General features: G+C 45.1%; 61 protein-coding genes and 7 pseudogenes (1 of these 68 running past the window's edge). 18 read left to right on the top strand and 50 right to left on the bottom strand.

The features are described from left to right. The 7 genes from JCM19037_RS01470 to JCM19037_RS01440 form a co-directional block, all read right to left on the bottom strand. Positions 1-543 carry the 5' portion of an ROK family transcriptional regulator gene (locus JCM19037_RS01470; protein ID WP_042397113.1) on the bottom strand. The gene continues 519 nt to the left of window position 1, outside the view, so the window shows 543 of its 1,062 coding nt (coding positions 1-543); its start codon is at positions 541-543; its stop codon lies beyond the left edge, outside the window. Positions 544-611: 68 nt separating this feature from the next. Further along, entirely contained in the window at positions 612-1,364 is a 753-nt protein-coding gene (locus JCM19037_RS01465; RefSeq protein ID WP_042397110.1) for a sugar isomerase domain-containing protein, read from the bottom strand. Positions 1,365-1,366: 2 nt separating this feature from the next. After that, entirely contained in the window at positions 1,367-2,530 is a 1,164-nt protein-coding gene (locus JCM19037_RS01460) for an N-acetylglucosamine-6-phosphate deacetylase (RefSeq protein ID WP_042397108.1), read from the bottom strand. A 6-nt stretch (positions 2,531-2,536) separates the two neighbouring features. After that, complete coding sequence (locus JCM19037_RS01455) at positions 2,537-3,301, bottom strand: glucosamine-6-phosphate deaminase (protein ID WP_042397105.1); 765 nt, start codon at positions 3,299-3,301, stop codon at positions 2,537-2,539. Then, entirely contained in the window at positions 3,295-5,769 is a 2,475-nt protein-coding gene (locus JCM19037_RS21765; protein ID WP_052363420.1) for an AGE family epimerase/isomerase, read from the bottom strand. Before JCM19037_RS21765 ends, JCM19037_RS01455 begins: the two co-directional genes overlap by 7 nt. Before the next feature lie 17 nt (positions 5,770-5,786). Further along, complete coding sequence (locus JCM19037_RS01445) at positions 5,787-7,280, bottom strand: sodium:solute symporter family protein (protein WP_042397102.1); 1,494 nt, start codon at positions 7,278-7,280, stop codon at positions 5,787-5,789. Positions 7,281-7,431: 151 nt separating this feature from the next. After that, positions 7,432-7,755 (bottom strand): 2Fe-2S iron-sulfur cluster-binding protein, encoded by a 324-nt coding sequence (locus JCM19037_RS01440; RefSeq protein ID WP_042397099.1) that lies wholly within the window; start codon positions 7,753-7,755, stop codon positions 7,432-7,434. A 127-nt stretch (positions 7,756-7,882) separates the two neighbouring features. Here JCM19037_RS01440 and JCM19037_RS01430 point away from each other — a divergent pair, with 127 nt between their 5' ends. Beyond that, positions 7,883-8,830: a nuclease-related domain-containing protein gene (locus tag JCM19037_RS01430; RefSeq protein WP_307189703.1), complete on the top strand. Its 948-nt coding sequence runs from the start codon at positions 7,883-7,885 to the stop codon at positions 8,828-8,830. 293 nt (positions 8,831-9,123) lie between these two features. On the opposite strand, the pseudogene JCM19037_RS01425 reads toward JCM19037_RS01430, so the two are convergent. Beyond that, positions 9,124-10,130, bottom strand: a pseudogene (locus JCM19037_RS01425) (PTS transporter subunit IIC). Between the two features lie 280 nt (positions 10,131-10,410). Between JCM19037_RS01425 and JCM19037_RS25405 the strand changes: the two are divergent. Both JCM19037_RS25405 and JCM19037_RS01420 read left to right on the top strand, forming a co-directional pair. After that, positions 10,411-10,560 (top strand): hypothetical protein, encoded by a 150-nt coding sequence (locus JCM19037_RS25405; protein WP_193744624.1) that lies wholly within the window; start codon positions 10,411-10,413, stop codon positions 10,558-10,560. Then, a complete protein-coding gene (locus JCM19037_RS01420; protein WP_081828968.1) occupies positions 10,560-11,300 on the top strand; it encodes a glycine betaine ABC transporter substrate-binding protein in 741 nt (246 codons plus the stop codon). The genes JCM19037_RS25405 and JCM19037_RS01420 overlap by 1 nt, the downstream gene beginning before the upstream one ends. 775 nt (positions 11,301-12,075) lie before the next feature. Here JCM19037_RS01420 and JCM19037_RS25400 read toward each other — a convergent pair. From JCM19037_RS25400 to JCM19037_RS01410, 4 genes are all read right to left on the bottom strand, one after another. Next, positions 12,076-12,246 (bottom strand): hypothetical protein, encoded by a 171-nt coding sequence (locus JCM19037_RS25400; RefSeq protein WP_193744623.1) that lies wholly within the window; start codon positions 12,244-12,246, stop codon positions 12,076-12,078. 2 nt (positions 12,247-12,248) lie between these two features. Further along, entirely contained in the window at positions 12,249-12,521 is a 273-nt protein-coding gene (locus JCM19037_RS29065) for a hypothetical protein (protein ID WP_307189696.1), read from the bottom strand. A gap of 74 nt (positions 12,522-12,595) precedes the next feature. Continuing rightward, a complete protein-coding gene (locus JCM19037_RS29060) occupies positions 12,596-13,057 on the bottom strand; it encodes a bifunctional 2-polyprenyl-6-hydroxyphenol methylase/3-demethylubiquinol 3-O-methyltransferase UbiG (RefSeq protein WP_307189695.1) in 462 nt (153 codons plus the stop codon). Then, positions 13,057-13,590: a GNAT family N-acetyltransferase gene (locus JCM19037_RS01410; protein ID WP_042397088.1), complete on the bottom strand. Its 534-nt coding sequence runs from the start codon at positions 13,588-13,590 to the stop codon at positions 13,057-13,059. Before JCM19037_RS01410 ends, JCM19037_RS29060 begins: the two co-directional genes overlap by 1 nt. A gap of 88 nt (positions 13,591-13,678) precedes the next feature. Between JCM19037_RS01410 and JCM19037_RS01405 the strand changes: the two genes are divergently transcribed. Next, positions 13,679-13,945 (top strand): hypothetical protein, encoded by a 267-nt coding sequence (locus JCM19037_RS01405; RefSeq protein WP_042397085.1) that lies wholly within the window; start codon positions 13,679-13,681, stop codon positions 13,943-13,945. A gap of 24 nt (positions 13,946-13,969) precedes the next feature. After that, positions 13,970-14,695, top strand: a complete 726-nt coding sequence (locus JCM19037_RS01400) for a sulfite exporter TauE/SafE family protein (protein ID WP_042397082.1) — start codon at positions 13,970-13,972, stop codon at positions 14,693-14,695. A gap of 7 nt (positions 14,696-14,702) precedes the next feature. Here the strand turns inward: JCM19037_RS01400 and JCM19037_RS01395 are convergent. The 16 genes and pseudogenes from JCM19037_RS01395 to JCM19037_RS01330 form a co-directional block, all read right to left on the bottom strand. Then, positions 14,703-15,217 (bottom strand): annotated as a pseudogene (locus tag JCM19037_RS01395) (NUDIX domain-containing protein). Positions 15,218-15,397: 180 nt separating this feature from the next. Then, the gene (locus tag JCM19037_RS01390; protein WP_042397079.1) at positions 15,398-15,913 is read right to left on the bottom strand and encodes a DUF402 domain-containing protein; all 516 of its coding nucleotides are present in this window, start codon (positions 15,911-15,913) and stop codon (positions 15,398-15,400) included. Then, positions 15,910-16,401 (bottom strand): GyrI-like domain-containing protein, encoded by a 492-nt coding sequence (locus JCM19037_RS01385; protein WP_042397078.1) that lies wholly within the window; start codon positions 16,399-16,401, stop codon positions 15,910-15,912. Before JCM19037_RS01385 ends, JCM19037_RS01390 begins: the two co-directional genes overlap by 4 nt. A 332-nt stretch (positions 16,402-16,733) precedes the next feature. Then, complete coding sequence (locus JCM19037_RS01380) at positions 16,734-17,675, bottom strand: hypothetical protein (protein WP_042397075.1); 942 nt, start codon at positions 17,673-17,675, stop codon at positions 16,734-16,736. A gap of 60 nt (positions 17,676-17,735) precedes the next feature. Next, positions 17,736-17,876: a lmo0937 family membrane protein gene (locus JCM19037_RS24795; protein WP_152548890.1), complete on the bottom strand. Its 141-nt coding sequence runs from the start codon at positions 17,874-17,876 to the stop codon at positions 17,736-17,738. A 144-nt stretch (positions 17,877-18,020) separates the two neighbouring features. Continuing rightward, positions 18,021-18,743 (bottom strand): IucA/IucC family C-terminal-domain containing protein, encoded by a 723-nt coding sequence (locus tag JCM19037_RS01375; protein ID WP_042397073.1) that lies wholly within the window; start codon positions 18,741-18,743, stop codon positions 18,021-18,023. A gap of 20 nt (positions 18,744-18,763) precedes the next feature. Next, entirely contained in the window at positions 18,764-19,576 is an 813-nt protein-coding gene (locus tag JCM19037_RS01370; RefSeq protein ID WP_042397071.1) for an ABC transporter ATP-binding protein, read from the bottom strand. 12 nt (positions 19,577-19,588) lie between these two features. Beyond that, positions 19,589-19,873 carry an iron chelate uptake ABC transporter family permease subunit gene (locus JCM19037_RS29055; protein ID WP_307189694.1) on the bottom strand — a complete coding sequence of 95 codons (285 nt, stop codon included), beginning with the start codon at positions 19,871-19,873 and terminating at the stop codon, positions 19,589-19,591. After that, positions 19,870-20,628 carry an iron chelate uptake ABC transporter family permease subunit gene (locus tag JCM19037_RS01365; protein WP_307189693.1) on the bottom strand — a complete coding sequence of 253 codons (759 nt, stop codon included), beginning with the start codon at positions 20,626-20,628 and terminating at the stop codon, positions 19,870-19,872. The genes JCM19037_RS29055 and JCM19037_RS01365 overlap by 4 nt, the downstream gene beginning before the upstream one ends. Beyond that, positions 20,625-21,634 (bottom strand): annotated as a pseudogene (locus tag JCM19037_RS01360) (FecCD family ABC transporter permease). The gene JCM19037_RS01365 and the pseudogene JCM19037_RS01360 overlap by 4 nt, the downstream one beginning before the upstream one ends. Positions 21,635-21,642: 8 nt before the next feature. Beyond that, a complete protein-coding gene (locus JCM19037_RS01355; RefSeq protein WP_042397068.1) occupies positions 21,643-22,617 on the bottom strand; it encodes an ABC transporter substrate-binding protein in 975 nt (324 codons plus the stop codon). Between the two features lie 103 nt (positions 22,618-22,720). Next, on the bottom strand, positions 22,721-24,244 hold the full coding sequence (locus JCM19037_RS01350; RefSeq protein ID WP_042397065.1) for an AraC family transcriptional regulator: 1,524 nt from the start codon (positions 24,242-24,244) through the stop codon (positions 22,721-22,723). Between the two features lie 147 nt (positions 24,245-24,391). Beyond that, positions 24,392-24,892 (bottom strand): YncE family protein, encoded by a 501-nt coding sequence (locus JCM19037_RS01345; RefSeq protein ID WP_042397062.1) that lies wholly within the window; start codon positions 24,890-24,892, stop codon positions 24,392-24,394. 286 nt (positions 24,893-25,178) lie between these two features. Beyond that, the gene (locus tag JCM19037_RS01340) at positions 25,179-25,400 is read right to left on the bottom strand and encodes a hypothetical protein (RefSeq protein ID WP_042397061.1); all 222 of its coding nucleotides are present in this window, start codon (positions 25,398-25,400) and stop codon (positions 25,179-25,181) included. Between the two features lie 91 nt (positions 25,401-25,491). Further along, entirely contained in the window at positions 25,492-27,003 is a 1,512-nt protein-coding gene (locus JCM19037_RS01335) for a class I adenylate-forming enzyme family protein (protein ID WP_052363419.1), read from the bottom strand. Then, complete coding sequence (locus tag JCM19037_RS01330; RefSeq protein WP_238544479.1) at positions 26,990-27,820, bottom strand: SDR family NAD(P)-dependent oxidoreductase; 831 nt, start codon at positions 27,818-27,820, stop codon at positions 26,990-26,992. Before JCM19037_RS01330 ends, JCM19037_RS01335 begins: the two co-directional genes overlap by 14 nt. Positions 27,821-27,925: 105 nt before the next feature. Here JCM19037_RS01330 and JCM19037_RS01325 point away from each other — a divergent pair. Next, a pseudogene (locus tag JCM19037_RS01325) lies at positions 27,926-28,844 on the top strand (macrolide 2'-phosphotransferase). A gap of 86 nt (positions 28,845-28,930) precedes the next feature. Here JCM19037_RS01325 and JCM19037_RS01320 read toward each other — a convergent pair. From JCM19037_RS01320 to JCM19037_RS01295, 7 genes and pseudogenes are all read right to left on the bottom strand, one after another. Beyond that, the gene (locus JCM19037_RS01320) at positions 28,931-29,341 is read right to left on the bottom strand and encodes a GNAT family N-acetyltransferase (protein WP_042397055.1); all 411 of its coding nucleotides are present in this window, start codon (positions 29,339-29,341) and stop codon (positions 28,931-28,933) included. A 7-nt stretch (positions 29,342-29,348) separates the two neighbouring features. After that, a pseudogene (locus JCM19037_RS01315) lies at positions 29,349-30,040 on the bottom strand (Type 1 glutamine amidotransferase-like domain-containing protein). Positions 30,041-30,054: 14 nt separating this feature from the next. Further along, positions 30,055-30,915 (bottom strand): GNAT family N-acetyltransferase, encoded by an 861-nt coding sequence (locus JCM19037_RS01310; protein WP_042397053.1) that lies wholly within the window; start codon positions 30,913-30,915, stop codon positions 30,055-30,057. Next, positions 30,912-31,292 carry a hypothetical protein gene (locus JCM19037_RS01305; RefSeq protein WP_042397051.1) on the bottom strand — a complete coding sequence of 127 codons (381 nt, stop codon included), beginning with the start codon at positions 31,290-31,292 and terminating at the stop codon, positions 30,912-30,914. Before JCM19037_RS01305 ends, JCM19037_RS01310 begins: the two co-directional genes overlap by 4 nt. 918 nt (positions 31,293-32,210) lie before the next feature. After that, positions 32,211-32,345 carry a hypothetical protein gene (locus JCM19037_RS28025; protein WP_255343751.1) on the bottom strand — a complete coding sequence of 45 codons (135 nt, stop codon included), beginning with the start codon at positions 32,343-32,345 and terminating at the stop codon, positions 32,211-32,213. Continuing rightward, positions 32,345-33,448 (bottom strand): hypothetical protein, encoded by a 1,104-nt coding sequence (locus JCM19037_RS01300; RefSeq protein ID WP_042397048.1) that lies wholly within the window; start codon positions 33,446-33,448, stop codon positions 32,345-32,347. The genes JCM19037_RS28025 and JCM19037_RS01300 overlap by 1 nt, the downstream gene beginning before the upstream one ends. Positions 33,449-33,487: 39 nt before the next feature. Then, on the bottom strand, positions 33,488-33,751 hold the full coding sequence (locus JCM19037_RS01295) for a helix-turn-helix transcriptional regulator (protein ID WP_042397046.1): 264 nt from the start codon (positions 33,749-33,751) through the stop codon (positions 33,488-33,490). A gap of 219 nt (positions 33,752-33,970) precedes the next feature. On the opposite strand from JCM19037_RS01295, the gene JCM19037_RS01290 reads away from it, so the two are divergent. Further along, the gene (locus JCM19037_RS01290; protein ID WP_042397043.1) at positions 33,971-34,666 is read left to right on the top strand and encodes a LexA family transcriptional regulator; all 696 of its coding nucleotides are present in this window, start codon (positions 33,971-33,973) and stop codon (positions 34,664-34,666) included. Positions 34,667-34,706: 40 nt separating this feature from the next. On the opposite strand, the gene JCM19037_RS01285 is transcribed toward JCM19037_RS01290, so the two are convergent. The 5 genes from JCM19037_RS01285 to JCM19037_RS01265 form a co-directional block, all read right to left on the bottom strand. Further along, positions 34,707-35,021 carry a DNA-binding protein gene (locus tag JCM19037_RS01285; RefSeq protein ID WP_373900166.1) on the bottom strand — a complete coding sequence of 105 codons (315 nt, stop codon included), beginning with the start codon at positions 35,019-35,021 and terminating at the stop codon, positions 34,707-34,709. A 1,584-nt stretch (positions 35,022-36,605) separates the two neighbouring features. Beyond that, positions 36,606-37,613, bottom strand: a complete 1,008-nt coding sequence (locus JCM19037_RS01280) for a hypothetical protein (protein ID WP_042397040.1) — start codon at positions 37,611-37,613, stop codon at positions 36,606-36,608. After that, positions 37,603-38,481 (bottom strand): ABC transporter ATP-binding protein, encoded by an 879-nt coding sequence (locus tag JCM19037_RS01275; protein ID WP_042397035.1) that lies wholly within the window; start codon positions 38,479-38,481, stop codon positions 37,603-37,605. The genes JCM19037_RS01280 and JCM19037_RS01275 overlap by 11 nt, the downstream gene beginning before the upstream one ends. Further along, positions 38,478-38,861 carry a GntR family transcriptional regulator gene (locus tag JCM19037_RS01270; RefSeq protein ID WP_042397033.1) on the bottom strand — a complete coding sequence of 128 codons (384 nt, stop codon included), beginning with the start codon at positions 38,859-38,861 and terminating at the stop codon, positions 38,478-38,480. Before JCM19037_RS01270 ends, JCM19037_RS01275 begins: the two co-directional genes overlap by 4 nt. Positions 38,862-38,978: 117 nt before the next feature. Then, positions 38,979-39,281, bottom strand: a complete 303-nt coding sequence (locus tag JCM19037_RS01265) for a hypothetical protein (protein ID WP_042397353.1) — start codon at positions 39,279-39,281, stop codon at positions 38,979-38,981. 247 nt (positions 39,282-39,528) lie between these two features. Between JCM19037_RS01265 and deoD the strand changes: the two genes are divergently transcribed. Next, positions 39,529-40,242, top strand: coding sequence for a purine-nucleoside phosphorylase (deoD, locus tag JCM19037_RS01260; protein WP_042397030.1), 714 nt, complete (start codon positions 39,529-39,531; stop codon positions 40,240-40,242). A 1,118-nt stretch (positions 40,243-41,360) separates the two neighbouring features. Here the strand turns inward: deoD and JCM19037_RS01255 are convergent. From JCM19037_RS01255 to JCM19037_RS01245, 3 genes are read right to left on the bottom strand one after another with little or no spacing between them, the layout of a single operon-like run. After that, the gene (locus JCM19037_RS01255) at positions 41,361-41,741 is read right to left on the bottom strand and encodes a MaoC family dehydratase N-terminal domain-containing protein (RefSeq protein ID WP_042397026.1); all 381 of its coding nucleotides are present in this window, start codon (positions 41,739-41,741) and stop codon (positions 41,361-41,363) included. Then, on the bottom strand, positions 41,738-42,769 hold the full coding sequence (locus JCM19037_RS23865; protein WP_081828965.1) for a GNAT family N-acetyltransferase: 1,032 nt from the start codon (positions 42,767-42,769) through the stop codon (positions 41,738-41,740). The genes JCM19037_RS01255 and JCM19037_RS23865 overlap by 4 nt, the downstream gene beginning before the upstream one ends. After that, complete coding sequence (locus tag JCM19037_RS01245) at positions 42,766-43,311, bottom strand: hypothetical protein (protein ID WP_042397022.1); 546 nt, start codon at positions 43,309-43,311, stop codon at positions 42,766-42,768. The genes JCM19037_RS23865 and JCM19037_RS01245 overlap by 4 nt, the downstream gene beginning before the upstream one ends. Before the next feature lie 183 nt (positions 43,312-43,494). On the opposite strand from JCM19037_RS01245, the gene JCM19037_RS01240 reads away from it, so the two are divergent. After that, positions 43,495-43,911, top strand: a complete 417-nt coding sequence (locus JCM19037_RS01240; protein WP_042397019.1) for a hypothetical protein — start codon at positions 43,495-43,497, stop codon at positions 43,909-43,911. Here JCM19037_RS01240 and JCM19037_RS01235 read toward each other — a convergent pair. Both JCM19037_RS01235 and JCM19037_RS01230 read right to left on the bottom strand, forming a co-directional pair. Next, complete coding sequence (locus JCM19037_RS01235; protein WP_152548888.1) at positions 43,906-44,526, bottom strand: hypothetical protein; 621 nt, start codon at positions 44,524-44,526, stop codon at positions 43,906-43,908. The genes JCM19037_RS01240 and JCM19037_RS01235 overlap by 6 nt on opposite strands. Before the next feature lie 31 nt (positions 44,527-44,557). Continuing rightward, the gene (locus JCM19037_RS01230) at positions 44,558-45,106 is read right to left on the bottom strand and encodes a TetR/AcrR family transcriptional regulator (protein WP_042397013.1); all 549 of its coding nucleotides are present in this window, start codon (positions 45,104-45,106) and stop codon (positions 44,558-44,560) included. A 261-nt stretch (positions 45,107-45,367) separates the two neighbouring features. On the opposite strand from JCM19037_RS01230, the pseudogene JCM19037_RS01225 reads away from it, so the two are divergent. Continuing rightward, a pseudogene (locus JCM19037_RS01225) lies at positions 45,368-47,325 on the top strand (RND family transporter). Then, positions 47,318-49,141 (top strand): hypothetical protein, encoded by a 1,824-nt coding sequence (locus tag JCM19037_RS01220; RefSeq protein WP_052363418.1) that lies wholly within the window; start codon positions 47,318-47,320, stop codon positions 49,139-49,141. Before JCM19037_RS01225 ends, JCM19037_RS01220 begins: the two are co-directional and overlap by 8 nt. Before the next feature lie 267 nt (positions 49,142-49,408). On the opposite strand, the gene JCM19037_RS01215 is transcribed toward JCM19037_RS01220, so the two are convergent. From JCM19037_RS01215 to JCM19037_RS21755, 4 genes and pseudogenes are all read right to left on the bottom strand, one after another. After that, the gene (locus JCM19037_RS01215) at positions 49,409-49,822 is read right to left on the bottom strand and encodes a type II toxin-antitoxin system death-on-curing family toxin (RefSeq protein WP_052363417.1); all 414 of its coding nucleotides are present in this window, start codon (positions 49,820-49,822) and stop codon (positions 49,409-49,411) included. Next, entirely contained in the window at positions 49,822-50,112 is a 291-nt protein-coding gene (locus tag JCM19037_RS01210) for a hypothetical protein (RefSeq protein WP_042397009.1), read from the bottom strand. The genes JCM19037_RS01215 and JCM19037_RS01210 overlap by 1 nt, the downstream gene beginning before the upstream one ends. Before the next feature lie 643 nt (positions 50,113-50,755). Then, positions 50,756-51,118, bottom strand: coding sequence for a hypothetical protein (locus JCM19037_RS21760; protein WP_052363416.1), 363 nt, complete (start codon positions 51,116-51,118; stop codon positions 50,756-50,758). Then, positions 51,112-51,917: pseudogene (locus tag JCM19037_RS21755) on the bottom strand (serine hydrolase domain-containing protein). The gene JCM19037_RS21760 and the pseudogene JCM19037_RS21755 overlap by 7 nt, the downstream one beginning before the upstream one ends. A 133-nt stretch (positions 51,918-52,050) precedes the next feature. On the opposite strand from JCM19037_RS21755, the gene JCM19037_RS01195 reads away from it, so the two are divergent. The 6 genes from JCM19037_RS01195 (at position 52,051) to JCM19037_RS29795 (ending at position 55,849) form a co-directional block, all read left to right on the top strand. Continuing rightward, positions 52,051-52,344, top strand: coding sequence for a DUF3219 family protein (locus JCM19037_RS01195; RefSeq protein ID WP_042397003.1), 294 nt, complete (start codon positions 52,051-52,053; stop codon positions 52,342-52,344). Next, a complete protein-coding gene (locus JCM19037_RS01190) occupies positions 52,334-53,311 on the top strand; it encodes an LLM class flavin-dependent oxidoreductase (RefSeq protein ID WP_042397001.1) in 978 nt (325 codons plus the stop codon). Before JCM19037_RS01195 ends, JCM19037_RS01190 begins: the two co-directional genes overlap by 11 nt. A 56-nt stretch (positions 53,312-53,367) precedes the next feature. Next, positions 53,368-54,270 (top strand): LCP family protein, encoded by a 903-nt coding sequence (locus JCM19037_RS01185; protein WP_042396999.1) that lies wholly within the window; start codon positions 53,368-53,370, stop codon positions 54,268-54,270. A gap of 271 nt (positions 54,271-54,541) precedes the next feature. Further along, positions 54,542-55,120, top strand: coding sequence for a CNNM domain-containing protein (locus tag JCM19037_RS28015; protein ID WP_255357824.1), 579 nt, complete (start codon positions 54,542-54,544; stop codon positions 55,118-55,120). A 35-nt stretch (positions 55,121-55,155) separates the two neighbouring features. Continuing rightward, positions 55,156-55,650: a CBS domain-containing protein gene (locus JCM19037_RS28010; protein ID WP_255357823.1), complete on the top strand. Its 495-nt coding sequence runs from the start codon at positions 55,156-55,158 to the stop codon at positions 55,648-55,650. Positions 55,651-55,654: 4 nt separating this feature from the next. Next, on the top strand, positions 55,655-55,849 hold the full coding sequence (locus JCM19037_RS29795; protein WP_373900230.1) for a transporter associated domain-containing protein: 195 nt from the start codon (positions 55,655-55,657) through the stop codon (positions 55,847-55,849). Between the two features lie 660 nt (positions 55,850-56,509). Here JCM19037_RS29795 and JCM19037_RS01175 read toward each other — a convergent pair. After that, positions 56,510-56,929, bottom strand: coding sequence for a PH domain-containing protein (locus tag JCM19037_RS01175; protein ID WP_042396997.1), 420 nt, complete (start codon positions 56,927-56,929; stop codon positions 56,510-56,512). Positions 56,930-57,093: 164 nt separating this feature from the next. On the opposite strand from JCM19037_RS01175, the gene JCM19037_RS25395 reads away from it, so the two are divergent. Further along, positions 57,094-57,270 (top strand): hypothetical protein, encoded by a 177-nt coding sequence (locus JCM19037_RS25395; RefSeq protein ID WP_193744621.1) that lies wholly within the window; start codon positions 57,094-57,096, stop codon positions 57,268-57,270. Positions 57,271-57,671 lie beyond the last annotated feature (401 nt).

Genomic DNA, 57,671 nt, shown 5'->3' with positions numbered 1-57,671 from the left:
TTGAATGAAAATTGGGAATGTAAAGGTATGTAGATCTATAAATGAGACATCTTTCCATCCTAAATGCGTTGAGCTGTATAATATGCTCTTTTCGTCATTAACAACTCCAGGCATTCCAATGGCAGCCCCCAGTATATTGTTATACGAAACTGCAACATATTCTAAAATTTTCATGATTTCTGCTTTCGTATCGTCTGGGTTATGATTAACGAATGAGAATACTTGGCTCTCTAACACCTCACCATAGTAATTTACAACTGCATATTCAATCGTTCGTTTACTAATCCCAATTCCAATTGCCCGGTAGCCATCTTCATGCATTGCAATTGCAATCTTCGGTCTCCCTTTTGTTCCCGTTGGTTTTATTCCTTTTTCCTTAACTATCTTCTCTCGTAAGAATTCATCAACGATGAGAGAAATCGTATTCTTGCTTAGACCCGTTTGATCTGCTAAGTCCTGACGTGTCGTCTCTCTTTGTTTTCTAATGAGCGATAGGATGGCTCGTTTATTTCGCTCCCTTAACATACCCGTACCTTTTGACATGTTGCACTCCCCCATCCATCAAAAAAAGCTCACCTTATTGGTCAAGGCAAGCATATCGTACCATATCCCTATAAATGATGGATCTCTTTTTTAAAGCGTTCGATAAATTGAGCGTTCCACTCATCTCCGCCTTCGGCATTTCCACTCTTCCAGATCGGCGGTTGTATCCCTTTGCTTGATAAGATTTCTGTTGCTTCAATCATCATTGCATTTAAAATAAACGCATTGGCAAAAGTTGACATTGCACCTACCTTCTGGTCTTGACCTGCAATACCAATTACGGCGTCTCCAACTTGCACTTTTGAGTCCACATGGTAATCCACGAGTTCATGCAGATTTCGCTCTGATGGATGTCTTGCTGGATGTGTAGCTGGTGTTCCTTTTTCATGGTCAATCGATGAAACACCGATCGTTTTAATGCCCTTTTCACGAGCGTATAATGCGGCATCGATCGTTGCCGCATTTATTCCATATGCATTGACAATGATGAGTAGATCTCCTGTCTGTAGGCGTTCATTCTCCATGACAATGCGACCGTAACCTGGAGTGCGTTCTATTGCCATAGAACGTAGAGCACCGCTACTAAGCAGTGTGCCTTCATCTAATATTGCACTGGCATGCATCAACCCGCCAGCCCGAAAGAAAATTTCTTGAGCTGCCAAATTCGAATGACCCCCTGGTCCGTACACATAGAATACTTTATCTTCCGTTACTTGATCAGCCACAGCTTGTGCTGCCTCTCGTATCGCTGTTTCTTCTGTTTCCAGTATCAGTGTAAGTATTTCATTAACTTTTGTGTAATACTGCGATGTTAGCATCATTTTCACTCTCCTTTTTTAAACACTTCTTCTCCACCTTTGTAAGTTTGCTCGACTTCCCAGCCATTGGTTACGGTTCGAAGAACAACAAGGTCCGCTGGCGCGCCAATTTGAATCCCTTTTTCCTGCGTGACTCCCATGTATTTGGCCGGTTGAACAGACGCTCTACACCAAGCTTCTGGAAATTCCATAATTCCTTTCTGAACGCAATGTTTTACGCCGTCCAAAAGATGACTGGCAGAACCAGCTAATAGTTCTTCATTTTCGCTAAGGTGTAATTTCCCATCGCTCGTCAACGTCACTTCCCCACCAACGGGTGTCTGGTATGTTCCAGGTTTCATACCTGCCAATGCAACACTGTCACTAATGAGAATCATCTTTCTCACCTTCATTCGGTGGACGGTTTTAACTACACTCTCAGGGAGGTGGTGACCATCTGCAATGACCGATGCCCATAGTTCATCTTCTGCCAGTTGGTCCCACAAATAATTTGGATGTCTTGGCAACTCTGGATGTGCACCGTTACCGAGATGAGTGGACAGCGTTGCTCCTGCATGAACCGCTTCTGCAATTTGCTCTGAGTTTGCTGCAGTATGACCGATGGCAATTTTCACTCCGCTTTGAACGGCTCTCTTAATAAAATCAGTCGCCTCTTGCCATTCTGGGGAGAGGGTGATCATTTTTATTTCACCCTCTGCGACTTCTTGCAACCGACAAAACTCATCCCAACTCGGTGGCCTAACGTGCTCCTTCGCATGCGCTCCCCGTGGTCCGTCTTGACAGCTGATGAACGGACCTTCCAAATGAAATCCCCCAACCACATGACGATGCTCTATACACTTCAGTTGTTGGATATTTCCAGAAAAAATCTCAGTTAAGGCTTCATTTGAATTTGTAATGATTGTCGGATAAAAGCAAGTTACCCCAACTTCTGCAAGAGATTTGATGACTTGTGACCATTGTGTTTGATCTAATGGTTTATGATTAAAGTCAACGCCTTGATACCCGTTAACTTGAAGGTCTACAAGACCCGGTGCAATGATGGAGTCATTAGATAGTTCATCGGATACTTCTTTGATAGCTGTGATAACCCCCCCCTCGATTTCAACCTCAATCTGTACATTCGACTCAAAGTGCTTTCCCGTGATGACATGTTTATTGTGAGTCATTTTGACTTACCCTCCAAAAGCTTCACTATCTACAAACAACGTAGCATCGTCGTGAGTTCTTAAAATACTAGCTGGACACGATGCGTGTATTGGACCGTTTAACATCTTTTTTACAGCTTCCTTTTTGGGTGAACCTGGTACAGTACAAACAATTTTTGCACCGGAGAGTAGCGTTGGAATTGTAAGTGTCACAGCATGCGTCGGAACTGCCTGGATACGAGGAAAACATCCATCATTCACTTGCTGCTGTCTACTCACTGAATCCAACTCTACTTTTCTAACTGCCTCTGAGTCGTGGAAGTCTGCAATGGGTGGATCATTAAAAGCAATATGGCCGTTCTCACCTACGCCCATGCACACTAAGTCAATCGCTTCCTCGCCCAATAACGTTTGATACCGTTTTATTTCTGCCGAAGGATCGACCCCTCCATTAATAAAATGAAACTGTTTAAACTGTACTTGGGTTGTTAAGTGTGATTGTAGGTAGGATTTGAACCATTGATCTGAATCTGCAGGCAACCCGATGTATTCATCCATATGAAAACCTACAATTTTTGTCCAATCAATCGCTTCATCACGTGTTAGATAGGCAAGAAAAGTATCTTGTGATGGCGCAGATGCAAAAATGATTCGAATCTCTTTCTTTGTTTGCTGAAGTTGTTTAATATACTCGGCTGCATGAATGGCCGCCTGCTTTCCCATCGTGTCACGATCCGAACATACAGCAAATGCTAGTTTCTCAACTTTACCTTCCTTTAAAACCTCTACCATGATGACTCCTGCTCCTTTGTTTCATTTATTTTCACAATTAACGAGTGTAGCTTATCTTCAAAGCGGGATTGAATATCCGTCGTTAGGGGACCAGGATAGCCAAAGTAGTACACCGATTCGTCTGCTTCATACCCACCTGATCGAATTTGATTCGCTGTCGGAATGTACCCGACCATCCCATTCGCACAACCTAGCGGCAGAAGATTGGGCTTCAGTCGTTTTAAGAATAACCCATACTCGTGAACGACTTCTGCGTTGCAAGCTAGCCATTGAAACGAGCCGAAGTCTATATAATGTAATTCAATGTTATACGCTGATTGATCTTGAACAATGTCCGGCCAATCTGGTACCTCAACGTCTTCTCTTGGTTGTCCAAACGTCATTGGCAGTGTCTCGTGGGCGGTATGTACATCTTGAATGTCACACGCCATCCCTTCTGATTCACAAATATTGATGACTTCTTGAAAAAATTGCTTCCCAAGATCTTGCATTTCTACGATTGTTCCTTTGACAAACTCTCCTTCGTCAACGAGGTTCGGGCGAATATCTCCGCTAAACCCTTGCAATATTGCTACAACAGCGTTAGGGAATTGCTCCTCCAATTTCTCGCAACAAACACCTGTATACTCTCCTGAAACAACATTCGCATCCGTTGATGTCGGGTGACACGTATGATGAATCCAAATTGCTCGCGGTTTGCCATCCAACGTCTTGAATTGGGAAACGGTGAGGTCACGATCGATAGAGCCAGAATTGTTTGGCATCATACAAACTTCTCCATTCACCGACCGACGCCGATTCACACCAATATGTGACTCACCTGCATACGTATAAAGTTCGACTCGCTCACTGCAAGACTTCGCCTGTTGCACACATTGCATCGTCGTTCTCATGACTTGGTCAATGTAATCTAGAGAAGGTCTTCCAAGATCAATGCTGAACCGTTGACTTGTTTGAGGAGCTGAGTGATTATGCGTTGCAGAGAATACGATAAACGCTTGTGGAATGCTGTATTCTTCTTCAATTCTTCGCTTCAGTGTTTTAACACCATTATCGTCCCACCATAAGAAATCTCCAACAATTAAAAGTACATCATTCGCTTTCGTCTCTAGCCAGAAAGCACGTATATAAATATCTTGGTAAACGTCATCATAATTCCCTAACCGATGAGCAAACCCAGCAAGTTCGACCGGTGTTTTTGGCGTAATGTTTTTTTTACTTACCCTAAACGCATAAGGCATCTCACCTTCCAATAATTGAATCACCAAAATATAAGCGCGAATAATATGAAACGGATCCTTTACCGGTAGCGCAACAACTTGGTTTAACGGTTCCCCTTTGCGATCACGAATTTGGATCCATTCTCCAATTGACTGATCTGGATGCGGGAACGTTTTGAACACATATGATTCTAATTTTTCATACCAATCTTTCCAAATACAATCACCGGAAAGGTTGCGGAGCAAAAGGGTTGTATACAACGCTTCTGCATGAGGCCACCATAATTTTGTATCCCAAGTAGCCGCGACTAACCATTCATAATGTGTATCATATTGTTCACCCTCCGGCTCTAAACCGTCCACATCGACAAAACGGAGCAAGCCTCCAAACTCGGTATCCCAGCCTTTTTTAAGTGCATGAACGCAGAGAGTTTCCAATTGTTCCAACGTCTCTACTCGTACATCTTCTTTTACGTATCTTAAACCGTGGATGATAAACCAAGCGCTTTCTAGCGTGTGGCCTGGGTTGACGTGACGACTTAGCAATGATTCAGGATTGGTTGAAGTCATCTCAACAATACGATTCTCTTCTACTAAAGAAAGAATCTCATCAATAAACCGTTGAATATGAGAAAGATAATGATCTTTTTTTGAAATCTTTAGAGAAGTGGCCGTCTCATAAATTTCCGTGACAACGTTCAACAGAATCATAGGAACAGAATGAGACCGACTGCCTTCAGGAATTGGATAAGGATCGGTTTGAAAATTTCCACTATCAATGCGAGATAACAGTTTGGTGTACATCACTTCTACATCTGAAAAAATGGATCTGTCTTGCTTTAACCTTGCATAGGCATTGCATCCGAGCAACAGAAAACAATCGGCGAAAATACTCGTATCCATAAGATCATCAATTTTTGTTCCATCCTGCTCCACCGCAAAAACAGCGTGGCCGTTGTCTAACAAAGCATGCTCCATGAGAAATGTGAAGGTTCTGTCTGCGTAGTCCTCCCACGCCTCAGATAACGAAATGGAACCTTCTCTTTTTAATTGTAGCAGCCAGCAGCTCAGCCATAGAAACCTGCCTTGAGACCAAATGTATTTCCTTTTACTCACTAGCTGTTCTTGATCGTTCACAAAACAAGTAAACACTCCGCCGTAGTCACGGTCTACAGCCCGCTCCCAAAAAGGAAGCATACGCTCAATCAGTTCTTCTTTATACTTTTTGATTAATTGCTCATCTTCCAATTTTCATTCACAACCTTTTACAACGATTTAGAATATGAATCGGAATGTTTCACAGATTTTGTATTCAAAAGCTCTGCCACTTCAGGCTTGATTGGCTGATTACGACTCAAAATCCCTAGACCAATAAATACGATTAGCGATGTAACAACCGGCGAGCCTACCGCTAATGATAGAGGAACGTCTACGATTTTTGTTACGACGAACATGCTCAATCCAGCAATAACAGAAGCAATCGCAGCTTTTGAGTTGCAATATCGAAATGCTGGAACCAAACCGAGAATCATCGGCACAGAAATCGGTCCAATTAGTGCACCGAACCATTCAATGATAAGTCCAAATACTCCACCGAATTGCTCATGTTGTATTCCTATAATTAATGTTGCAAATGTAAAGATAAATGTCGTAATTCGTGCTAAACGTAGAGATTTTTTTCGATCCATACCTCGAAATTTTTTTGAGACCACAGGTAAAATATCTCTCGTAATTACCGCTGAAACCGTGTTCGCATCTGCAGATGTCATTGACATTGTCGCTGCAAACAAGCCCGACAACACCAATCCAACCAAACCAACCGGAAGTAACTCCATTGTTAGAAGTGCATATGACTGCTGAGGATCTTCTAAGTTTGGTAATATTAGTGGTGCGGCCCACATTGGGAAAAACAAGATGAGCGGTATGACTAAATAAAGTCCTGCAGATAGCAATGCACTTTTCTTCGCGTCTTTAGGTGAAGGCGATGAAATATAGCGAGTGGCTAAGTTCCAAGTTCCCCCATTGTAGCTAAGGAAAACAACGAAGAAATACAAAAGAACATATAACAACGTATACGGCTCATTAAACGCCTGTGTGTGACCTTCTGGCAGTTCACTCCAAATACCAGTAATCGAACTCACGCCACCCATCATGCTTATGACAACGAAGAACATTGTAAGCGCTGCCACCATTTGAATGACCAATTGCGCAAGATCCGTCCACACATCTGCCCACAATCCCCCGATTGTGATGTAAATTAAAGAAACCACGCCCGAAATTAAGATGCCATACTCAACCGGAACTCCTGTAAATAAACTAAGTAAAATACCTATCGCTGCCCATTTGGCACCCACATCAAACAGCTTTAAGATAACCCCTGACCACGCCATCATTTGCTGAGAAGCAACATTATAGCGTAAAGCTAGATACTCGGTTGGTGACTCAATGTTATAATTCACACGTAATCTTGCCCACAACGGAGCAATCGTAAATGCACCAATAAGAACAGCCGCAACGATGACAAGCGCCCACCAGACATAAATTGTAAATCCGTGAGTGTATGCAATCCCTGCGTAAGCAACAAACACTGCCCCACTATACCCAGAGACATGATGAGAGATGCCCGATAACCACCAAGGTAACTTTCCCCCTGCTACAAAAAAATCTTTTGAGCCTTGCACTTTCCGAAACGACCATCCCCCAATGACGACCATGAGTACGAAGAAGAACACTACCACAACCCAATCCAATACATGCATGACAAATCCTCCTCTCGAACGAATTCTTAATTAGTCCTAGTTTATGACTAATTAAGAATTATCTTATAGCAGAGCAGGTTAGTTTGCAAACTATTTGTTAAATTTAATCACATAAAAAGCTGCTCAGCTCGTATAGCTGAACAGCCAATAATTAATCTACCGGACGTGGGCCTGCATCCAAACCTTCCGCACTCGCTGTGCGTATCGGTTTCACCGTCAAGTCAGACTGGACGCGAATTTGACAAGATAAGCGAATGTGATCTTCTTCAATTCCTCTTCGCTCTCGCACCTCTTGCTCTGCTTCACCAATCGGGCCGGGTTCGCCTGCAAGCACCTCACATCGACACGTCGTGCATTTCGCATTTCCACCACAACGGTGCAAAATGTCTATGCCATTGTCTTCCAATGCTAAGACAAGCTTCTTTCCCTCTTCTACTTCAAACGTACCTTTTCCTTCGACTGTAACTTGTGGCACAACAACATCCCCTTTCTATCTATAGTTGAAAGTCTACCATTAGTTTCGGAAATTGTGTAGAATGACAAGGATTGACAATTCAGACTATATAGTATAAAAATAGGTTAATCTTTTATAGAAAGTAGGGATTGTACTGATCTTAAAACCTCTCATTACACCGTCCACGATTCAAACCCTTACCGCCCTCGAAGAGCGGCTCAACTTCCACCACCCTGCCTATCCACTCGTTGAACGAGACCTTTCTCATGAACGAGCCGGCTTTGCTGGCGAACAGCACATGCAGTACTACTTCAGGCAGCAGAATACTTCGTCCCACGGTTACATCCATCAGCTTCGCCTCAACTCGTCCACTGACTTCTTTCAAATTGATACACTTCTTATTCACCCTCACGCCATGATCATCTTCGAAATTAAGAACATTACAGGTCAGCTGTCGTTTGACTTTGATCGTCAACAGCTGATTCGCTCAAAAGATGGACATACGGATATTTTTGCAGACCCAGTCCGGCAAGCATTTCAGCAAAAATCACAGCTCAAACATTGGCTTGGAAAACATAACATCACTCATCCACCAATTGAAGCCTATACCGTTTTGACGAACAGAAATGCAATGCTTGATCCGCTACCGCCCCACCCTTTTGCCAAACATGTGCTCCGGCCGGTGGCGGCACTTGATATTCTATTCAACCTTAAGCCTACTTCCGAACCCCTTTTCCCACACGCTGAGCAACTTGCTCACCTCTTAACATGTAGCCACCAACCTTATGTTCTGCAGCCATTTAAACGCTACGACATCCAGCCTTCCGACCTTCATGCCGGAGTGCTATGTCCCCATTGCCCACGCGTAGTGATGCACTACCTCTACGGGACGTGGCACTGTCGAACTTGCGGGAAGCTCGACGCAAGTGCCCCCGTTCGCGCTCTCGAAGATTATGCTCGTTTATTCGGGCCGTACATCCGTTTGAATGAACTCGTGGCATTTCTCAAGCTCCCTGACCGCTTTGCCGCAAGACGATTCGTAAAAAAATTCAACTTCGATACGGCCGGAAGGTGGGTGAAACTGCCAGTAAACTAGCCGGTACATGGCGAAGGAGGTGCAAGTGAACGCTTTCGACACGGATGTGCACACTTTCGACATGCAAGTGCACATTTTCGACACCGGAGTGCACGCTTTCGACAACCTCTCCTCTACCCCGAGGTGCTGCGACACCGGCACACTAATGTCGGTGTTTTATTCTGTGCAAAGACAGGGATAAGGGCGCTGTGGATAGGGAAGTGCACTGTTTCGACAACGGCGTGCACACTTTCGACACGCATGTGCACGGTTTCGACACCGAACTGCTCGCTTCCGACATCAGACCGCCTACTCTACTCTTCTTCGAGCTTCATATCTCCTGGCTTGATGAGTTTCATTTTGCGCATTAACTCGGAAAGGAGCAGCGCCACGAGGCAGGCAATGTGATGTGGAACAGTAAGATGAGCATGAGCACTTCGAAGGTGAATCCCATCGATGTGAAGGTCATAATTTGGCCGACAAACCCGCTCGTCCCCATACCTGCACCTTCGGCGTTATTGATCATGCCGAATTGAACGATGGCAACAGGGGCGATTAGGATCCCTGCTAACGTCGGCGGAATGAGGATCCACGGGTTTTTGACGATGTTAGGCACTTGCAGCATGGAGGTGCCTACGCCCATGGATACGAGGCCACTGAGTTTGTTTTCGCGATAGCTACTCACGGCAAATCCAATCATCTGCGCGCAACAGCCGATCGTTGCCGCCCCTGCAGCAAGACCGTCCAAATCAATCATGATGGCGATGGCGGCACTGGAAATAGGGGCGGTGAGGGCGAGGCCCATGAGGCAGCGATAATCATGCTCATAAATAACGGTTCTTGTTCTGTGGCCCAGTTTACAACCGCACCGAACTCACGCATTCCACTATCGATCGGGGGACCGATGAGGGCGGCAACGGTATAACCAATGGCAATCGTCACAAATGGGGTGAGCAGGATATCAAATTTCGTCTCTTTGGATACGAGCTTTCCGAACTCGATTGCGATGAGTGATGCGACAAATGCCCCGGCAGGTCCACCGAGCTCAACCCCTGCTGCCCCGCATACAACTGCCGAGAACATGACGAGCGGAGGGCGCCGAGGCCGTAGGCAACGGCGGCACCGATGGCAGGTCCTAATAAACTCATGGCGAGCAGACCATATCTTCGAGAAAACCGATCTCCAACTGTTCTCCGACGGTACTAATAATTAAACCGATAAGTAGCGTAGAAAACAGACCGAGCGTCATGTAACTGAAGGCGGTAATGATGTATGTACGCCACGATATTCGAATTCCTTTTCTCTTTAAAAACGCTCGCATGCTCTGCATCTACTCCTCAACCATTTGATGTATTACATATTAGGACGCGTGTAGACGTATTGCAACACGCGCAAAAAACCAATTACAGAAATTCCGACAAATTGTGCAAATCATCAGCTTCAATGAGCATGATTGCCAATACTCGTGTGTTTGTTCACTTATTTCTAGAAATCATCCGAATTCTCAACGAAATCGTCTCCGAGTCGATTTGTACAATCTAGTATAGCATGATAACTTTTATAAAGACTTTAGACGCAAAACAACAGGAGGATAACGACGGATGAAGAAATTCGCAATCATATGTGCAGCAGCAAGCACAGCGATGGTACTTACCGCTTGTGGAGACACCGATGAAGATAGTGAAGAATCGTCTGCAAGTATTGGCGAACAAGTCGAATACGAGATTATTGGCATAGACCTGGTTCAGTGATGATGGACACAACCGAGGAAGCACTTGATCATTATGGGTTGGATGAGTGGACGTTAACGAGTAGTTCGGAAGGCGCAATGGTCGCTGCTCTGGATTCTGCATATCAAGACGAAGAGCCGATCATTATTACGGCTTGGCAACCACACTGGAAATTTAATGCTTACGACCTTAAGTTCCTTGAAGACCCAGAGGAAGTCGTAACAGTTGAAAACGATGTGCATACGCTTGTGCGTAACGGATTAGAGGAAGATCTTCCCGACGTTCATCAGTTTTTAGATCAATTCCAATTTGAATTGGACGAACAACAAGAAGTAATGGAAATGATGGACGTTGATGAGATGGCTGCGGAAGATGCGGCACGCACTTGGCTTGAAGACCACCCTGAACGTGTAGAAGAATGGACTGATGGTGTTGGCGAAGGTGACGGTGAAGAAGTTCGATTCGTACTTGAAGCTTGGTCAGACGCACAAGCAGCCACGAATATGGCCGCTGTCATGCTTGAAGACCTCGGCTATACGCCGCACTTGAACGAAGTTGCAGTCAACATGATGTACGGCGGTCTTGCCACTGACTCAGCGGACGCGCTCCTTGCCGCTTGGTACCCAAACCAAACACCGCTTTTCGAAGAATTTGACGGCGATTTTGAAGACCTCGGCCCGAACTCAGTCGGAGCTGTGACTGGTGTTGCAGTGCCAACGTATATGGATATTGACTCTTTTGAAGAACTGCAAGACGAATAACAGGCGAATCATTGAGCAGGAGGTGGTGAGTAACCGCCTCCTTTTTTGTATCTCAAGTTTTGCGTAGACTCTTGAAAGAGTGTGCCACTTTCCTTGATAAGCCAAGTTGGCTTGCCCGAAAACAGCGGAAATCTGCCCGTGGCATCGTCTATGGAATGATCTTCGCTGTTTGTCTGTATAGGATGAACTTAAGATTTTCTTGATTTGCACTGTTGGGTGTTGGGTTGGAGCGGGAGCGCGGTGCTGTTTTACGCAGGTTGTTCCAACTCGGGCACAGATTCAATGCCCAAAAACGAGCAACCTGTGGGCCTGAGCGCAGCCGAAACGAAACCGAACTCGGTTCGGCGCGGCTCGCGCCGACGTCTTGCTAGGTTTTTGGCTTGGAAATGCAAAGGATGGTTCTCTGAACCCATTGCCTCAGGAGATGGCGGCACATGCAGACAAGACGAACGACCGTTCTGCGCTCAAGTTCCCCCCATCTGCGCGCAAGTTTGCGCTTTTCTCTAATTTTAGCGCCGATTTCTCCAAACTTGCGCGCAGATTCCAGGCTGAAGTGCCAACGACACGTCGGCCCCGCCGGGGCCGAAACGAAATCGATCTCGGTCATCGAATTCAGTGAAGTTCTTTCGTTCAAGTTATATAGTTACTTTCAAGAAAACCACATCATAGAAGCTGAAAATAGGCTTACATGAAGGATAACCTGCCAGCCCCAACGCCCCGCGAGAAACGTATACAGCGCAAAGGTCATTTGACCCTTGCGCCTGTACGTGTGAGGCTACCCAAAAAAGCTGGTAATGAACATGCCGACGATCGGTCCGATGATCGTAAAGCCTAGAATCACTGCACCAATAGCCAAAACGGGGGAAAACCCTTTTTTCTTACGTTCTTCTGCAAGGTCTTGTCGTAGCCCGCGAATTTCTTCGAGTATTTGTTCTTCTTTGTCCAACGTTACACCCTCCCTTTTTGCCCGATATAGAGGAGATGAGACGAACTGCCAAGCATGTAAGGGTTCGTTGCTTCTTTAATGAGCCACTCTGTCACTTCTCGATCTTCTTTCCGTGCTCGCCAATACGCCCACTGCTCTTCGGTCATCATTGTCCCTACATTTGAACCGATCAATTCTTTCGTTTCGAACCCGAAAGATTCCATAAACGGAACAATGTTTTCAATGTCATAGTAGTACGCCCCTGTAAACCGACCACTTTGAGCATGATTGAACACACCGGTTTCATTAAATGACTTGATGGCCTCGAATTCATCATGTGGTTGCCATTTATGCGGTTTCGTGAGTGCATTTAATACGTGCCTCGTTCTCGCATAAATGCCACGAAAATCACGCCTCCCATACGAGTCACACGGGCTAACTCTTGAACGGCTAGCCGCCGGTCGGCTTCTTCTTGCAAATGATAGAGAGGACCAAGCATGAGCGCGGCATCAAAGCTGCCATCTCGAAAGCCGGACAAATCTCTCGCATCTTTCGTATAAAACCCGTCCATCGACGCATGTACGCCTGCATCTTTTGCGTGTTGCTCGGCTTGTACGACCAACCCGGGCGTCAAATCCGTCACCGTCACAGTGTAACCACTGCCCGCAAGTGCAATTGCATACTTCCCAGGTCCAGCGCCATTATCCAAAATCGTTCCGGATTTCGGCAAGTGCTTTCTCATATAGTGAAGATTCACTTGAAACTCTACGGGTTCGCGGTCCAACCTGCCCCACTCGTCAAACTGTTCATAGTAAGACCGGACTTCCCTCATCAAAGCTGCTCCCATTCTTCTCGTAAAACCCCCATACGAATGGAGTCATAGTAGTGATTATTATAAAACCGAACGTTCCGAATTCGCGCCTCCATCTTCATGCCAAGCTTCTCGGCAACACGAACCATACGCTCATTCCCTGACCAAGTCGTCAGACCGACACGTACGAGCGGGAGCGTCGAAAAGAGGTGATCCATCCAGAGACGTAGCGCCTTTGAACCACTGCCCCCACCCCACCACTCTGGATCGTAAATACCAATGCCCATTTCCAACCAATTCTTCATCTCGTCCTCATAATAGTACGTGACCGTGCCAATGACAATGCCATTTGCCTCAATGACCCAACCGTCATCGGAATTGACCCACTCGTCTCTCCTTTCCAAAAATCTATTAAGAGGCATTGTACGATGCGTGAAGTACGGTGCGTCCCACTTTTTCCATTCGGGGTTCTCCTCGCGATACAACAACTCCCATAACCGCTCCATATCTTCGTCTCGAACCGGCCGAATCGTAATCTCTCCATCGGTGTACATTGAAATACCACTCCTTTTTATAAAATGATATCATTAATCTTTGAAAAATTGGGGAATAGGGACGATAGATAGCGGGAGGTGGCGAGTGTTGAAACTTTTGAGTTACGGGTATTGGAGAAAGGGCCAAGTTCGGGCGATCTTTGATCGATTTCCTGACTCGACGGTGACGTTTCGACCGATTGCCTCATTTTATTTTGTGTATATGATTGATTGGTCTGAGCGCGACTTGTATGTGACACGTGAAGACCTCGCGCAAATGGAGACGCTTATGAATGATGAGTTAGGACTAGGTGATGCCTATCGAAAGCGTAAACGTTTCTATTCAAGTAGAAAAAGTCATGATAGGCTTATGTAGACTGAACGTTGGGAGGCCTTTTCAATGACGCTCCTCTTTTTTATCTGTTTAATCTTTGTGGCGTCGGTGTTGCAAACGAGCACAGGGTTTGGGTTTTCCATCATGGCTATGCCTCTACTTCTGCTCATCTTCCCCCCACAAGAAGCGATTCAAATTAATATCATCTTAACGATCTTCATTTCTCTATTCCTTATCGGCAAGATTCGCGGGTCGTTGCATGCGCCTTTGTTAAAACGAATTATAATCAGTAGCGTACTCGGCGCGCCGCTTGGTTTCCTCTTATTTGTCACCGTGAACATTGACCTGTTTAAACTCGGCATTAGTGTCGTGTTATTGTTGCTCACCGTCTTACTCATCACGCGTGTATCCATTCGTCCCACGAAGAATAGAGATTATATCGTTGGCGGATTTTCTGGATTGTTTACGACGAGCATCGGAATGTCGGGCCCTCCGATGTTGCTTTATTTCACTGGCGGTGACGCTGAGAAGAATCGGGTCCGGTCAACAACGATTGCGTTTTCGCTTTTCATCAATACGTTTAGCCTCATTGCCCACATGTCACTCTTAGGAACGAACCGTATCGTTTGGGAAACGATCCTCTATTCCATTCCAGTTGTACTGATCGGCATCTTTGCCGGACAGAAACTGTTTGATTGGCTTGATCAAAAAACGTTCAAACGAATCTTATACGTCATACTCGGCGGAACCGGCCTATACTTACTCATTGAAAGCATTGTCACGATGATTTGATGAAGTCTCATTCGCTCCTCGTAACAATATGCAGTTGTTCTCGAGGGGCCTGTTGGACAAAATGCTTTTCAATAAACTCGAGCACCTGATCATTGCCCGGCATCGTCGCCTGCTCTTTTGCCGCTTCAATCGTTAACCACCGGTATTCGCTATGTTCATCATTTAAGACAATCGGTGTTGAGTCTTTGACAAGCCCGACAAACACCGGGGCGAGATAAATTTGATTTCGGTCCGGTGAATAGAACTGATCAAATGTATTGGACGTGTACAGAGAAACGTCTGTAACCCCCGTTTCCTCTTCAATTTCACGAAGAGCCGCTCCCCTTCCTCTATACCTCCACCAATGTAGCACCACGCGCCTTGAAGGGGTGCATCGTTTCTTTTTAATAGCAATACGTGGTTGCCCTTTAGCAGCACAACTGCAATTCCTGAACTGTTGATCGGCACATTCACGATGCTTTCACTCCTTCCTAGGGCTTTGTTCCATTCAGCATTTTTCCATCGGCCAATTACTCTGCTCATAATAAAAGTCTGCAAATAGCTGTAGTGCTTCTTCGTAAGAAATGCCGTCATTCACAAAGAGGCTTGTTCGAGTGGCATTGCCTCAAACTCGTACGCCCCCTCTTCTCCCGCTACTTGAACCGATATCCCCGAGTGATGCGAATAACGATTTATCAGGAGTCGCAGCCTCAACAGCTTTTTTCATTTCCCCTGTCGATTGTCTTCCCCCTTTACCATATTTTTTAGCATCTGTTCAGATGTTCGAATAACAGCAGGAACAAGTGTGGGCAGTTCGGTTAATACACGATTTAGCGCATGCTCGACACGCCCGCCCTCGAAAACATTCATTGCTACAGGAAGCTCCTCCTCATCAAGCACAGCCAACCTGCCAGCCGGACAAACCGCAACATCAATAATGCGATCTTCATACAAGACATAGGATTCAGTAATTTCAGTTTGACCGACAATGTTGATGTAGGTGCCAATAAGACGGTTTCTTGTATCTCGAAATACATATACGTTGTACGGACGGTCGGTCCAATAAAAAGCACACGTACACCCACCTTTAGGAACGGTAAGTGCGAACTGATTCGACTGTATACGAAAAGGCTTCTCGATGTGATGGTACAATACTGCTTCTCGTTCAGGTCGCACGAAAAGCGGCACACACATGTACTCTTCAATCACACCATCGTACCGCTCTTTCCTCTCAATCATCGAAGCACCTTCTTGTAATTCTTATTGATGATGGGAATGCGAATTTCAAACCGATCGGCATCTGTTTCATACTTCTCATGCTTGATCGGCAACGCATCATAATACGATTGATCATTGCTCGTATACGGCACATACTTACTAGATTCAAGCCATTCGTTCACCTGCATATACGTGGCTTCAATGGACCCACCTTCATGGGCGGTTACGAGATAGGTCATTTCTGGAATAACGAGCTCTACAAATCCTGGAGGCACCTCTTGTTCTTCACTCACATGAAACGCTGAGTAGTATACGAATCCGTCCGGCCGCGTATGGTAAGAGAGCCCGTATCTGACGTGCGGCTCTTTAATATCCACAAGCTCCTTCTTTCTTTGTATGGACTGCTCGATGAGCATGGGAATTTCTTCAATGCTTGTGAACGAGACGTCCAGTTTAAGACCAATAACCCGATAGTCAGGTAACGTTTGAACGTAAAAAATAGATCTCACCTCTAATTATTTTACTATTCATTATAATGAGTGTAGTTCTAGATCTCAACTTTATCCTTGGGTCATTTGCCGGGGCACGGTTTAGGGATAAAATCTTACCGTAGATGATTCTAAGGTAAGATTTCCCTTGTTTTACGAGACGTTTTACTAAAAATCCTACCACAGGAACGAGAAAAATTACCATAGAATGACCAATGGTACGAATCTCAGCCGAAAACGCTAGCAAATTCGAGAAAATCTTACCATAGTGGATGACTCCCTCAGCGTAGAAAAATGCGGCGCCTTACAGCCCCGCCCCGATCATTCAAACGCTACCTATAATTGTGTTCACCCTACTGAATTGCTTCCGGCATGTCATATACGCCACGTTCTTCAATGTGTAATCCCATGTCGAACCCGTCGTCTTCAAGTTCGTTCTTACGTTCTTCAGCTTCCTCAAACGTCACATAGTACCCTTCTTCAACAAACACACTGCTGTCTTCAGCGTGCAAAATTCTCACTTGTTCTCCACCCATCTCCTGAAAGTCTGTTTCCGCTCTTTGAATGTCCTCGACGGTCTCACCTTCAGGTATGGAAGCGGTTCGGAGTGAGTAAACGGTCGTGTATTCTTCTTCTGTTTCCATCTGGCGCACATCGGTGACGATCTTCGCTGGATTGTGCATTTCAAATATTTCAAATTCAATTGCTTCTTGAACGTACACTGCATATTGAATCGAAGCATCATCAAAATAAGGTACGGTCTCCATCTGAGAAAATAAGTTCATGTTCGATAAATCAGGCACATCTGCTGGCTGACCACGAATGCCACTTAACGTGTACATGAGTCGTGAAGGGTACGTTTCTTTCGTTACTTCAAAATCATTTGGGATGTCTACGGGATCTTCGATCTCGTCATATACCCCTTCATATATATCAAATACAAGCCGTTCATACTCATCATGAGTTCCTTGATCGATGTTCCCTACGACTCTACCATCTGTCATTTCTCCACCAGTAAATGTTCCAGCCTGCACATACTGATCCTCTTTCGTCGTGGCAGACGCATACTCTTCTCCTACAAGTTCTTTTACTGCTAGATCTGTATCTTCTCCATTCTCTTCAAACTCATCGTTTTCTTCGTTTGGATTCTCTTCTTCCTCAATCGCTTCTTGCTCCACGCTCGGTTCCGTCGATTCATCAAGATCCCCATCATTGTCAGATGCTATTTCCTCTACATCATTTCCACAAGCGGTTAACAAAACAACACCTAAAACTAGTGCACCCCATCTTCTCATGTTGTTCCTCCCTAAGGTTGTTCGTAAACAAATAAAGAAGAAGGTCTCCCTTCTTCTTCGCTACCTTCGACCGGTAATCATTTGGAATATAAGCACAACGAGTGCAACGATCAGTAGTAAATGTATGAGACCTTCACCAAAGCCACTAATGAAACCAAGTAGCCAAAGTACAAGTATAACGATAAAAATCGTCCATAACATGGTAGATTCCCTCCCGTTATTTTGAGGCATATGAATAGATGCCCGTATTACAGGGGAGTTAAACCGATAACTGTTCCAACCATTAATAATTGGGTCTATTGAATGAGTCATACTATTACTACGAACTGATTGAAAAGCCTTCCTTTACCGTTCTAACGGACAAATTACACACCGTTCTAAATCTTCTTTTTTATTTTCGATGCGATGAAATAAGCAGCACGTCTTGCGCGTACACGACGTTCCGTAAATCGCTTCTTCTCGTAAGTAAGGGGACATTGGGTTATGTGCGAGCCCAAAGAGCGATCCTTCTGCTTCTTTTAGAAAAGTAAAGTCAGATTGAATCAGAATTTTCTCCTCTACTGTCAAAGGAAGTTGTAACAACTTCCTATACACTGAATGAATACGAATCGCTGTATTTTCCCAAAGGATCCTTGAAGAGATCCGGACTTTCGTTAACGCTTGAATGAGAGGGGTAAAATGCTCTGTAAAAAATTGCTGTAAAACGGTTCGTCTCCATGCTTCTCGGTTCTCTGAATGACACATCCGCCATACACATTCGTTTTCATGGACACACAGCTTTTTTCGGTCGCCATTAAACACACACCCTTTCAGAGGCATCGCAAGTGCACAATGGTAGTTACCTAAGCTATACAGCAACGAGCCGACGGAAACACGAGCATAATATTTAATAAAGAGTGAGGCGGCAACTTTGATGTTCGGTGCTTCAATCCTCTCCATATACTCTGTTAGAAAATCACGACAACGTTGAGGATCGAGCATTTCGTCCATACGAAAGCCAACCGTCGATTGGGTGGATCGTTCAATTCCGAATGAAGACAGGTTATCTATGGTTACGGTATGACTCATTTTGTCTCACCCTTTCGAATTCAGCGTGCAAGTGTACGTACATCATTACGTCTAATCGCCTTTTTCCCGTACGGAATTGTCATCGGCGTACCCGTAACTGGATCAGGAATCACCTCACACTCCAGGAAAAATACCGCTCTCATCATCTCTGGCGTCACAACTTGTTCTGGCTTACCTTCTGCATAAACGGTTTGATCTTTAAGTGCGATCATATGATCAGCGTATCTCGCTGCCAGATTCAAGTCATGCAACACGATGACGACCGTTTTCCCTTCCATTTCATTTAGCGTGTGGCAAAGATCAAGAATCTCTATCTGATGGGCAACATCGAGGAAAGTCGTCGGTTCATCAAGGAGGAGAATCTCCGTCCGTTGTGCGAGAGTCATCGCGATCCACGCTCGTTGCCGCTGTCCACCTGAGAGCGATGCAATCGTCCGATCTGCAAGGTGTTTGACACCTGTTGAGGCCATCGCCTCGTTGACGACCTGCTCATCTTCAACAGACCATTGCTGCAATAAGCTCTGGTGAGGATAACGACCTTGTTTCACAAGCTGTTGCACGGTAATTCCCTCCGGGCTACTTGCGCTTTGCGGTAGAACGGCCAATTTCTTGGCAATTGTTTTCGTCGACAATTGCTGAAGTTCATCTTCCGCTAATCGAACGGTTCCTGCCATCGGTTTTAAAAGTCTAGCTAACGAACGTAATAGTGTCGATTTACCACACCCATTTGCGCCCACAAATATTGTGATCTTACCCTTTGGAATTTCGATATTTAAGTGATTAATAATCACGTTGTCTCGATATCCGAGTGTCAGAGATTCTGTTTGAATCATGTTCTCACCTCATTATTGATGACGGTTCCGATAGAGCAAGTACAAGAAGAAAGGTGCACCAATCGCTGATACAAATACACCCACCGGTACATCCAGAGGCAAAAAGGCCGTTCTACCAATTACATCTGCACTAAAGACCATCATTCCTCCAATCAATGCAGCCGCGGGCACAAGAACGGCAAAGGACTTGCCAAACAACAACCTTGCAATATGGGGTGCCATCAATCCGACGAAGCTAATGCCACCTGCAAATGCGACGGCAACACCTGCCAACAATACACTTATACTAATCATCATGAACCGCTGCACTTGCATTCGCGCGCGAGACTTGTCGCCACCTCTTCACCGAGCTGGTGGACGTGCATCGCTCGGGTCAAAAGCAAAGCGAGTGGAATGCAGACGATAACCCAAGGAAACATATGCCCGACATCGGTCCACGAAGCCCCGTACACACTGCCTGTCATCCATACGTATGCCTGACTACTCGTGTTCAATGGACTGAATACAATCATGAGTGTCGTTAATGCACTCAATAGTGCATTAATTCCAATCCCGATTAAAATAAGACGAATGGGAGAAATGCCGTCTTTCCATGCGAGCAAGTAAATGAACAGTGAAACGACTGCAGAACCAACCATAGCGGCCAGCGGTAACCAACTAAGAGACACGATACCGCCTAACGTTGTGATAAAGAACACAGCCGCAAGTGCACCTCCGCCTGTAATCCCAATAATGTCAGGTGATGCGAGCGGATTTCTTACCATTTCTTGCAATATTAAGCCGGACACTCCTAAAGCCGCTCCGGCAAACAAGGCAACGAGCATTCGAGGCAAACGCAAACTTTCAATGATGAACGTTGCCGCTCCGACATCCATCCCGATTACATATTGAAAAATTGTAATTGGGGATACCCAAGTGCTACCGAGCGCTAACCCAATAGTCATCAGGACAATCATCGAGCAAAACAACAACATCATCATGAGCCATGGCTTCAATTCAAGCTGTAAAGAGAGTGCGCCTGACGATGAACGTATATTAACGACCTTTTTCATGACTGCTTAAATCCTTTTCTCGCAATATAGATAAAGAACGGTGTGCCGAGCAACGCCGTAACGACACCAATCGGAATTTCTCTAGGCTGAATGGCTACTCTCCCAATAACATCTGCACAAAGCATAAGAATTGCGCCAATTACCATGCAGTAGATGAGCAACCACTTGTGCCGATGACCTACTAGGAAACGAGCGATATGCGGGACGATTAATCCTATAAAACCAATCATGCCTCCAACAGCTACAGCACCACCAGCGAGTAACACAGCAACCCCAATAATCATCAGCTTCACAACCCATACTCGTTGTCCAAGCCCTCGTGCAATATCATCTCCGGTATGCAACAAGTCCATCGGCTTGGCGATTAAAAATGCGAGTATAATGGCAATAAAAGTAATCGGCATAATTGGAAGAAGCATGTCAATTGATCGATTGGAAACCGTTCCTGCCATCCAAAGAAGAACGCGATCAAGGTTCGCTTCATTGGTGACGAGCAACCCTTGGGTTAATGAAACGAATAATGCCGTGATCGCTGTCCCTGCAAGTACGATGCGAACTGGTGATACATCTGGGCTACCGACGGTTCCAAGAATATAAACCATAATGGCTGCAGCGAGGCACCCGCAAAGGCAAACCAAAGAAGTGCCGGCAACGCTTGAATGGAGAAAAACGAAATGGCAGCCACAACAAAGAATAAAGCACCGGCATTAATGCCAAACACTCCAGGAGAGGCCAAAGGATTCCGTGTTAACGCTTGGAGAAGTGCGCCAGCAACCGCAAGACTCACCCCTATAAAAATAGCGGATGCTGCTCGAGAAAGCCGGTGGTACAAAATGACGTGATCCGCATTGGTAGCGTCGAAGCTACGTACAGCTTCAAGTATCGCTCCAGGAGCAACATATTGCTGACCGACTTGAATGCTTGCATACACGGAAAGAATGAAAAAAACGATCAAGACGAAAAGTCCTAGTATTTTCGCCTTCGACGTTCGTAGCAACTCACGCATGCCTTCCCTTATTCTCCGTCTTCAAGTTCAAAGATTTCATATAGGTCATCAAGCATTTCGTTTGCAGCTATAAAACCTGCACCCATGCTCCAAATCACTTCATCGACCATCTCTACTTGATCTTGATCCACGGCCTCGAGTTCACCCCAAAGTGGATGGTCTGTCCATAACTGCCAAGCTTCATCTAACTCGTCTGCTTCTTGGTTGCTTTGCATATAGACAAAGAACATGTCGCTTTCAAGCTCCGGTATGCTTTCCGTGTTCGTAAGCTCAATAAATGTTTCATCGGTTTCATACGCCTGTTGCTGATTGTCAGGCATTTCAAACCCCGCATCGCTTAATACACTTCCCGGAAACCCCTCAACAAACAATCGCAACGAATCTGACCTAAAGTTAATTACAGAGCGTGTCATCGGCCACTCGTCTTGCGTCGATTCCATTTGCAATTGAAAGTCTTCAATACGTTCATCCCAATGATCCAACAACTGTTTTGCTTGATCTTCTTCCCCGAGCGTCTCTCCCATAATTTCTAACGTCGCCTTAAAGTCATTCAACTCTTCTAGCACAACTGTAGGAGCAATATCTGAGAGTTGCTCGTATACCTCTTCATGGCGGGATTGGGTTGCGATAATTACATCAGGTTCAAGCGCCGCAATTTCTTCTAAGTTTGGTTGAATCTCATCACCAACAATCGTACTCTCGCTCAAGTCATCTCGTAAGTATTCGTATACAGGCTGCTCTAACCAAGATTCGACAATGCCTACAGGTTCATATCCAAGTGCAACCGCTGTATCGTTCGCACCTTGAAATAAGGTAACGACATTCTCTGGTGTTTCCTCAAACTCTGCAACGCCAAGATGATGTTCTACTTCATACGCAGACATACTTTCTGCATCTGTACTCACTGTAGAAGTGCCCTCATCATCCCCACACCCTGCAAGAAGTATGGTCCCACCGAAAATTATATATGATGTTTTTTTCATAGTTTCCTCCACTTTCGTTGATAATGATTCTCATTACTGATTATATGACTATACGAACGAGAGAAACATAGACGAAAGTGACTTAACCCTGCATTATTCTGATTTAAGTGACGAAAAACTCGACCAACTTGTTGAGAAAGAGGTTATGAGAATAGGCATTATAACTCGTGTATAAATGCTTCGTATCATAAAGCGCGAATATGCGATTGTTTTGAACAGCCTTCAACAATTGCCATTGCTTGGTTTCCTTGAGTGTATGCAATTGTCTTTCGATCGCATTCTGATCAGGTAATCGGTCATGGCTTCGATACAACGTAAGAATGATATAATCCGCATCCATTCGTAGCAAATCTTCTAACCCTATTGGCCGTAAGTGGGCAATTCTTTCGACTTCTTTCGGTGCTTGAATATGAAGGTCATCGTAGAGCACGGCTCCCATATTTCTCATCCCATAGATGCAGTAGCCTTGTTCACCGACCCCAATAACGACGACAGTACCCTCTCCGATTTGAAGTTTGATGCGATCTCGAATGGTTTTTGCCTTCTCGTCATATTGCTTTAACCATTGCTTTGCATGCTCTTGCCGATGAACGATATCAGCCACTTGTTGAAAGTGCTCTCTCCACGTCGATGTATACGGTAAGTTAACAACCGGAGCAATGTTGTTCATTACATCAAGCCGGTTGCCGCTCTCTTGCAAAATTGAAGCCTTTTGTATAATCACATCAGGTTGAGCATCCAAAATCTTATTCACATCCGCTCGCTCCCGACCGATATCTAGTACACCGGCTTCTTTGAGTGAAATCGGATAAGATTCGTTCATGATTGCCGCATATGGAAAACAGTCCAACGCTAAAAGGTGACCGGTAACGAGATGATGAAGCGAGGCTACTTTCGTTGTTCTATTCCTCGTTTTCATATAATGATTTGGAGAGTATCCTGTTTGTTGTTTAAACTGTCGACTGAAATAGAATTCATCGTTATAACCAACTTTAAGGGCCACTTCCCGAATCGTTGCTCGGTTTTGTACTAAGAGCTGTTTCGCATGTGTGAGACGAACATGATTTAAATATGAAATCGGACTCTGTGCATAACGTTCTTTGAATACTCTCGAAAAATAGTCTCGGTTTAGACCGGCTTTTTGCGCAAGTTGTGTTCGCGTCATGGAGGTTGAGAAATATTGGTCAATGTATTGTTTAACCACTTCGAGCCGTTTTGACAATGTGTCATCATTGCCATCATTTATTTCTCCATAAATAATATATAAAATTTCATAAAAAGTGTATGTGGGTCTGTATCCATGAACTTCTTTCATATGAGCCAATGCAATCAATTGCTGAACCTTATGGACAAACTGCTCATTCTTTTGAAATGTCAGGCTAATTTTTTCCAATGGAACCTTTGACATCGATGCATTATGTTTATCTTTATCATACGCTTCACAAACCAATACATAATGAGCAGAGCGACTGCCTAATTGATCTACAGTCGTTACGCTACACGTATCTCGGTCGATCGTTATGTAAAAACCATCCTCGTTACTGACTTGTCCATTTTTCAAATGGATGGCCGTTACAAAATGAAATGTATATGAGTTTACCATCTGTAGAAAAGTCGTTTTGCTCATAAGATTCTCCTTCCCATTGAAAATGAAAATCATTATCAACATAATACCATGAACAAATTCCGACCTCAAATGCTCATCTTCGTGGAGAACGACGCATCCACCTGGCTGGTAGCACTTCGGCACATGCGACCAGCCACAGGCAAAACGTTAAGGCAGAGTGATGATCCTCAGTGAATGGGCTTCCAGGGGCATCACACGAATGACTTGTTGTTGATCCATGTCCATTACATCAACAAATTTACGGTTTTTGTAGGCCAGATACGCGCGTCTCGTATACGGATTGAGTGCAACACTTACGAGTGTACGTCTTGTCGTCACCGTGTTTGCAATTGTATTCGTCACTACGTCTAAAACGGTAATGTATCCATCACCATTAGTGACATACACTGCATTCCCCACAGGGTCCAATTCCATTTGTTTCGGGCTGCCTCCAACGAGTATTTCATCTAGAAACTCCAAAGAATCGCCATCATAGATCGAGACCGTTCCCCCGTCATAATTTGACACGTACACAAGATTCGTCCTTTCATCGACCAACACGTCACTCGGATTGGCGAGTCCTTCAGTAAAAGGGCCTAGCACTTCATTCGTCGAACCGTTTACGATATTCAGCTCATTAGAGAGCCCCCCTCCGCTAACGACATACACGACATTCGATTTTGCATTGACTGCTAATGCTGTTAATCGACACGGGAACTGCCCTTTCCCGATGAGCTTCTCTTGTGTAAACGTGTGACCGTTAATGACAAACAGTTGTCCCGTTAACGTTCCAATATAGACACGGTTTGTCTTGAGGTTAAGGCAATTGCCTCAGGACTTGGGAAAAGCGATTTAACCGTGATGTGCTTGATCACCTTTTCCGTCTCAGCACTATATACAGAGATCATATTGGGCGCTTCCCCTGGGGCGACGTACACAACGTTTCGAACCGGATCTACGGCAATTGCACGTGATAAAAAGGTCGCGGGTAACGTTCCAACACGTGTTTCTGTATGCCTGCAAATACTGAAGTATTTCCTGTGGTTGGCATAAGCGTATACACTTTATTTAAGCCTGTGGGAACAGTTGGAGTGGTTGGTAACAGCGGGGAAGTGGGACGAGACGGACCATTAATCACATTGTTGTAAAGGACAATCCAGCGCCGACCATCTTTCATCCTATTCCTCCTTACATTCAAACTCTTATATAATATGTCGAAACGCTGATCGCCCGTGTAGGTCACAACCCTACAAAAAGCTCCCGGTTTTTTATGAAAACCAGGAGCTTTTGTATTGGGAATCCAACGTTTTTTTATCGATTTTACCGACGTTTGTGTACGGAAGCGCGTCCATTGAAATGAGCTGCCTTGGGCGCTTCGATGTTTGTAATCGTTCTTCCAAAAACGTGTGCACGTCATCTACCGTGTTATTTGCGTGGGCACCGAGTTCCACAAATCCGATGAGGCGCTCTCCATACTCATCATCTGAAGCCCCAATGACAGCTGCAGCCTTTACCGCCTCATGTTGCAATAATACCTGTTCCAACTCAATGGGATACACGTTCACACCACCAACAATGACGAGGTCATCCTTTCGCCCTAAAAGATAAAAGCGACCGTGTTCGTCAAACCAACCGACATCTCCCGTGCCACTACTCGACGATTGACTAGACCATGTGTTTACAATATGGATCTCACCCGTACTTCCCACTGGTTGCTGCTTATCACCATCCATGACAACAGCACGCATACCGCGGATTGGTCGACCGATTGTACCCGGTGACTCCTGTAAATCCCTCGGCGTAGCAATGAAGTTTAGCCCCGTTTCTGACGTTCCATATAAATTGTAGAGAACCATACCGAGCGTTTTTTCTGTTCTTCTAACGAGTGAATCGTCTAGTCTTGCCCCACCAGAAGCCATGCAACGGAGCGTTGTTAACTGCTCTGGGGGACACGTATCAAGTAAACGCTGAACGATCATCGGGACGACTGTCATCACATCCACTCGGTGATCGGAAATGAGCTTCCCAGCTGTTGTTGCGTCAAATCGCTTCGTAAAATAAAGCGTTTTACCTGTGATTAGAAACAGGAACAACACAGCAATGCCGTACCCATGATAAAGTGGTGTGGCAACGTATGCCCGTTCTCTATTCATAATTTCTAGCTTGGATATGAAATCAAGAAACGGATCGAGAAAGCGAAAAAGCGACGGCGAATGAGCAGCTGACTTCGGCGTCCCCGTCGTCCCACCTGTAAATAACACTAACCGTCCACTTGATTTGCGGCCGACTGAAGGCCGACCTGGTGCGGTTTCATTCAGCTGTTGCTCACAATTCCAAACCGCAATGCCCTCCGTATTTGGCTCCGCAGTATTGTCATGGATAATAAGGGTAAAGCTTTGTTCGTCATACAAATCTTGTAACTCCGGCTCCCTTAAACGAGAGGGTAATAAATAGACGTCGGCACCTAGCCTGGACACTGCAAACACCGTTGCCACAAAATCGATATGATTGGCACACATAAACGCCACCCGGTCATTATCCCGCACACTTTCGGCTAATGCTCGTAACTTCCTTCTCGAAAGGTTGAGCAGTTGATTGTACGTGATCGTCCGCTCGTCATCGGTCATCGCCTCATGGTGTTTATACTTTGCTGCGGCGATCTCTAAAAGTGTCATGAGATTTGATCCTGAACGAAACATGGCGATGACTAAATGAACGATCGTTATTGGCGATAGCATCCCGAGGTGACGGAGTACGTTTAACAATTTAACGATCTGCATCGTTTCCCCTCCGTCCCGCTGAGTAATCTCGTAAATTCCTGCGATGAAGCGTTATGTACTGCAGTGGGGATAACCACCACGGGCGCACAGACGTCTGGCGCTTGTAGATTGCCCGTCCAACCCGGACAGCGACTTGGTCGACACTCATCGCCGGTGCTTTACCGTACGCTTTTGTCGGTTCAATCATCGGGGTGCGAACGAGTGGCAAATACATCGTTGTCACAACAACGCCTACACGTTCCAATTCTTCAGCTGCACTTCTAAGCCAAGCATCAAACGCTGATTTTGACGCCTGATAAGCAGAGAAATGAGGCATCGGAGGCAAGCATGCATTGATGGTAGACATACTAATCACGTGCCCCCCACTCTCCTCAAGTTCAGGCAGAAATGATAGCGTCAGATGAACCGGCGCAAAGTAATTGATGGCCATCGTCCTCGTAAAGTCGTGCATGCGGGACGCGGATTCTCGAACTGGTCGCCGAATGGAGTGCCCCGCACAGTGCACCAACACGTCAATTTGTGGAGAAACGTCACGAGCAAAATCAACAAACCGCTCCCGTGACACCTCCTCGCGAAGGTCGATACCGTATACGTCAATGTGTGCTCGTTCTTTATGCAATGATTGTTGGAGCGACGCTAACCGTTCTAGTCTTCTTGCCGCAAGAATGAGGTGGCAATCTGATTTGGCGAGAACCTTGACGAGTTGTTTTCCAATTCCCGAACTCGCCCCTGTAATGACAATGGTTTTTCCCGTCACCTCGTCATCAAGTTTCTGTTCATTTAGCTCGAGTCGCGGATATAATAATCGTTCGATCAACCGCATCGTACCTCCTCCCCATCCAATATTCCCATTGTATAATAAGAAAACGGCTTTTGGATATTTTAAACAAATAAGAACGTCTATAAAAATGAGGGGTTAGCGATGGACAAAAATGAGATTTATACGTTAGCAAAAAACAAGGGGCTAGACATTGACTCGTCAACAATCACACTTAATCAATCCGGTGTCGATTTTCTGTCGCCCATGCCAATGACAATCACGGGCGCCGTTGGATTCTAAGAATACCGAGAAAAATTGAATCGATGCGACACGCCGAGCAAGAGAAAATGGCGTTGGACGTTATTTCAGAACATGTCCCGTTTCAAGTTCCTGTTTGGTCAATATTTTCAGATGAACTCATTGCTTACGAGCAGTTAAGCGGTACCCCTGCTGGCACCATTGATATGGAAAAACAAGCGTATGTGTGGGAGATTGATACCGCACAAATCCCTCCTGCTTTTACCGACTCATTAGGAAGATCACTCGCAGCACTACACGCCGTACCGACAGGATCACTAAATAACACTGGCGTAGCATTGTTGAAACTGGGCAACTGAGATGCTCAATGAAAGAAAGAATGATGACGGTGAAAGAACATTTCTCCATTCATCCTGGACGGTGGGAGTATTGGCAAGCTTGGCTCGCCAATGATGCGATATGGCCTGAACATACAGGCGTGAAACACGGGGACCTTCATCCAGGTCACCTTCTTATTAACCCGGATAAACAAGTGACAGGAATGATCGATTGGACAGAAACCGGTGTCGGTGATGTGAGCATTGACTTCGTTGGGCATTATAAACTCTTTGGTAATTCCGCGCTTCAAGACGTACTCGCTGCTTACGATAACGCTGGTGGCAAAACTTGGACGCAAATGGACGAGCACATTCGTCAATTGCATCAGGCAGAAGCGATCGTCGTCGCTGAATACGCCCTTGCTTCTGAGAGTAAGGACATGCACGAGATGACCGCCCAGTTACTTCAAGTAGACCCATATGAAAACGACGGAAACGAGGCATAATATGAGACTCGCGTGCATACACTTGTATCACAAATCGACGCGAAACAGGCCATTTTACACTTGTTTCGTGTCGATCGCTTCGCCCCTTAATATTTTCGGTACATTCCTTGAGACCGGGGAGCCGTAAATTGAAACCCGTACTGCTCATACAAGTCACTCGCCCGCCCGTCTGCAATTAAACTCACATACGACCCTGGATATGTATGAGCATCAAGATAATTCGTAATCTCCGTCATGATCACTTTTGCTAGCCCTTGTCCTTGATGAGTCGGCTTCACAACAATGTCGACAACTTGGAAAAACGTCGCGCCGTCACCTATCACCCTGCCCATTCCGATCAACGACTCGTGATCATACAGACAGACGACAAACTGTGAATTCTCCAGCCCAATTTCTGCCGCTTCAATTGACTTTCCGCTCAATCCCCCATCAAGACGCAACTCGTTGTATTGTTCTGGACGTGGTGCAGCGTAGCTGACTTCATATTTATTTTTCATTACTCACTCATCCTTTCTCTCCTAAAAAAATCGGTGTTATGCTTTTCTCAGCATTTAAGGACACGTGAAAAGCGGATGCATCAGGTCGGGAAGAAACAACTTTTGCTAGTGTAGAGTCTGTATAATGCAAGGCAACGCCGTCATCAGCGGCGACACCGGCGATGAGCAGTTGTTGGTTGATGAACTTCTGATAACTCGGCCGACGTTTTTCTTCCCCATCGTAATGGGGGCAATGACTACCCGCTAACCAACCAAGCCCATCAATCACTTCTAATCCATCTCCGTAAGAATCGGTTACGCCTTGTTCAAACCAGCAAATCGACCCGGCACTAAGGCCTGCCATTACAATTCCTTGTTGCCATGCTTCATATAAAATCTTGTCAACGCCCCATTCTCTCCATAAAGCAAGTAAGTTTTTCGTATTTCCACCTCCGACATAGACAATGTCTTTGTCTAAAATCCACGCTCTTAAGTCTCTCGTCGGCGTCGAAACAACGACAAATGCGACGGCTCACAGTGTAAACGTTCAAAGGCAGCATAAAACCGGGCAACCTAACCTTCTGAGTCCCCACTTGCCGTCGGAACGAGACAAATTTTCGGCCTCTCTTTATCCGACTGGTTCAAGATGTACTCATCGAGCAACGGATTGTCAGGCTCCATAGAGAATCCCCCACCGCCAAGAGCAATAATTTGCTTCATGTTCAAAACCTTCTTTATCCAAAAATTTGCGCCGCAATGGCGTAACGCGTGCTCGGTTCTTCTTTATTACTTAGACCATTTCTCACCATCATTTGCGCAGTGGCGTACAATTTGAAATGATTGTTGTGTAGCCAGTAATCAAGTTCAGGTTCAAAATGCGGTGTATCCATTCGAAAAGAACCCGTTTCTCCATGAACGAGGGAACAAATCATATGTGTCACTTGGCGCACGTTTTGGCAAACAATCGGTCCAATCATGACATTTTTTCTCGCACTTACCGACAGTCCATACCCTACAACTTTGTCATCTTCGATCCACACGAACGCCCGCTTTGCTGCAGCGATCCTTCTCTTTAGAAATTCATGTCGTGAGTCCCCAAAGGCTCGTTCGTCAACACGGACTACCGCTTCGAAGTCATCGGAATCATACGCACGAATATTCGGATGATTGCGTTCGTCAACACGCCCCCACACACCAACGTCCTGGCATACGTAGCTCGACACTTCAGATACCGGAACAAATCCTAATTTTTCGTAAAGTTGTTGCCCTTGCCCTGTCGCAATCAATATCGTAGACGCACTTTCTGGCACAGCGTCCACACAAGCGACAGTTAACTGTCGTCCCAGGCCTCTCCCTCGCTCCGTCGAGTCGACCATCACAAGACCGAGCGTCGCAATGTTTTCTTTTTCATATGTAATGAGTGCTGCACACCCTAACAGAACACCCTTATCGTCCTTACACCCAAACACATGACCCGTAGTGAGAATTTGCCGCACGTCATTTTCACTATAGTCCCAATCAAAATCACAGATAAACGCGTGAATCGCTTTCACATCGGTTTCAGTTAAACGCTCAACTTTGTATGAATCGTTCACGCAAAGTGCTCCATGTGTTGACGGTACAACATCCAACCTGCTTGCTCCTTTTTGAACACTTCGACAGCAAGCACTGTCGTTAACAACTGACGATCTAAATGAAAATCAATCGTTGCAGTTAAAATCAGCTCATCCGGCTTTCTTAGGCTACTTTTCATATCAGTATACCGAAATTCGACACGTTTCCCTTCATATGATTGAAAGGTCTGAATATTATCTTCCCGATATTCCTCACCGTTGTAAATGCGATAAGCCACATCATCGTAATACCCGAAATACCCAACAAAAGCTTCCGAAACCCAAGCATTGATCCGTTCAACATCACCACTATTCATATCTTTATGAAACACCTCTACCGCTTGCCAAACCTCTTCCATCTGCTTTCCCCCTCTTGTCGTTATTATACCTCATCCACCAATTACAGAAAAACGATACAAAGAAGTAGTAACTGTCTATTCGGATGCTGGAACTTTGCAACATGATAAAGGACAGGGTGCGCTCCATCGTGCGTTGTTGCTTTGTCGGAAGTGAGCGCTCCGGTGTCGGAAACGTGCACTTCTCTGTCGAAAGTGTGCACATTTTTGTCGAATACGTGCACTCTGGTGTCAATTATGTGCACTTCCCTGTCGATTACGTGCACTCCTCTGTCAAAGCGTGCGCCCCGGTGTCGATTGTGTGCACTTCCTTGTCGAAAGCGTGCGCCCCGGTGTCGATTGTGTGCACTTCCTTGTCGAAAGCGTGCACTCCTTTGTCGATTGCGTGCACTTCCTCGAAAAGGCCATGATCTAGATCGCCGAAACTTTAAAATCTTCCAAATCTAAATATCCTGTCGGCGCGAGCCGCGCCGAACCGAGTGCGGTTTCGTTTCGGCCCCACAGGGGCCGACGTGTCGTCGGCACTTCAGCCTGGAATCTGCGCATGAGTTTGGTAAAATCGGTCAAAAGCGCAAACTTGCGCGCAGATGGGGGAAATTCGCGCGCAAAATGACATCCAGCACATCGCTCCCCTCCAACCCAACACCCAACAGTGCAAATTAAGAAAATGTTACGTTCATTCTATATAGATCACCAACCTTCTAGACATTTCCATTACCGGCGGCGTTCCATTATTTTTGTTCTCTTTAACCCCGTACGTGAAGACATGCAGTTGGCACTTGCAATGAGAATGGTTTGGTTTTTTGGATCAAGCCCCTAACTTAAAAACCCCTCACCATAAGCGGTGAGGGGCCAACTGTAAAGCATTCACAATGTGTTAGGGGGTGAGGTGTAAATGCATCGCATCAACACTTCGCTCTGTCATGTGACTTCGTTTTTATCTTGTGGTTGCACATCTAGAGCGAGTGTATGAGCGTCGTTTGTTTGAACAGAACCAAATCCGATGACCATGGCGACAAGAACAGCAATTGTAGCAACTCTTTTTACATTTTTCATTATACTTTCCCTCCAATATTGATTTCGTTTACGTTCGTTTCAAATGACCATGACAAATAGTGGTGTGCGGTGACGTAATCTTTATGGTGAATGTAATAATCAGACAGCTCTTTCGTCACTTCTTTGAGTTCAAATCGCAAGTTTTTTCGCTGTAGCAGTTTGAGCGCTTTTTCAATAGCCTGATGACTTGGTTTATCCGACACATATAGTTCTCTCGCAATCAGGCTACGGGATACGTACTCTAGCAGTCCTTCGGGTTGATCGATAAGCGATTTCTCTACTTCATCTAACAGTTGTTTTCCTTTTTCATACTTCCCTAGCTTCAACAACGCGTATGCCAAGTTGAACGACGTCTTTACGCCGACCGTCCGCATCCGTTGATCACCTGTACGTAATGACCATTCATACAGCTCAGCTGCTTTCTCAAAATTCTTAAAGCGAAATTCATTGTTCGCCTTGCTTCGAATCGCCATTGCCTTTGTTAGTGGTTCGTGATTCGCATGAAGGATGCCTTGTTCCGCATAAGCGTTAGCGCTCGCATGGTCACCCGCTTCTGAATAAATCCCAGACTTTAAAATGTTCAGGTTCGCTTTTAATTTATCATGACAACCTGACACCTTTATCAGTTCGTACGATCGATCGACATTGTGCAACGCCGATATGTTCTGGTCTAATCGATAATAGACAAAGGCTTTTCGAAAAAAGAACTCTGCTCGTTCGTAGGCGTTTACATGTTTCATATAATTTTCTGCTTTTCTTAGCGACTGCAACGCTTCGAAATAATCTTCTGTGTTGGAAGCTACGATCGCTTGCATGAAATAATATAAATAGGTAAGCGTTTTGTCTGTCAGTTCCAACACATCTTGCTTCATCTCAATGGACCGTTGCAGATCAGGCCGAAAACTGATTTCTTCGTTAAGAATTTGGTGCTTAAAGTTCACCAGATCATAATAACATCGTACTTTTTTTGAGACAGTGCCTAAACACATATACTGATCGACTTGGCTTTTCGTTTTCCTTGCTTCTTTAAGCTCATAATGGGATAAGTTTATAAACCACTCGCCAATTTGGGTCAATACTTCAGTTTCAAAAGGGTTATTCATACCGGCATCACCACCACAAGTAAAAATGACAACTTTCCTTTACTTACAATCCGTTTGGTCCTCCTTTCCGTCTTGTGGTCGCTTCGCCTTCGTGCAGTCTCCATGCTCATCGGGATCGTAGAAAAGGATTTGATCAATGGGGAGCCTCACAAATACAGAAAACCGATACGCCACATCTGCTCTGAAAAACAACCGATATTTCTCATAATGAATGTACTGCTTTTCTGACATGCCAAGCTTTTTCGCCATTTCCTTTTGTGTAAGAGCATTTAATTTCCGAGCCTGAGCAAGTGTGAACTTCATGAGACTCCCCCCTTTCTATGACTATTTTATTACATTTAAAATGCACAAACAACAAATAAATCAGAAAAATGAAGCATTTATTGCCAATTAGTGCATTTATACTGCAAAATATGTACAATACTTCCGTTTCCTAGTACACAGCTTCTGAGGAAATCTGTACACGACCTAGCACACACGATATAATAAACACGAATAACGTGCGTTAAGGAGGGCTGATTGTTGATTAAAGATGTCGTGAAAAAGACACGAAAAGAGGCAAACATGACATTACGTGCATTCGCGAAAGTTCTGAACGTTGCGCCGACAACAGTAAGCGCATGGGAGCGAGGCGTGAATACACCACGAATGAACAAAATTAGCGAGATGAGCGAGAAATTTAATGTCAATATTCAGGATTTTTTTGCGGGTATGGCTGATCCAGACCTTGTGAACCGCGAAGGATTTGATCCACTACATACGAAACATCCCCACTTCATCGCTGAACATGAAGCCAGTTATTCTTACGTTCAGCTTCCTTATTTCCGAAACCTTGCTGCCGCAGCACTTTCGGTCATGACAGGAATTGTTGAGCAAGACCTGGAATTTGTTACATTACCAAAACAAATGATTGGCAATCATGTAGCGTCAGACGAATTGTTTGCACTCCATATTCAAAGCGAAAGCATGAACCAACTCATTCCGTATGGCTCCTTTATTATTTGCATTAAAACAGAGGACCAACATGTCGACGACGGCGATATCGTCATTATGAACAACGAAAAGCAAATGAAACTCATGCGGTACCGCTTAGTAAACGAACAAATCGTTTTTGAACCTGAAACGAATGATCCTAAATACAAAGAAGTACGCAAACAAGATTCAAGCGAAGCACGTATTATCGGCAAGGTTGTGTCGTATTCCGTAACGTTAACGTAAAAGGCACCGAAATCTCAACGGATTTCAGTGCCTTTTGTACTTATTTTTGTGTGCCATCCAACGATTCTATCCACGTTTCCAACTGTTTCCTTGGATAATATGTATTCCCGTTCACAACGACGTGGGGAACATCCGAATGGTCTTCAATGAGCTTCTTGGAGTCCTCTTTTGAAAGCCCAATGTAGTGATGAACATGACCTTGCTTAATGAGTTTTGGCTGAGGACTGTAATCTTCTTCTGACCCAAACATCTCCTTAAGCCCTTTCGCCTCTGGGTTTTTCCAGTTCTTTAATCCGTCTCCGATAAAGTACGCAGCCCCTATCATACCAATGCCAATCCAAAACAACCCATCCAAATCAACCACTCCTCTATGTATCTCATACAGTTTAAAGGTAACACAATATGAGTGCATATTGATTGAAAACAAAGAAATTTTTATAAAGGAAACGCGGTACATTGACAGCAAAAATTAAAGGGAATATTCTGTATATACAGACTCTAATTAGGAGGAATCATTGGAATGGATTTTTTGAATTCGATCGGTACAGCAAATCTCACGATGGCTGCCTTCCTCACGCTTGTTGCTCTAATCGTTTGGGCAACGGTACGAACGCTAAAAACGAAACGGTCCTAATATGATCCATCACTTCATATTTAACGGAATATTTAAACTAAATAGTGCAAACTTTAGATTTCCCTGATTTGCGCTATTGATTGTTGCTTTCCACTATAGGAGGATACTTGCAGTCCAGACTACAAGGGCAACATCGGTGGCGAAACATCTGCCACCGTGTTTTCTATGCACTCCGGAGTACAAGTGCAACATCGGAGGTCAAAAGGCGACCACCGTGTTTTCTAGGCAGTACAGACTATAAGTGCAACATCGGTGGTCAAAAGACGGCCACCGTGTTTTCTTCTATGTAGCGGAGGACCGGTCAAGACTCCTCGGTCTTACGGTAAGGTTACTGAAAAAAAGCGTCTCACTCTCTAGGTTACTCGTTAACGCGAACCAGCGTGTCCGACGTATGTGGGGATTTGAACAATATGGAGCGTTGCAATCGCAAATTATTCCCACATAGAACCATCTATGTGGAATATAGCCTTTCTATGTGGGGATTCCTGCTAAAAATAGTTCCTAATTTAAGAAAATTCCAACATAGACAGGGTCTACGTGGGATTTTTATTTATAACAAAAGAAACACGGTTATACATTTTTCAAATTTCCCTTTTTCAGTAAATTTCTTACGACCTGCGGGGTCTCGTCTCGGCCCTTCTTCCGCAGGCGTCACCGCCTTCGGTTCCAATCAACGGTAATGAATAGGTGACGTTGTTGTACTAGAGGTTCTCCATTGTGACACTGAACGCGATTCATACACTTGGGATGTCAATAGCAGTCATAGAAGCCCTTCATTGCTACGTCTGCTGTGAACGATTAACATCGCTCTCCGATGACGTTGAACTTTAGAGCTCTAAAGGGTGGTTTACCATTGGTTCTTGAAAGAAATTCTTTAGTTCAACTTAAGTAAATTGCACTATCAGAAAGGAGCTGATTATTCATACGATCACTCATTATCTCTTTATTTAGCCTCGTTGCTCGGTTTATTCGCTTTGCCCTTTTTCTGTCCTTGGGCTCTAATTACTTAATGTAGTATCTGGATTTGCCATGATTTATTTTACCTTAACCATCCCGTTGATCGTCGTATTTGTATTACTCAGTTCCCTCGTGACGTTCCGCAACTTTTTTTGTCGGCCTCATCGCATTTTTACTCGTTAGTGTGTTGATGTCTCTCATTCCTTCTCTATTATTATTAGGGTCGCTCTCCGGCGAAGCATTGCTCATCATGATCGTGTTTATGTTTTTAGGCGTCCTATATTATAGTTGCTACTCTGCACTTTCGAAAATAACCCCATCGATGCCTTAAACATCGATGGGGTTATTTTAATTTGTCTTTAACGTCACATTCATATCGAGCAAGCGCCTCGTAATCAAATAGGCGATGCCACCAATGATGAATGCCCCTAACCAGTATGAAAGGACAGTTAAACCGGTCACACTCCCGACGAAGGTGAAAATCATACCCCCGAACATGGCGAAGCAGATGACAATCGCGACGAAGAAGACGGGCTTCAGTGCAGCGTACAAGATAAATTCCCCATTTCGTTCCGCCTTACTCCGTTCATACAACAAGCTGCCGATGCCGACGCTAATGACGAGCACGGTAACGGAAACGAACACATACACGAGCGGATGAATATCCATGTAATAGCCGATGCCCATAATTTGTGCAGGAAGCAACAAGTAGATCCATTCATCAGCAAACTGAACGTGACCGAGACCATGAACGTCTAAAAAGACGAGCAACAACATGGAAAACCCATACGGAAAAATGAGAAAGATAAAGGTGAGTACAATTTGCGACACCATTTCTCCAGAGATGCCTCCCATAAATAACGTGAACGCAAACGTCGCCATATAAGCAAGGACCGGGATTACATACATCTCTAATGCTTCAAACTGAACAAGTAAATCTCGGTAGTCAGAAAACCAAATGAGCAGGTATGATAGTAGCATATTAACTGTGAATATAATGAATATAGCACTCATACCGATCATCACTTTTGTAAGAAACAACTGCCGCCTTGAAAACGGGAGCGACAAACTAAAATCATGGCGTCTCGTATTACGCTCTAAGCCGATGAGCATACCGCCAAGGACGACGACGAGCAAAATCGGAAAGAACGACAGAATGTTCCCCGAAAAAATATCTCGCACAACATACTCCGTCATGTTGTTGAACACCATAGGGTCTTGTTGCTCCATTAATCGCAAATGCTGTAAATCCAGTATCGTACGTAATGGATAGATGAGAAACAATAACGTTGCAAACAGCGTCAAGATGAGCGAAGAGCTCCGCAAATCTTTCTTTAATAATCCTTTATTCAGCAATTTGTTCACCACCTAGTTTGGCCACAAACACATCTTCAAGCGTGAGCGGGAGCTCTTCATATAACAACGGGTCAGACTGTTTAATATCCGCTTCTAAGGTTTCAAGGTCCCCCTCCGCAAGACATGTATACACCCGTCCGGATTGCTGCAACATATATAACTTATCGAACAACGCTGTCGGCATCTCCTCTCGGTACACAATTTGCCACTTGCGATACGTTTCTCGCAGTTCATCAAGTTGGAATGTTTCGGCAATTTTTCCATCTTTCATAACGAGTACTTGGTCTGCAAGCGTCTCCAGTTCATCAAGACGATGTGTCGCGATAAGAACGGAAACACCCTCTTTCGCCACTTCATCGAGTAAAAAACGGAGCAATTGTTTTTTGACAACTACATCGAGTCCGTCAGTTGGCTCATCGAGCAAAATATATTCTGGTCGGGCAGAAAAAGCAAGAATGAGTGCGAACAACGCCTTACGGCCTTTCGAATAATGCTTTACTTTTTTTGCAGCCGGCATGTTAAAGCGCGCCATCAATTCATGGAAATACTCTTGGTCGAAGTTTGGATATATGTCTGCGTACAAAGAGACGATATGTTGAATTGAGTAGCTCTTGAGCACTTCGACCGAATCAGACACGTACAGCACCGTGCGCTTCGCTTCCGGATGCAAAAACAGACTCTGCCCGTTTAACTCCACTCCCCCTTTGTCAGGGTCAAGAATAGTAACCATCGTTTTTAGAAGCGTTGTTTTCCCAGCACCATTTCGCCCAACGATGCCCGTTACCGATCCTTTACCGACGGTAAAAGAAACATCTTGGAGCACTTGCTTCTTTCCGATCTTTTTAGACAGATGCTTCACTTCGATCATGACTTACCTCCAAACTGATTGTAATAACAGCTCACCCAATCGCGCATCACTTCTCGGTCAATCCCGGCGTAGTGGCCTTCGAGTACGACTTGCTTTACCTTTTTTCGAATGTTCTCAATATCTTTCGTCATAATCTCGCCTGGTGTTGGTTCTGCAATAAATGTGCCTCTTCCACGCACCGTCACAATGACACCTTCCCTCTCCAACTCTTGATACGCTTTACTTACTGTGTTCGGGTTCACAACAATTTCTGCAGACAGCTCGCGTACTGAAGGAATCTTCTCATCAACGGCCAAAACGCCTCTTGCCACTTGCTCCTTCACTTGATTAACGATCTGCCGGTAGATGGGCTCTCTTCCCTTCACATCAATGTTTATCATCGGCACTCCTCCATACTTCAAGGGGATTAATTGTATTAGTTGATATAGTACACTAGGTACAATGAACTGTCAACACATTAAAAAAGCGGCAGATCTCGTAAGATCCGCCGCATACTTCTACTGTTTGAGTACTTTCCAGCCGGTCATTTTTAATTGGTCAATGTAGTCTTTAGCAGGCATCGTTTCGCGATCAGTGACGAGCGGAGCCAATGAGACGAGGCATTCATCGTCCGAGTAGTTTAATGTAACTTTAGCTACTTCATAGCCATTGTGGAATCTCGAATCAAAGCCAGGGTCATCAATAATATCTCCTGCAACTGGGCGTACATTTGATTCATATGTTTTCATAAGTGTTTGGGTATTCTGCTCATTCGGCTCATCATAAACAGACGTGACAAAAACAATACAACGAATACGCATCGACATTTAGCCTCCCTTCATAAGTTTAGTATAACTATAATCAAAGGCTGAAGGGTGCACGCCTCTTTAAGAGACGTCCCCTCCCTTCCAACATCCGACCAACCACACCACTTAACCCTCCCCTTTTCGCAACAACTTATTGTCTTTTTTACCTTATAACTTAACATCCGGCTTCTCGTTCTGTAGGATAGAGGGTGAGCGTGGGAATTACGCTCACGAATCTATTCAATAAAGGAGTACGTAACGAATGTCTACACATAAGCAGACTGCTCATATTAATCCTGAAGGGCAAGAGATTGCTGAAACAATTCTTCTCCCTGGCGACCCACTTCGCGCGAAGTTTATCGCTGAGAATTATTTAGAAGATGTTGTTCAGTTCAATAGTGTGCGCAACATGTTCGGCTATACTGGCACATACAACGGTCAGCGTATTTCCGTCATGGGAACAGGCATGGGTGTGCCTAGTATCGGTATCTACTCATGGGAACTAATTAACATTTTTGGTGTCAAAAACTTAATCCGCGTCGGTTCTTGCGGCGCATTGCAAGATGACCTCGATCTTTATGATGTCATTTTTGCAATGGGTGCTTCGACAAATTCCAACTATGTAAGCCAATATCACCTTCCAGGCGACTACTCCCCAATTGCTTCTTTTGAGCTTCTCGAAAAAGCGAAGAAAATTGCGGACGAGCAAGGACAAAAAGTACATGTCGGAAACGTCCTTACGAGCGATACGTTCTACAACGCAGATGAAACTGCAGCGAAAAAATGGAAGGATATGGGTATCCTAGGCATTGAGATGGAAGCCGCCGCTCTCTATATGAACGCTGCTGCTGCCGGTGTCAACGCCTTAACGATCCTCACCGTTAGTGACCATATCTTTAAAAATGAAGAAACAACGTCCGAAGAACGCCAAAACTCGTTCACGAAAATGATGGACATTGCCTTGAACTTGGCGTAAAACTAGAAAAACGTAAAAGCGGATGCCCAGAAATTCAGGGCATCCGCTTTTTGCATGACAGGGTGCACTCTTGTACAGCCACGATCGGCACCGGAGGTGCCGATGCTATACCGAACGGTCTTCGGCCTCGCTGTCGGTCGCAAGGGATTGAATATTCTAGGAGAATGATGATCTAGATCACACAAAAACCACGATTTTCTGCTCATAATTCGTGATCTATATAGAATGAACTTAACATTTTCCTAATTGCACAGTTTGTTGTTGCTTTCCACTGCAGGCGGATGCTTGCCGCGGAGGACCGGCCGAGCCTCCTCGGTCTTGAGACCTGCGGGGTCTCGTCTCGGCCCTTCTTCCGCAGGCGTCACCGCCTTTCGTTCCAATCAACGGAACTGAATAGGCGACGTTGCTGAACTGGGGTTGCTCAATTTTGGCATTCAACTCGATCCGTACACTTTGGAGGTCAATAGCAGTAGATAACCATCATGCTACGTCTATTGTAAATGATTAAGATCGATCCCAAAGTCGATGAACTTTAGGCTTTAACGGTTGGTCTACTATTCGTTCGTGAAGAAATTCTTTAGTTCAACTTATATAGACCATTTTCGGGGTGATCTAGATCATTTTTTACTGGTTTCGGCACCTCTGGTGCCGACGGATCGCTCGGATTTGGGGATTACTAGGAGATCGGTGATCTAGATCGCGACATTAACGATCTATATGGAGTGAACTTAGCATTTTCTTGATTTGCACTCTTGGTTGGCAGGGGTAGCGCGGTGCTAGGAGAGTCAATTTGCGCGCGAGTTCCCCCCATCTGCGCAGGCGTTGGAACAAACTCCTGCGTAGATTCTAGGATGAAGTGCCAACGACACGTCGGCCCCTGCGGGCCGAAACGAAACCGCACTCGGTTCGGCGCGGCTCGCGCCGACGTCTTGTGAGTACTTCGGGGCGGAGTTTGTACTGGTGCCCCGGTAATCTGTTCCCTAGTTTATGAGAACAGACCGCTTTTCCAGCGACTCTCCCCAACTCGAGCACAGTTTGCACTTACCAAGCTTACCTTTGCTTCTTGAAGAAAATCTTTCGTTCAACTTACATAGATCACGACTTAACAATCTAGATCACTACTTGATAATAACACCGTCAAAATTGCCTTCTAAAACGCTCTCTTCTTGTTCGTTCGTACATACGAATGATGCTAAAAGTGCAGTACGACCATTCTCTTTTACCGTTAGCTTATCTATTGTGACGTCACAGCGGATCTGCTCGTCGGCGTACACTGGTTTTTTAAAGTGGAATCTCATCGTGCGCGCGATGACGTTTTGATCTCCGCCAATCTTCGTTGGCATCGTTGCTGTGAGTAACCCTTGGAGCATGAGCCTTCCTCGTTCATCAGGATGTACATGATGGTTGCCTGTATCCATGGACAACGTAGTAAATTGTTCGACTTCTGCTCGCGTGAAGGTTCGCTCAAAGGTGATAACTTCTCCTTGTGTCATGCTCATGACTGGTCTGCCCCTTCTTTTCTTGTGTAATTTTGAAAAAGCGGGATGCTTTCTCCTGACGTATTGTAAGCGAGTCCGATGTTTTTCCAGCCGTACTTTTCGTAATATCCGTGCAAATCAGACGTGAGGTGCAGTGACCGGTAGCTTCTCCTCTCCGTTTCAACGAGCGCATGGCCGAGTAACTTCGCACCGAGGGCGCCCCCTCGCATCTCCGGGTCCACGTACAAACAGGCAAGCCACGGGTGCAAATCTTGCCGGCTATTTAGGTCATTTCGTAAAAGGGCGTATGTACCGACAATCACATCGCCTTTTACGGCGATATAAAAGCTCGGGATTCCTTCTACATCTGTCAGAGCATGCGTCATCGCATCCTCATAAAACAGACGGCCCCCTTCTTCGCCCCACGTTTTCCAAAATAAATCGACAGCTCGTCCAAAGAGACGATCGTTTTGTACGAGCTGCTGAACACGGAGAGGCTGTCCGTCCTTAACGTAGCGAATCGCCGCTTCTGTTGAGGCAATTAAAGATTCATCATCTTTTTCACGCCGAATTGAAAGAGCTGTCTCAAAACAAATGATGGCCTCTTCAATTCTGCCAAGCTCGAGTAAGCATTTGCCTTGGTGTTGCAAAGCAAAGTCTTTGTATCGCTCATTATGACGAAGCGCCCACTCAAACTGTTCCAACGCACGCTTATGCTGTTCTGCATATTTGAACGCTTCCCCTAGCCGAATTCGAGCGACGGCCTCTCGGTGTTTATCATGATCGTGCATCGCTTCTGACACATTAAACATCAAATAATCAATCGCTTGTTCAGGCTCATTGGCAAAGCGATATAAGTTCCCTAACGCGCCCCGTAGTTGGTGTTTCTCAGAGGCTATCGTTTCGTCCGAATAAAGCAACGTTTCTAGTTCCGCAATGACGCGGTGAATTATCGCCAAGTCAGCTGTTTGTTCCCGCAAGCCAAGCGACTCGTCAAAGTAGACCGTCGCCATCGCTTTCTCCATTTGTCGCTCTACAAATTCTTTCATTCTTCATCATCCTTCGATGAGACTTGATCTGCAATGGTTGACTTTAACACGTCTCGTTCTACAACCGATTGTCCGCTCGGCTCTAAATCTTCCAAGTCCGTGTACGTATATGAACCTTGCTCATATACGCCATCTGTCGCGAAAAACGCACCCGAATCTAAGCTAATGATCCAATAGTCGTATGATTCTCCCGATGCTTCCTTAAAAAAGAACACGTACACGTCGTCACGGTTATAGACAGATTGACCGTTCACTTGTATCTCTTCTTGCGTTTCTTGTTTAAACTGAATCGTTCGCCGGGTCGGTTCTCCTTTTAACACATCCAGAATCTCTCCTTCTAAGATGGTGCTCGGAGTCCCAGTGTCTATTTCTTTAACAACATCACCAACTTGAACTTCGGCAATCACATCCGCACGATCAATTAATTCCGGAAACGGATACACTTCGTAATCAACCGTTACCGACGTCACAACCTCATCATCTGTGTTGTTTTTATCTGAATTATCGCAACTAACGAGCAATACGACAACGAAAACGAGCAACCAACTTCATGAGCCTCACTCCTCACCTACTATGACGAGTTGCTGAGGAAAACGTTTCATTACGTTGATCATAATACATCCAATCGTCGGGTACAAGCGAGAACAATCAGGACTTTCGGTGTATACAAAGGAATCTCAACACGATCAATCGAATACTTAGGAAAAGAACAAGGAGGCGTTATCGTGGACATTAAGCAAGAGGTCATCGAGCAGATCAAGCGGATGCAACATTTGCATAACCAATTCGCGCATGGAGAATACGCTGAGCTTAATCGCTATTACTCAAAGGCTTTCAACGGCTATCTATTTATGCCTACAACCGGTAAAGTCGAAACGTATGATTGGAATACGATCAAAGACGGAAACAAGCAAGCCGCCCAGCTTTACAACAGCCAACACATCTCTTTCACATACACGAACCTAGAAGTGATTGTCCAAGCACCCGAGCAAGCGGCTGTCAGTTATCGGGTTCATTTCCAAGGGGCAGATTATGAAGTGTTTGGTTTGTCACTTGAAGTATGGAAAAAAGAAGAAGACCACGTGTGGCGCATGGTCCGATGGTATGAAGAGAAAGGGGAAGCCGCCGCGCCCCTGTCATAGCATCTCAGGTTGATGGTTGGGCTTCACTCGTGAAACCCGTTCTCCTGCGCTTGAACATACCCACACCGTGTCCGGAGACCACGCCTCAGTATGCCGGTCAACGAGCCTTCGCTCTACTCGGTTCGTATACACGTTGTACCGACGAACAGAGACGCGCACTTGCTTCGTCCTCACTTTAGGCAATTGCATGGCACTCGTCACAGTCCGAACCGCAACTGATGACGGGCGCTGAATCATATAATGAAAGATTTGCCGTATCAGTAAAAATGAAGCCGCGGCAACTTGCTGAATATCAGTGACCGGCACGGAACCATTGTTCAAAATGCTAAACGTCCCGTCTTTATAATAGCTTGCTCCCAACTGCGCTTGATATTGAACCGCCCCAGTGCTTAAATCATATTCAATCCATTGAATACGTTCCTGTTTAAACATGAAATGAAGCCCAATCGCTTTCATAGGTTCGTCCTCATAAACGACAAATAAACAGTCGGTAAGGCAAAAACGAATCGTTCGTTCATCGAGCGCTACCCTTCGAACTTCTTCCACGTCACTTGGTTGAAGGATGACTCGGTCCGTATTGTCCAATTCTCGTAAACGGATAATAACCCCCTCCATTCACTCATAGACTATGCCTCAACATGACGACTTATGAAAAGCTTCTAAGACCATAGTTTTTGAACTGGTGAAGCATCGCAGCCAGTTCCTTTGGAGACTCATGCCTCTCGTCTTTTAACCAATGTTCAATCACATCAATCGTTCCACTAATCATCAACCTTGGAATGTACTCAGGAATATCCGCCTGCCGTTCTACGTTCCACCTCCCAAGAACATAATCTTTAGCCACCTCCATGACACGTCTTTTAAACGTCACATCTCCATGGCTACTAAGAAGCACGATACACAACTCACGCTGCTCTTCAATGTATTCGAAGATCTTCTCTGTCATGAGAAGCTCCTCCTCTTCTTCAGCAAAGTCATACTGATGAAGCGTTTCATAAAGGTCACTCTCAAATTTCTCACCAATCTGATTCAAGAGGTCATACGGATCATTAAAATGACTATAAAATGTGGAGCGATTCACATCTGCTGCTTCACAAAGCTCCTTTACCGTCACACTAGCTACTGGCTTATCTTTCAGTAAACCAATGAGAGATTCCGCGAGCACCCTACGCGTATACTTCTTTCTTCGATCCATTACAATCCCCTCGTTTTCGTTGTTCTCCAACAGATTTATTCGACTGTGTTGGTTTCTTAACAAACATTACACAACTGTTTGTTGTTTAGACAACACTGTGTATATATAATATAAAATGTACATTTTAAACGTCAATATAGGTGGGGAACGCATTTGTTCATACAGTTCATACTTAAGTACAAAAAATCCGTTGTATTCTTTTTCACAATCCTAACGCTCATCTCCGCAGTGTCTACGTTGTTTGTGTCCACAAACTACAACATGGTCGACTATTTGCCAGATGATGCGCCTTCAACTGAAGGCTTGGAAGTGATGGAGAATGAATTTGACGGGGCAATGCCGAATGCTGAGGTGCTTATTGAAGACGTCTCGATTCAAGAAGCCCTCGTTTATAAAGAACAGTTAGGAAACGTGCACGGCGTAACGGACGTCACCTGGCTCGATGACTTGGTTGATTTGCAAACACCATTGCAAATGCAAGATGAGAGTGTGATTGAATCGTACTACCAGGACGGGAATGCACTCTTTTCCATTACGATCGAAAGCGAAATGGAAGTGGATGCAACCGAAGACATCTATGCGCTCATCGGTGAGAATAATGCGATTACCGGAGAAGCGGTGAACACTGCGACCCAACAAACGATGGCAAGTGATGAAGCGCTGTTCGCAGCACTCCTGCTCGTGCCAACGATGATTGTCATTCTTGTCCTCTCGACGAAGTCGTGGATTGAACCGATCTTCTTTCTCACCGCCATCGGTGTGAGTGTGATCATTAACCTTGGAACGAATATCTTTCTCGGAGAAATCTCGTTTATCACCCAATCGGTTGCACCTGTCCTCCAACTTGCTGTCTCATTAGATTATGCGATTTTTCTACTGCACGCATTTTCAGATGAACGAAAGAAAAACAACACACCTGAAGAGGCGATGGCAAAAGCGATGAAAGCGTCATTCCCCGTCATCTTAGTGAGTGCGCTAACGACGTTTTTCGGGTTTATGTCACTCATGTTAATGGACTTTGAGATTGGTGCTGACCTCGGTTTGAACCTTGTGAAAGGAATCGTGTTCAGTTTCATCTCTGTGACCGTGCTATTACCGGCTCTCACACTTACGTTCTATCGTTGGATGGAAAAACCGAGCACCGAAGTTTAATTCCTGATTTTACTGGGGTCGGTGCAAAGATTGTTAAGTTTCGTATTCCGGCCATTATTCTCGTTGCCATCTTAATCGTGCCAAGTTTTCTCGCTCAAAGCAGCACGAGCTTTATCTACGGCTTAGGGGAACTGCCGGAGGAAACACGGGCCGGTGCGGATGTGCGGCAAATTGATGAGACATTCGGGCAATCCACGCCGATGGTTTTACTCGTACCCAACGATGACATTGCAAGAGAAGCAGCGTTGGCGGAGGAAATCGAGGACTTGTCCTATGTGGATTCGGTCATGTCCTATGCGACGATGATCGGCACAGCGATTCCTTCTCAGTTTCTTGAAGATACGGTAACCGAAGAGTTTCTCTCAGAAAACTACAGTCGGATGATGATTTTTACGAGCATCGGCATTGAAGGAAATGAGCCGTTCGCGCTCGTGGAGCAAGTACGCGCTCTTTCATCCGAGTATTACGGCGACGAGACCCACCATTTAGGGGAAAGTGCCACGTTGTACGATATGAAAGAAACCGTGACGGTTGATAATCAAGTGGTGAACACGATGACGATTGTTTCAATCGCAATTGTGCTCATGATTACTTTCAAATCTTTATCGATCCCAATCATCCTGCTCGTGACCATTCAAGCTGCGGTGTGGATCAACTTGTCAATTCCGTACTTCACCGATGATTCCCTCGTTTTTGTCGGCTACCTCGTTGTAAGTACGGTTCAATTAGCCGCGACGATTGATTACGGGATATTGCTAAAGGAAACGTACAAAGAGTACCGAAAAGAAATGCCAGCGATGCCGGCGATGAAACGTGCGCTTGACGAAAAGCTGTTTTCCATTCTCGTTTCCGCAACCATCCTGTCTAGTGTTGGGTTTATTCTATGGTTCACATCAGACAACCCGACCGTTTCTTCGATTGGATTATTGCTTGGAAGAGGAGCATTGCTAGCGTTTGTACTCGTTATCTTCTTGCTACCGGCATTGTTGCTCGTAGGGGATCGCTTCATTAAGAAAACGACATATAAACCGAATTATTATGAGGAGGAGGAGAAGACCGATGCTTAAACGATTCACGACCGCTACCGCTGCATTGTTGCTAAGTACAACACCGGTCACTGTACTTGCCGGTTCAAGCGAGACGCTCACCGCCAACACGGATACGCCGACGAGTGGGCAAGGAGAAATTGAAGGAAAAGATGAGATTGTGTACGCAAATTTGTTCGCCGACGGGTCAATGGAACAGATGTACGTCGTAAACAGTTTGGACATTAAACAACCTGGAACGGTGACTGATTACGGGTCTTATGAAGAAGTGATTAACTTGACCGACGTGTCGGACATTGAGCATTCAGGAGATGAGATTCACGTAGAAGCTTCAGATGATCCGTTTTTTTATCAAGGCAATTTACATCGGGATACACCATTGCCTTGGCAGATCGACATTCAGTATGAATTAGACGGCGAAGAAGTAGAACCTCACGACCTGATCGGGCAATCTGGACAATTTGGCATGTCGATTTCGGTATTAGAAAAAGAAGATGTGGAAGGTGGTTTTTTTGAGAACTACATGGTCCAAATCTCAGTGCCATTCAAAAGTGAGCGGGTCGATCAAATTGATGCACCCGACGCCACCGTTGCCCATGCAGGTAAAGATAAGCAGTTAACCTACACCGTCATGCCTGAAGAAGAAGAGCAGTTTGAGCTATCTGCACACATTTCAAATTTTGAGTTTGATGGAATTGAAATTGCCGCGTTACCTGCGTCCATTTCCATAGACTCCCCGGATACAGACGAACTAACTGAAGGATTCGACTCCCTCACCGGAGCGATTTCCGATTTGCGCTCTGGCTTATCTGACGTGCAAACCGGAACCGAAGATCTCACGTCTGGATTGGTTGAGTTAAGTGATGGTTCATCTGATTATGCGAGTGGCATGCAAGTGACAGCCGATGCAGGTAGTGAATTAGCCGGCGGCTCACAAGACATTCAGCAAGGTTTACAAGAACTAAATTCAGCTTTAAGTGGCGCAGATTTGGATGTTGACTTTGGCGCCGGAGATGAACTGTTTGGCGCACTTGACGAGCTGTCTGGAGGCATGCGTTCATTGGCGAATGGGCTTGATGAGCTCGGCAGCGGCCATAGTCAAGCGTATGAGGCACTAGAGTCCGCCATTGGCGGCATTCCAGAAGCAAATATCTCTGAAGAAGAACTCCAAACATTATTCGCGGAAAACCCTGAATCTGAAACCGTCGGCAAACTCGTGGAGCAATACGAAGCCGCGCAAACCGTAAAAGCGACACACGCAGCTGTCAAAGAAGGGTTAAGCGCCATCCAACCGGCAGCCGAAGAGATGGGAGGCGCCGCTCGTGATATGGCAGGCGGCATTGATGAACTAAACGAGCAACTCGAACAAGAACTTGGCAGTTTTGATGGCGCTGAGGGGCTCAATGAGCTAGCAAACGGTATTGAAACACTCGCAAATGAGTACAGTACGTTCCATTCCGGTCTCGTTGAATATACCGATGGCGTAAACGACCTGAACTCCTCTTATAGTGGAATTAACGACGGCATTGCCGAGACAGCCGAAGAGGTGCCTGCTCTTAGCAACGGCATTGGAGAAATCCATGCCGGCATGGGTGAACTACAAGAAGCCACCGAAGAAATTCCTGATCAAATGCAAGAAGAAATCGACGACATGATTTCCCAGTACGACAAATCCGATTACGATGCCATCTCTTTCGTAGCACCAGAGAAAGGCAATGTAAACAGCGTGCAATTCGTCATCCAAACGGCGTCACTCACATTACCTGAAGAAGAAGACGAACCCGTTGAAGACGAAGACAACTCATTTTGGGATCGGCTGCTTCAGCTTTTCCAATAGATTAGTAAATCAGGCGCATCGGCCGGATACCGATGCGCCTGGTTTTTACGATCTATACTTTTGATTGTGAAGGAGAGGTACCCCTTCGTGACAAGCCCCCACCTGTAGTGGAAAGCAACAACTAATAGTGCAAATCAGAGGTGATCCTTTTCTCGTGGTGTGAAAACCTTGGCATACTAAGGTTGGCAGTTATTAAATTCGTTCAATTAGTGCAACGGTAGCGGAAAAAAGGCATTACTTATTTAAGACAGTCTCTACTACACAGAATTAATCACCTTGTCTAGAATGTACCTCAATCCACTCCGCTATATACAGGATATGCTTTTCCATATCGACAGTTTTATCATCATTTTCTGCTATTTCTTCTATGAAGTTAACAACCTCTTCGTTAGAGGCTGTTAACGTTTGATTATTCAATTGCAGCATACGCAATAATGACCAAAAAGCTGTACGTTTATTCGCATTGTGAAATGCATGGTTTTTAATCAACGAATGAAAAAGTGCCGCACATTTAAGATATAATGTAGGATAAGCCTCATACCCAAAAACATCCGTTTTAGGACGGTTTAAAGCAGAATCGAGATTGCCGTATTCTTTAATTCCAATTTCTTCTCCAGGTGAGTACTTTGTTATGACGTATGCATTGATACGTTTCACTTCTGTTTCAGAGACATAATTCATTATCGGTCAACTAATCTCCTTGTAGCCTCACCATACGTATCATCCGATTGCTTTAGGAAATCTAAAAACTCTTGATCTACATTTGATTCTTGTTTCTTAATTGGTTTAACAAAAAAGCCTCCATCTTTTAATTCAATTTCCAATTCTGTACTCTCATCAATATTAAGCGCTTTTTTCACATAAGCGGGAACCGTGAGTGCATGACTTCCACCATACGGATGCATCTTTGTCGTCATCGATTTTTTCCTCCCTTGTACAGAGTCATCTCTTTCATTTCCTTGATTTTCCATGATTATATCACCTCATACGAAATTTGTATATTCAAAAGTATATACATCAATATGAATGGTATAACCGAAAAGATGGCAATTTAACCAAAAAACCTTTTTTCAGACGAAAGTATTTTGATACTTATTACTTACAACAGCTTAACAGCGTCTAATTCATTTTGTACCGAACACACTTCTTGTGGATTTGCTTGTACTCATACCTTAGAAAAGCCTGGAGGAACCGCAAAATAAAGTGAGCACTTTTTGCATAATAGTAGAGAGTTTTATGAAGCTGACAAACTTTTATTGTTTCAATACTTTCCTTTACGTGGCCGTTGAAGGCAAGAAGCGCCTGGATTGAGCGTTGAATGATCACTTAAAAGAGTGAGAGGTTGGATCACGCCTTGCTCCAGGTGTACCCCTTCGAACAAACTTTCCGCTTTACCCGTAACCCTTACAGTGATGAACAACGATCGGCCAAAAGCAATGTAGATCCTATTAGTGAACTTGTTTAGTTCAATTTCGTGAGCTTTACCCGCTAGGATCGGTTGCTTAAACTTTTTCAATAAATTATTAGCTGTGACGCATCGGTCGAATACCGATGCGCCTGGTTTTTTTACGATCTGAGTGACCTAACACCGTCGCTTTTTCGGTTCCTCTCCACTCACGCCCGCACGTACATTCTCATCCCGAGCCGCACCGCCCACGCCCGGTTCTCCGTTCGATGCACAAAGAAATTCAACGGTTTGCCGCTGCGCACGATGACAAGTGTCGTTTCTCCACTTGCGCGAAGCTCTTCTCGTTCGCCGTTCACCTGAGCAACAACCTGATTACCTTCTGTCCAAATATGAATCATACCCGCGCTTTCCTCTGTCCGATACGCGCCAACGAGCCGTTCCAATGTCGGTCTCGAAATCTCCATACGTGGCTCCTCATTTACCGGTTTGTCCAAAGGCAAACCGAACGCAGTATGCAATACCGGCGTTGCCAACCTCCCGACATCCACATCGGCAAGGTTCGTCAACACAACGAGAGAAAGCTTCTCCTCGGGCACGAACATAAACTGCGACGAAACCCCAGCTGACTGCCACCATGCCCGACGACCGTTCGCCCATCATAATCCGGGGTAACGACGAGTCCATACCCATACTGCGAATAGCGATCCAGTGAAAATCGCGGCGCCCACATCCCTCCGTAACGCTCCTCATTTCGCGCGAGCTCATTCACAAATTGAACGACGTCGTATGTCGTCGACCGAATGCCACCACCGACCGCATAATTGCCGAGCTCGGGCCAACCCGTTACGGCAACTTCCCCTGCATCCTGTACGTAAGGCGTTGACACATTTGTCATCTCTTTCAGTTTTTCTACATGAAAGGTTGATCGATCCATCCCTAAAGGTTTAAAAAAGAATTCCTCAATACATCTAAAATACGACATATTGGTTGCTTTTTCGACAATCGCTCCGAGAAGTAAAAACGTGTCATTGCAATAACTCATATATTCCCCCGGCGCACCGAGACGCGAGAACGACCCGTCACGTAAATACTGCAAATGCTCATCAAACCCTTGCAAATCTACTCGACGTTCGAGAGGCGGAACCCCCGTACTGTGCGTAAGCAACTGTTCAATCGTCACCTCCCGATCAAAGAACTCGGGACAATAATCCTGAACCGGTCATGCACACACAACCTCCCCTCTTCATGTAACCTAATTACAGCCGCTGCTACGAATGATTTTGTAATTGAGGCGGTACCGTAAAGGGTATGTTCATTCGGACACGCTTTGCCGAACCCGCCTGTATAGATGAGGTCTCCGTCTTTCATCACAGCAATCGAGGCCGAAGGAATCCGTTCTTCATGCACGAATCGATTCACATAAGTTTCTAAAGCATTCCAGTTCACTTTCCAGCACTCCCTTTGATAAGGTTGGGGCATACTACTGTTAGGAGGCACAAACATGGCTACGCACATTTATTTGGATAATACGCCGATTCAGGTCGTTCAGTATAAGCAGGAATCTGTGGACGGCTTGCAGAAAGTTTCTATAGATTTTGAAGTGACGTCCGAGATGTATCACGATACAGCTGTTTTATTGTATCAAGGGGCGTTTCACGTCCGAGTACCTGAGGATGATATTGCTTTTTACGGTACCATTGTCCGCTACTCAACTTCGTTAACGAACCTTTACGAGCAAAACCAAACGGCTCTCTACTCCCTAGAATTGAAAGAAGGCGACCCGAATGAAGCTTAGCATTCTTGATAGTTCACCGTTGGCGAGTGGGAAAACAGCGGCAGATGCTTTTTCAGATTCTAAAGACTTGGCCGTCGCCGGAGAGAAGCTTGGCTATACGCGTTATTGGGTGACCGAACACCACGACCTTAATGGCCTTGCTGCATCTGCACCTGAAGTGTTGCTCGCCTATATTGGTGCCGCTACGTCTACGATTCGACTCGGAACAGGGGCAATCCTTCTCCCTCACTACAAGCCGTTTAAAGTTGCTGAACTTCACCATACGTTAGCGACATTGTTTCCCGGCCGCATTGACTTAGGCATCGGCCGTGCACCGGGTGGGTCTGCCGAAGTGACGAATGCGCTAAATGACAACTTCTTACAACAAGTGTATCGCATGCCAGAACTCATTGATGAACTGTTATCCTTTATAGATCTAACCGCTGAATCGGTCACCGCCTCCCCGATTCCACCTGTAAAGCCAGAAGCATGGATCTTAGGTACGAGTGCAAAAAGTGCACAGATGGCCGCAACGAAAGGAACATCGTACGCGTTTGGCCAATGGATGAGTGATACCGATGGTTTGCCCGTCATCGAAGACTATTATCGTACGTATGCGCCTAGAAATCCGGAGGATTCTTCACAAGCTTTAATGACGGTTGGCGCCATTTGCGCACAAACGACTGAAGAAGCAGAACGACTCGCAAAAACATTGTTCGTTTGGCAGGAACAGTCGAATGTTGGCAACGGAAGCGACGGCATTCCTGCTCAGGTCGATCGGCAACTTACCGCCGATGAAAAAGCGAAGTTCGATACGTTTAAAAAGAAAACGATCGTCGGCAACCCTGAAGAAGTCGCTCGTCATATTCAACGGCTTGGCGTGAATGAAGTGATGATTCATACCCCACTTCATCATATCGCTGATCGCATTCGTTCCTACGAACTCATTGCTACGGAATTAGGTATTAGAAAACAGTCGTCGGTCTAAAATAATGATTGGACCATAAATATGTGACATAGAAGTACTGTGAGGGGGGTACCCATTTGAAGAGAATTTGGTGGATCGTTAGTATAGCTCTGGCAATTCTACTTGTTGCAGGAGGTGCACTTTTCCTATATGTGTACTCATCCCTCTCGTCTACAGCAGACGACATCTATGAACCTGTAGAACGTGAATCGCAATCATTATACCGACCAAAGCCTGCAGACGTGGATGAGCGTGACCCGATATCGTTTCTTTTACTCGGATTGGATGCAGAAGAGGAAACGTCTGGGCGAACAGATACGATGATTGTCGCAACGGTGAATCAAACGAAGGACTCGATACAGATGGTGAGCATCCCCCGGGACACGCGAACGGAAATTATTGGTCGTAACGTTGAAGATAAAATCAATCATGCGTACGCCTTTGGCGGTGCAAAGATGGCGATGGATACGGTTGAGAACCTGCTGGACATCCCCATTGATTATGTCGTCACAATCAACATGGACGGATTTCAAGAAATGGTTGATGCCGTAGGTGGTGTGACCGTTAATAATGCGTTTAATTTTGAGTATGACGGATTTGATTTTATTGAGGGACCGGTTGAGCTTGACGGAGAAGCTGCGCTCGCATATGTCCGAATGCGGTATGAAGACCCCCAAGGCGATCACGGCCGAAACATTCGTCAACGACAAGTGATCGAAGGGGTTTTACAAGAAGGTGCCCGCATCTCTTCGGTTACGAGAATGGACCAAATTCTTTCAGCAATTGGCACAAACGTAGAGACGAACCTAACCTTTCAAGAAATGACCGATCTTTTTGCCTACCAATCAGCAAGACATCAAATTGAACAACAAACCCTTACAGGTACAGCCACTTACATTGATTCCATTTACTATTTGCTCGTCAGCGATGAACAAATTGCTGAAGTATCCGAGTCTCTTCAAGAGCACCTCGAGTTGTAACATTTTAAACTCTAGGTGCTTTTTACCGAAAGTCAGATTGTTCATTGAATTCATTCGATAACGAAAAACATATATCCCTCTTTCGATGGATTCATGCTATAATAATTCGTAATATTTCCTTTGAGGCAGGTGAGTGAAGATCTAGAATAATGAGTTGCACTCGATTACAGGGGTGATGTTCCTGTTTTCAGAGGCCAATAATCGTTCATCATATCGAGGTTCATTATTCAACATCTATAACAACATACTGTAAACAGAGGAGAATGTTTCATTGAGTACCGGTGTTAGTATGACACTGTTTTTCCTATTGCTTATCGCTACCGCATTTTTCGTAGCATCTGAGTTTTCCATCGTTAGGATCCGTAACAGTCGTCTGAATCAAATGATCGAAGAAGGTAATGTTCCAGCAACACTTATGAAAGATACGGTAGACAAGTTAGACGGGTATTTGGCGGCTTGTCAGTTAGGAATTACGATTACTGCTCTTGGTCTTGGGTGGCTCGGTGAACCGGTTGTCGAACGGTTTATGCACCCGATTTTTGAAGCCGTCGGCATTCCTGACACACTCATCACACCAACGTCCTTTATTTTTGCCTTTGCGATCGTCACATTCCTACACGTCGTTTTTGGTGAACTTGCACCTAAAACGGCCGCGATCCAGAAACCTGAAGCGATTGGATTCTTTATTTTACGACCGCTTCGATTGTTTTACAAATTGGCTTTCCCGATTATTTTCGTCCTTAACGGTGTTGCTAACCGATTCGTCCGCTTGTTCGGCATTCAGCCGCAGCGGAGCGAGAGGAAGCCCATTCAGAGGAAGAACTGCAGATCATTCTCACAGAGAGTTTGAAGCACGGAGAGATCAATCAATCTGAGTTTGGTTATGTGAGTAACATCTTTGCCTTTGATGAGCGCAAAGCCCATGAGATTATGGTACCAAGAACAGATATGACGTGCCTTTCCCTTCATGATTCTTTCGCTGAATCGATGGCGGTCATTCAAGAGAGTCGTTTCACACGATTCCCGATCATTCGTGAAAGCAAAGATGAAGTCATCGGCTTTATAAATACGAAACAGTTCCTGCTCTTGAACGTTGAAGATGAGCAGGTCGATATAAATGAAATCGTTCGCCCAGTGCTCACCGTATCCGATCAAACACCGATCAAGCGATTGCTTAAGAAGATGCAGTCTGAAGGGGCGCACCTTGCGATACTCATTGACGAGTACGGCGGAACAGCGGGCATGATTACAATTGAGGACATTCTCGAAGAAATCGTTGGAGATATACGCGATGAGTTTGATGAAGAAGAAATTCCAGAAATCGAACAGATCGCCGACAACCATATGCTTGTCGACGGCATCGCCTCATCGATGATGTGAATGAATTCATTCGACGAAGATTGATGAAGATGAATTTGACACGATTGGTGGTTGGCTCTTTGCCAAAAACCCAAGCATTCAAGAAGGAGAGCGTTGGCGAACCGACGACCTCGACATCCGCGTCATCAAACGCGACGAGTTCCGTTACCGCAAACTCGAGATCATCTTCACAGAAGAAGACACATCCGAAGACTCGTAGGAGGGGAATTATCCCCTCCTGTTTTTTATGAGGCCGCTAAAAAAGGGAGATTAAAAACTTCTAATTGGCTAGATCAGATGATTGGTTTTACCGAGTAGCGCAAGAAAGTGAGGCACTTTTTTCAGTGAACTCGCACTTCAACTCCGAGACTCCTATGAATGGCTTCCTGTTATGGTAGGATTTTCAGTTTCTATGGTGGAATTTTCGCCCTACGCCTTGATCAGTACCGATCCTAGGTGATGGAAGGCACTGAGAAAGGGAAATTGAAAAACATAAACCTTTGTTTCGTTTGCTATCAATGGAAAATCCCACGTAGACCCTGTCTATGAGGGATTTTCTTCATTGAGGAACGCTTTTTAGCAGGAATCCCCACTTAGAAAGGCCATATTCCCACATAGACGGTTCTATGATGGGATAATTTATGATTTCAACGCTCCATATTGTTGAAATCCCCACACGGATCGCACCCCCTGAAATGTGTTAACGAGTAACTTAGAAAGTGAGACAGCATTTTTCAGTGAACTCTTTATTTTTGAGGAGGACCAAGCTCTTCAGCGAAGTTCCTCTCGCATAAGACCGAAAAACGAGCAATCCTATCAACTCAGACATCACTGCCATTCTAAGCTCGAGCCGTACTTATCCCGCTACGCCGATCAAGTATTACAATTCCTCTATTTCAAAAGCTGCATGACGAGCTCGCTCACGTAGCTCACTGATAAAACTCTGTTCGTCTCGAGGGGAAACCCTAACATTTCCAAACGATCCATTCCTTATGAACATTTCAATGCCATCGCCAGCTAGATGTAACTTAAACTCGCCAGAAAACAATCCCAAACCATTGAACCGTTGAACCATATAAACATCATCGTATACAACCCTAATCTTAATTAAACCTGCTCGAATCTCTAAATATTGCTCATGAAAATCATAGCGCGTTGCCCAGATTAACATCACGATGAGCAGAACCGAGGAAAAAAGAAGAACAAATATAACCGTTCCCCAAACCGTAAAATTAGTATATAAATGAAGTGCAGCTCCGCCCAACAATAAAAAAAAGCCCGAAGTGTACAGTAATAACATATGGGTAATTCACCCGTGATTTAAACGTCATCGGAACCTCCATTAATATGCATATAAACAGCACCGAGAAAGTTACTGGCGTGGGACACATCATCTCGTAGTAAACAGCCTAACGTTTAACCTCAGCTATATTGTGGAAATGTGCCTCTAAGAGGTGATTTCTCATGAAGAATCGCAAAGAAAACGATCCGATACAATTCCAGCGAAAACCTCCCCAAAAACGCAATAATGTGGAAGACAATAAATTCGAAGACCCCGTACCACTTGATGAAGTAAATCGTGAGGAGAAGGAACAGCGAAACAAACGAGCATCCAAATCTTCTTCGCGCACAGATGATTAAAAACTCGCAATTTCTATAGATGCTGAGTACGTGTAAGGCACGTGCTCAGCATCTTTCGCATTCTATATAGGATGAACTTAACATTTTCCTAATTGCACAGTTTATTGTTGCTTTCCACTGCAGGAGGATGCTTGTACTCCAGAGCATAAGTTCAACATCGGTTCGGTGCTGCCTTCTGGCTACGGTGTGTGGAAAAAAGTCCAAGTGCCCCATATATTCATTTAAGTGACATTTGAGAAAGAAAAATGATGATTTTAAACGTGAATGCGCACATAAATGGTGTCAACTGTCACAAATATTACGATTTGTGACAGTTGCGTGCCGAAAGTGCCCGGTTTGAGGCTGGATTGTCACATACGTGACCGGCCATCACATGCTTGTGCCAGGTGGTGAGCCTCGGG

The organism is Geomicrobium sp. JCM 19037, assembly GCF_000698105.1.
Taxonomy (GTDB): Bacteria; Bacillota; Bacilli; order Bacillales; family Marinococcaceae; genus Geomicrobium_A.
The sequence above is the reverse complement of the archived record's forward strand: the minus strand, read 5'-3'. Positions and strand labels throughout refer to the sequence as shown.

Bases quoted from the DNA above. Each gene is read 5' to 3' on its own strand.
- JCM19037_RS01195 (WP_042397003.1), top strand. From the start codon at position 52,051: ATGGCTACGCACATTTATTTGGATAATACGCCGATTCAGGTCGTTCAG.
- JCM19037_RS01320 (WP_042397055.1), bottom strand. From the start codon at position 29,341: ATGAAAAATAAATATGAAGTCAGCTACGCTGCACCACGTCCAGAACAA.
- JCM19037_RS01445 (WP_042397102.1), bottom strand. From the start codon at position 7,280: ATGCATGTATTGGATTGGGTTGTGGTAGTGTTCTTCTTCGTACTCATG.
- JCM19037_RS01305 (WP_042397051.1), bottom strand. From the start codon at position 31,292: ATGGAAGAGGTTTGGCAAGCGGTAGAGGTGTTTCATAAAGATATGAAT.
- JCM19037_RS01365 (WP_307189693.1), bottom strand. From the start codon at position 20,628: ATGAAAAAGGTCGTTAATATACGTTCATCGTCAGGCGCACTCTCTTTA.
- JCM19037_RS01455 (WP_042397105.1), bottom strand. From the start codon at position 3,301: ATGGTAGAGGTTTTAAAGGAAGGTAAAGTTGAGAAACTAGCATTTGCT.
- JCM19037_RS01465 (WP_042397110.1), bottom strand. From the start codon at position 1,364: ATGATGCTAACATCGCAGTATTACACAAAAGTTAATGAAATACTTACA.
- JCM19037_RS01380 (WP_042397075.1), bottom strand. From the start codon at position 17,675: ATGAGAAGATGGGGTGCACTAGTTTTAGGTGTTGTTTTGTTAACCGCT.
- JCM19037_RS01175 (WP_042396997.1), bottom strand. From the start codon at position 56,929: ATGTTATTACTGTACACTTCGGGCTTTTTTTTATTGTTGGGCGGAGCT.
- JCM19037_RS01270 (WP_042397033.1), bottom strand. From the start codon at position 38,861: ATGATAAACATTGATGTGAAGGGAAGAGAGCCCATCTACCGGCAGATC.
- deoD (WP_042397030.1), top strand. From the start codon at position 39,529: ATGTCTACACATAAGCAGACTGCTCATATTAATCCTGAAGGGCAAGAG.
- JCM19037_RS01410 (WP_042397088.1), bottom strand. From the start codon at position 13,590: ATGTACACCGATGGAGAGATTACGATTCGGCCGGTTCGAGACGAAGAT.
- JCM19037_RS01300 (WP_042397048.1), bottom strand. From the start codon at position 33,448: ATGAATAACCCTTTTGAAACTGAAGTATTGACCCAAATTGGCGAGTGG.
- JCM19037_RS29055 (WP_307189694.1), bottom strand. From the start codon at position 19,873: ATGATGATTAGTATAAGTGTATTGTTGGCAGGTGTTGCCGTCGCATTT.
- JCM19037_RS01335 (WP_052363419.1), bottom strand. From the start codon at position 27,003: ATGCAGATCGTTAAATTGTTAAACGTACTCCGTCACCTCGGGATGCTA.
- JCM19037_RS29060 (WP_307189695.1), bottom strand. From the start codon at position 13,057: ATGAGGGAAGTCCGGTCTTACTATGAACAGTTTGACGAGTGGGGCAGG.
- JCM19037_RS01215 (WP_052363417.1), bottom strand. From the start codon at position 49,822: ATGAATTATGTCTCTGAAACAGAAGTGAAACGTATCAATGCATACGTC.
- JCM19037_RS01220 (WP_052363418.1), top strand. From the start codon at position 47,318: ATGCTTAAACGATTCACGACCGCTACCGCTGCATTGTTGCTAAGTACA.
- JCM19037_RS28025 (WP_255343751.1), bottom strand. From the start codon at position 32,345: ATGAAAAATGTAAAAAGAGTTGCTACAATTGCTGTTCTTGTCGCCATG.
- JCM19037_RS01370 (WP_042397071.1), bottom strand. From the start codon at position 19,576: ATGATTCAAACAGAATCTCTGACACTCGGATATCGAGACAACGTGATT.
- JCM19037_RS01210 (WP_042397009.1), bottom strand. From the start codon at position 50,112: ATGGAAAATCAAGGAAATGAAAGAGATGACTCTGTACAAGGGAGGAAA.
- JCM19037_RS01295 (WP_042397046.1), bottom strand. From the start codon at position 33,751: ATGAAGTTCACACTTGCTCAGGCTCGGAAATTAAATGCTCTTACACAA.
- JCM19037_RS23865 (WP_081828965.1), bottom strand. From the start codon at position 42,769: ATGAAAGAATTTGTAGAGCGACAAATGGAGAAAGCGATGGCGACGGTC.
- JCM19037_RS01230 (WP_042397013.1), bottom strand. From the start codon at position 45,106: ATGGATCGAAGAAAGAAGTATACGCGTAGGGTGCTCGCGGAATCTCTC.
- JCM19037_RS01390 (WP_042397079.1), bottom strand. From the start codon at position 15,913: ATGATTGAGAGGAAAGAGCGGTACGATGGTGTGATTGAAGAGTACATG.
- JCM19037_RS01355 (WP_042397068.1), bottom strand. From the start codon at position 22,617: ATGAAAAAAACATCATATATAATTTTCGGTGGGACCATACTTCTTGCA.
- JCM19037_RS01235 (WP_152548888.1), bottom strand. From the start codon at position 44,526: ATGGAGGGGGTTATTATCCGTTTACGAGAATTGGACAATACGGACCGA.
- JCM19037_RS01340 (WP_042397061.1), bottom strand. From the start codon at position 25,400: ATGAAAGATGGTCGGCGCTGGATTGTCCTTTACAACAATGTGATTAAT.
- JCM19037_RS01350 (WP_042397065.1), bottom strand. From the start codon at position 24,244: ATGAGCAAAACGACTTTTCTACAGATGGTAAACTCATATACATTTCAT.
- JCM19037_RS25395 (WP_193744621.1), top strand. From the start codon at position 57,094: ATGAAGAATCGCAAAGAAAACGATCCGATACAATTCCAGCGAAAACCT.
- JCM19037_RS01460 (WP_042397108.1), bottom strand. From the start codon at position 2,530: ATGACTCACAATAAACATGTCATCACGGGAAAGCACTTTGAGTCGAAT.
- JCM19037_RS24795 (WP_152548890.1), bottom strand. From the start codon at position 17,876: ATGTTATGGACGATTTTTATCGTTATACTTGTACTTTGGCTACTTGGT.
- JCM19037_RS01375 (WP_042397073.1), bottom strand. From the start codon at position 18,743: ATGAGTCATACCGTAACCATAGATAACCTGTCTTCATTCGGAATTGAA.
- JCM19037_RS01275 (WP_042397035.1), bottom strand. From the start codon at position 38,481: ATGATCGAAGTGAAGCATCTGTCTAAAAAGATCGGAAAGAAGCAAGTG.
- JCM19037_RS01190 (WP_042397001.1), top strand. From the start codon at position 52,334: ATGAAGCTTAGCATTCTTGATAGTTCACCGTTGGCGAGTGGGAAAACA.
- JCM19037_RS01265 (WP_042397353.1), bottom strand. From the start codon at position 39,281: ATGCGTATTCGTTGTATTGTTTTTGTCACGTCTGTTTATGATGAGCCG.
- JCM19037_RS25405 (WP_193744624.1), top strand. From the start codon at position 10,411: ATGAAGAAATTCGCAATCATATGTGCAGCAGCAAGCACAGCGATGGTA.
- JCM19037_RS01255 (WP_042397026.1), bottom strand. From the start codon at position 41,741: ATGAGCATGACACAAGGAGAAGTTATCACCTTTGAGCGAACCTTCACG.
- JCM19037_RS01400 (WP_042397082.1), top strand. From the start codon at position 13,970: ATGACGCTCCTCTTTTTTATCTGTTTAATCTTTGTGGCGTCGGTGTTG.
- JCM19037_RS01420 (WP_081828968.1), top strand. From the start codon at position 10,560: ATGATGGACACAACCGAGGAAGCACTTGATCATTATGGGTTGGATGAG.